47 protein-coding genes and 1 pseudogene (2 of these 48 running past the window's edge) are annotated in these 57,671 nt (G+C 57.2%); 13 read left to right on the top strand and 35 right to left on the bottom strand.

Going from position 1 to position 57,671, the window contains the following annotated elements; all coding sequences use genetic code 11:
* The 3 genes from CKW38_RS16880 to CKW38_RS16870 form a co-directional block, all read right to left on the bottom strand.
* Positions 1 to 356: the beginning of an anti-sigma factor gene (locus tag CKW38_RS16880; protein ID WP_095113318.1), read on the bottom strand. The gene continues 406 nt to the left of window position 1, outside the view; the window shows 356 of its 762 coding nt (coding positions 1-356); the start codon lies at positions 354 to 356; its stop codon lies off the left edge, out of view.
* A complete protein-coding gene (locus CKW38_RS16875) occupies positions 353 to 838 on the bottom strand; it encodes a sigma-70 family RNA polymerase sigma factor (RefSeq protein ID WP_371857968.1) in 486 nt (161 codons plus the stop codon). The genes CKW38_RS16880 and CKW38_RS16875 overlap by 4 nt, the downstream gene beginning before the upstream one ends.
* Positions 839 to 901: 63 nt before the next feature.
* On the bottom strand, positions 902 to 1,435 hold the full coding sequence (locus CKW38_RS16870) for a tetratricopeptide repeat protein (RefSeq protein ID WP_095113316.1): 534 nt from the start codon (positions 1,433 to 1,435) through the stop codon (positions 902 to 904).
* 159 nt (positions 1,436 to 1,594) lie between these two features.
* Here CKW38_RS16870 and CKW38_RS16865 point away from each other — a divergent pair, with 159 nt between their 5' ends.
* A complete protein-coding gene (locus tag CKW38_RS16865; protein WP_095113315.1) occupies positions 1,595 to 2,368 on the top strand; it encodes a class I SAM-dependent methyltransferase in 774 nt (257 codons plus the stop codon).
* A 120-nt stretch (positions 2,369 to 2,488) separates the two neighbouring features.
* On the opposite strand, the gene CKW38_RS16860 is transcribed toward CKW38_RS16865, so the two are convergent.
* Entirely contained in the window at positions 2,489 to 2,827 is a 339-nt protein-coding gene (locus CKW38_RS16860; RefSeq protein ID WP_095113314.1) for a DUF2834 domain-containing protein, read from the bottom strand.
* A gap of 249 nt (positions 2,828 to 3,076) precedes the next feature.
* Here CKW38_RS16860 and ilvA point away from each other — a divergent pair.
* Positions 3,077 to 4,072 (top strand): annotated as a pseudogene (gene ilvA, locus CKW38_RS16855) (threonine ammonia-lyase, biosynthetic); the annotation flags it as partial.
* Between the two features lie 24 nt (positions 4,073 to 4,096).
* On the opposite strand, the gene CKW38_RS16850 reads toward ilvA, so the two are convergent.
* Both CKW38_RS16850 and eco read right to left on the bottom strand, forming a co-directional pair.
* The gene (locus CKW38_RS16850; RefSeq protein ID WP_064362707.1) at positions 4,097 to 4,402 is read right to left on the bottom strand and encodes an NIPSNAP family protein; all 306 of its coding nucleotides are present in this window, start codon (positions 4,400 to 4,402) and stop codon (positions 4,097 to 4,099) included.
* 21 nt (positions 4,403 to 4,423) lie between these two features.
* Complete coding sequence (eco, locus tag CKW38_RS16845) at positions 4,424 to 4,909, bottom strand: serine protease inhibitor ecotin (RefSeq protein WP_007912158.1); 486 nt, start codon at positions 4,907 to 4,909, stop codon at positions 4,424 to 4,426.
* Between the two features lie 367 nt (positions 4,910 to 5,276).
* Between eco and CKW38_RS16840 the strand changes: the two genes are divergently transcribed.
* Positions 5,277 to 5,546 carry a DUF1652 domain-containing protein gene (locus CKW38_RS16840; protein ID WP_007912157.1) on the top strand — a complete coding sequence of 90 codons (270 nt, stop codon included), beginning with the start codon at positions 5,277 to 5,279 and terminating at the stop codon, positions 5,544 to 5,546.
* On the opposite strand, the gene CKW38_RS16835 is transcribed toward CKW38_RS16840, so the two are convergent.
* Both CKW38_RS16835 and CKW38_RS16830 read right to left on the bottom strand, forming a co-directional pair.
* Positions 5,543 to 5,941, bottom strand: coding sequence for a hypothetical protein (locus tag CKW38_RS16835; protein ID WP_026000451.1), 399 nt, complete (start codon positions 5,939 to 5,941; stop codon positions 5,543 to 5,545). The two genes, CKW38_RS16840 and CKW38_RS16835, sit on opposite strands and share 4 nt — an antisense overlap.
* Before the next feature lie 89 nt (positions 5,942 to 6,030).
* Entirely contained in the window at positions 6,031 to 6,300 is a 270-nt protein-coding gene (locus CKW38_RS16830; RefSeq protein WP_095113312.1) for a DUF2790 domain-containing protein, read from the bottom strand.
* A 496-nt stretch (positions 6,301 to 6,796) separates the two neighbouring features.
* On the opposite strand from CKW38_RS16830, the gene CKW38_RS16820 reads away from it, so the two are divergent.
* On the top strand, positions 6,797 to 7,093 hold the full coding sequence (locus CKW38_RS16820) for a hypothetical protein (RefSeq protein ID WP_095113311.1): 297 nt from the start codon (positions 6,797 to 6,799) through the stop codon (positions 7,091 to 7,093).
* A gap of 90 nt (positions 7,094 to 7,183) precedes the next feature.
* On the opposite strand, the gene CKW38_RS16815 is transcribed toward CKW38_RS16820, so the two are convergent.
* From CKW38_RS16815 to CKW38_RS16785, 7 genes are all read right to left on the bottom strand, one after another.
* Complete coding sequence (locus CKW38_RS16815) at positions 7,184 to 7,582, bottom strand: DUF3304 domain-containing protein (protein ID WP_256588400.1); 399 nt, start codon at positions 7,580 to 7,582, stop codon at positions 7,184 to 7,186.
* Positions 7,583 to 7,834: 252 nt separating this feature from the next.
* The gene (locus CKW38_RS30395; protein WP_256588399.1) at positions 7,835 to 8,761 is read right to left on the bottom strand and encodes a DUF6708 domain-containing protein; all 927 of its coding nucleotides are present in this window, start codon (positions 8,759 to 8,761) and stop codon (positions 7,835 to 7,837) included.
* 147 nt (positions 8,762 to 8,908) lie between these two features.
* The gene (locus CKW38_RS30205; protein WP_256588398.1) at positions 8,909 to 9,832 is read right to left on the bottom strand and encodes a hypothetical protein; all 924 of its coding nucleotides are present in this window, start codon (positions 9,830 to 9,832) and stop codon (positions 8,909 to 8,911) included.
* A gap of 42 nt (positions 9,833 to 9,874) precedes the next feature.
* Positions 9,875 to 10,861, bottom strand: a complete 987-nt coding sequence (locus CKW38_RS16800; RefSeq protein WP_256588397.1) for a tetratricopeptide repeat protein — start codon at positions 10,859 to 10,861, stop codon at positions 9,875 to 9,877.
* On the bottom strand, positions 10,858 to 14,421 hold the full coding sequence (locus tag CKW38_RS16795; RefSeq protein WP_095113310.1) for a LysM domain-containing protein: 3,564 nt from the start codon (positions 14,419 to 14,421) through the stop codon (positions 10,858 to 10,860). Before CKW38_RS16795 ends, CKW38_RS16800 begins: the two co-directional genes overlap by 4 nt.
* Positions 14,422 to 14,449: 28 nt before the next feature.
* On the bottom strand, positions 14,450 to 15,307 hold the full coding sequence (locus tag CKW38_RS16790; RefSeq protein ID WP_095113309.1) for a DUF4123 domain-containing protein: 858 nt from the start codon (positions 15,305 to 15,307) through the stop codon (positions 14,450 to 14,452).
* Positions 15,298 to 17,346 (bottom strand): type VI secretion system tip protein VgrG, encoded by a 2,049-nt coding sequence (locus CKW38_RS16785; protein WP_095113308.1) that lies wholly within the window; start codon positions 17,344 to 17,346, stop codon positions 15,298 to 15,300. Before CKW38_RS16785 ends, CKW38_RS16790 begins: the two co-directional genes overlap by 10 nt.
* Positions 17,347 to 17,719: 373 nt before the next feature.
* Here CKW38_RS16785 and CKW38_RS16780 point away from each other — a divergent pair, with 373 nt between their 5' ends.
* Entirely contained in the window at positions 17,720 to 19,021 is a 1,302-nt protein-coding gene (locus CKW38_RS16780) for an OprD family porin (protein WP_007912132.1), read from the top strand.
* A 111-nt stretch (positions 19,022 to 19,132) separates the two neighbouring features.
* On the opposite strand, the gene CKW38_RS16775 is transcribed toward CKW38_RS16780, so the two are convergent.
* The 13 genes from CKW38_RS16775 to CKW38_RS16715 form a co-directional block, all read right to left on the bottom strand.
* Entirely contained in the window at positions 19,133 to 19,753 is a 621-nt protein-coding gene (locus CKW38_RS16775) for a hypothetical protein (protein WP_095113307.1), read from the bottom strand.
* 45 nt (positions 19,754 to 19,798) lie between these two features.
* Complete coding sequence (locus CKW38_RS16770; protein WP_095113306.1) at positions 19,799 to 20,737, bottom strand: carbohydrate kinase; 939 nt, start codon at positions 20,735 to 20,737, stop codon at positions 19,799 to 19,801.
* 13 nt (positions 20,738 to 20,750) lie between these two features.
* Positions 20,751 to 22,247: a xylulokinase gene (gene xylB / locus CKW38_RS16765; protein WP_095113305.1), complete on the bottom strand. Its 1,497-nt coding sequence runs from the start codon at positions 22,245 to 22,247 to the stop codon at positions 20,751 to 20,753.
* A 294-nt stretch (positions 22,248 to 22,541) separates the two neighbouring features.
* Positions 22,542 to 24,014, bottom strand: coding sequence for a mannitol dehydrogenase family protein (locus CKW38_RS16760; protein WP_095113304.1), 1,473 nt, complete (start codon positions 24,012 to 24,014; stop codon positions 22,542 to 22,544).
* A 15-nt stretch (positions 24,015 to 24,029) separates the two neighbouring features.
* A complete protein-coding gene (locus CKW38_RS16755; protein ID WP_095113303.1) occupies positions 24,030 to 25,133 on the bottom strand; it encodes an ABC transporter ATP-binding protein in 1,104 nt (367 codons plus the stop codon).
* A gap of 135 nt (positions 25,134 to 25,268) precedes the next feature.
* On the bottom strand, positions 25,269 to 26,099 hold the full coding sequence (locus tag CKW38_RS16750; protein WP_095113302.1) for a carbohydrate ABC transporter permease: 831 nt from the start codon (positions 26,097 to 26,099) through the stop codon (positions 25,269 to 25,271).
* A gap of 8 nt (positions 26,100 to 26,107) precedes the next feature.
* A complete protein-coding gene (locus CKW38_RS16745) occupies positions 26,108 to 27,034 on the bottom strand; it encodes a carbohydrate ABC transporter permease (protein ID WP_007914969.1) in 927 nt (308 codons plus the stop codon).
* A 173-nt stretch (positions 27,035 to 27,207) separates the two neighbouring features.
* On the bottom strand, positions 27,208 to 28,518 hold the full coding sequence (locus tag CKW38_RS16740) for a sugar ABC transporter substrate-binding protein (protein ID WP_007914967.1): 1,311 nt from the start codon (positions 28,516 to 28,518) through the stop codon (positions 27,208 to 27,210).
* Between the two features lie 342 nt (positions 28,519 to 28,860).
* Entirely contained in the window at positions 28,861 to 29,766 is a 906-nt protein-coding gene (locus tag CKW38_RS16735; protein ID WP_007914965.1) for an AraC family transcriptional regulator, read from the bottom strand.
* A 68-nt stretch (positions 29,767 to 29,834) separates the two neighbouring features.
* A complete protein-coding gene (locus CKW38_RS16730; RefSeq protein ID WP_007914963.1) occupies positions 29,835 to 30,722 on the bottom strand; it encodes a hypothetical protein in 888 nt (295 codons plus the stop codon).
* Positions 30,723 to 30,841: 119 nt separating this feature from the next.
* On the bottom strand, positions 30,842 to 32,152 hold the full coding sequence (locus CKW38_RS16725) for a glycosyltransferase (RefSeq protein WP_095113301.1): 1,311 nt from the start codon (positions 32,150 to 32,152) through the stop codon (positions 30,842 to 30,844).
* Positions 32,153 to 32,239: 87 nt separating this feature from the next.
* Positions 32,240 to 35,995: a hypothetical protein gene (locus CKW38_RS16720; RefSeq protein WP_095113300.1), complete on the bottom strand. Its 3,756-nt coding sequence runs from the start codon at positions 35,993 to 35,995 to the stop codon at positions 32,240 to 32,242.
* A 172-nt stretch (positions 35,996 to 36,167) separates the two neighbouring features.
* Entirely contained in the window at positions 36,168 to 36,533 is a 366-nt protein-coding gene (locus CKW38_RS16715; RefSeq protein WP_095113299.1) for a response regulator, read from the bottom strand.
* 263 nt (positions 36,534 to 36,796) lie between these two features.
* Between CKW38_RS16715 and CKW38_RS16710 the strand changes: the two genes are divergently transcribed.
* From CKW38_RS16710 to CKW38_RS16690, 5 genes are read left to right on the top strand one after another with little or no spacing between them, the layout of a single operon-like run.
* Positions 36,797 to 40,288, top strand: a complete 3,492-nt coding sequence (locus CKW38_RS16710) for a response regulator (protein ID WP_095113298.1) — start codon at positions 36,797 to 36,799, stop codon at positions 40,286 to 40,288.
* A complete protein-coding gene (locus tag CKW38_RS16705) occupies positions 40,288 to 41,121 on the top strand; it encodes a protein-glutamate O-methyltransferase CheR (protein WP_007914952.1) in 834 nt (277 codons plus the stop codon). The genes CKW38_RS16710 and CKW38_RS16705 overlap by 1 nt, the downstream gene beginning before the upstream one ends.
* Positions 41,118 to 41,711, top strand: coding sequence for a chemotaxis protein CheB (locus tag CKW38_RS16700; protein ID WP_007914949.1), 594 nt, complete (start codon positions 41,118 to 41,120; stop codon positions 41,709 to 41,711). The genes CKW38_RS16705 and CKW38_RS16700 overlap by 4 nt, the downstream gene beginning before the upstream one ends.
* Positions 41,705 to 42,919, top strand: coding sequence for a hybrid sensor histidine kinase/response regulator (locus CKW38_RS16695; protein ID WP_007914947.1), 1,215 nt, complete (start codon positions 41,705 to 41,707; stop codon positions 42,917 to 42,919). The genes CKW38_RS16700 and CKW38_RS16695 overlap by 7 nt, the downstream gene beginning before the upstream one ends.
* A 44-nt stretch (positions 42,920 to 42,963) precedes the next feature.
* Positions 42,964 to 43,341 carry a response regulator gene (locus tag CKW38_RS16690; RefSeq protein WP_007914945.1) on the top strand — a complete coding sequence of 126 codons (378 nt, stop codon included), beginning with the start codon at positions 42,964 to 42,966 and terminating at the stop codon, positions 43,339 to 43,341.
* A gap of 102 nt (positions 43,342 to 43,443) precedes the next feature.
* On the opposite strand, the gene CKW38_RS16685 is transcribed toward CKW38_RS16690, so the two are convergent.
* The 3 genes from CKW38_RS16685 to CKW38_RS16675 form a co-directional block, all read right to left on the bottom strand.
* Positions 43,444 to 45,111 (bottom strand): ATP-binding protein, encoded by a 1,668-nt coding sequence (locus tag CKW38_RS16685; protein WP_095113297.1) that lies wholly within the window; start codon positions 45,109 to 45,111, stop codon positions 43,444 to 43,446.
* On the bottom strand, positions 45,108 to 46,610 hold the full coding sequence (locus tag CKW38_RS16680) for an ATPase domain-containing protein (protein ID WP_095113296.1): 1,503 nt from the start codon (positions 46,608 to 46,610) through the stop codon (positions 45,108 to 45,110). Before CKW38_RS16680 ends, CKW38_RS16685 begins: the two co-directional genes overlap by 4 nt.
* 132 nt (positions 46,611 to 46,742) lie before the next feature.
* Positions 46,743 to 47,798: a tetratricopeptide repeat protein gene (locus CKW38_RS16675; RefSeq protein ID WP_007914942.1), complete on the bottom strand. Its 1,056-nt coding sequence runs from the start codon at positions 47,796 to 47,798 to the stop codon at positions 46,743 to 46,745.
* Positions 47,799 to 47,969: 171 nt separating this feature from the next.
* Between CKW38_RS16675 and CKW38_RS16670 the strand changes: the two genes are divergently transcribed.
* From CKW38_RS16670 to CKW38_RS16660, 3 genes are read left to right on the top strand one after another with little or no spacing between them, the layout of a single operon-like run.
* Positions 47,970 to 50,105: an FUSC family protein gene (locus tag CKW38_RS16670; protein WP_095113295.1), complete on the top strand. Its 2,136-nt coding sequence runs from the start codon at positions 47,970 to 47,972 to the stop codon at positions 50,103 to 50,105.
* On the top strand, positions 50,095 to 50,295 hold the full coding sequence (locus CKW38_RS16665) for a DUF1656 domain-containing protein (RefSeq protein WP_007914938.1): 201 nt from the start codon (positions 50,095 to 50,097) through the stop codon (positions 50,293 to 50,295). Before CKW38_RS16670 ends, CKW38_RS16665 begins: the two co-directional genes overlap by 11 nt.
* Before the next feature lie 4 nt (positions 50,296 to 50,299).
* Entirely contained in the window at positions 50,300 to 51,244 is a 945-nt protein-coding gene (locus tag CKW38_RS16660; protein WP_007914936.1) for an HlyD family secretion protein, read from the top strand.
* Positions 51,245 to 51,439: 195 nt separating this feature from the next.
* Here the strand turns inward: CKW38_RS16660 and CKW38_RS16655 are convergent, their stop codons facing one another.
* From CKW38_RS16655 to CKW38_RS16640, 4 genes are all read right to left on the bottom strand, one after another.
* Complete coding sequence (locus CKW38_RS16655) at positions 51,440 to 52,861, bottom strand: efflux transporter outer membrane subunit (protein WP_007914935.1); 1,422 nt, start codon at positions 52,859 to 52,861, stop codon at positions 51,440 to 51,442.
* The gene (locus CKW38_RS16650; protein WP_007914933.1) at positions 52,858 to 56,037 is read right to left on the bottom strand and encodes an efflux RND transporter permease subunit; all 3,180 of its coding nucleotides are present in this window, start codon (positions 56,035 to 56,037) and stop codon (positions 52,858 to 52,860) included. The genes CKW38_RS16655 and CKW38_RS16650 overlap by 4 nt, the downstream gene beginning before the upstream one ends.
* Positions 56,038 to 56,052: 15 nt before the next feature.
* Positions 56,053 to 57,306, bottom strand: a complete 1,254-nt coding sequence (mexE, locus tag CKW38_RS16645; protein ID WP_007914931.1) for a multidrug efflux RND transporter periplasmic adaptor subunit MexE — start codon at positions 57,304 to 57,306, stop codon at positions 56,053 to 56,055.
* Between the two features lie 272 nt (positions 57,307 to 57,578).
* On the bottom strand, positions 57,579 to 57,671 hold the 3' end of the coding sequence (locus tag CKW38_RS16640; RefSeq protein ID WP_095113294.1) for a dipeptidase. 1,647 nt of this gene lie beyond the right edge of the window; only the last 93 of its 1,740 coding nucleotides appear in the window; its start codon lies off the right edge, out of view — the gene reads right to left on this strand; its stop codon occupies positions 57,579 to 57,581.

Raw genomic sequence — 57,671 nt, 5'->3', positions numbered from 1 at the left:
ACCAACCCTCGCCAGTTATTCGATTGTGCGGCATGCCAGCCGAGGAACAAGCGGTCGGCCAACACCCCGCCGGCCACTAGCGCTGCGGCGGCGCCAGCGATAAACCAGCGGCGGTTGAAGCCCGGACGCTGCGGTGAAGGCATCGCATCCAGCCGCGCCTGCAGGCGATCGAGCGGCGCCTGTTGCGCCAGTTCGTCATAGGCGTTCTTGTATGGCAGATTGCTGCGGCTGAGCCATTGCACGCGCAGACTCAGCAGTGAGTCTTCAGCAATGGCATTGTCCAGCTGATCGCGGTCCTCACGGTCGAGTTCGCCGTCGAGGTAGGCGACCAGTTGTTCATCCGAAGGCGTGTTCATGAACGGTCTCCTTCGGTGGATTTCGGCACCGCTTGCAGTGGCGGGTATTCGGCGAGTTTCAGCCGTGCGGTGGCCAGGCGACTCATCACCGTACCGATCGGCACTTGCAGGATCTCGGCGACTTCGCGGTAGGACAAGCCTTCGACATAGGCCAGATACACGGTTTCGCGTTGGGTTTCCGGCAGCGCGTCCACTCGGCGAATCACCTGCGCCGCCATCACGTGCGTCTGCGCGGCGTACTCACCGTCGAACGCCAGTTGACCATCGGCATCGACCTGTCCCGTCCCCCGACGCACGCGACGAGCGCGCACTTCGTTGAGCCAGATCGAATGCAGAATGCTCAGCAACCAGCGATCCATGCGCGTGCCGGCCACATACTGACTGGCGCGCTCCAGCGCCCGCACACACGTGGCCTGCACCAGATCCTCGGCCACGTGCCGATTGCGCGACAACAGCAAACCATAGCGCCACAGTCGCGCCAGATGCTGTCCGAGTTCTGTTCTGAATGCCTGATCGTTGACGATGATGACGGCCCTTATATGTGCTCAGGTTTTCGATGAATCGTTGATGGCTTCGGCCAGGTCCTGGTATTCCTCGCAGGACATACCGCAAATCGATTTGATCTGCTGCAACTGTTCCTGCGCCAGATCGACGCGACCTTTGATCACATAGGCCTCGCCGAGGTATTCGCGCACTTGCGCGTACTGCGGATCGAGTTTCACCGATTGCAGGTAATAACCGATGCCTTCGTCGGTGCGCCCCAGTTTGCGTGTGGCGTATCCGCGATAGTTGAGGGCCTTGGCAGTGTTCGGTTGCTTCAGTGTGTCGAGCAGCGCTAGGGCCTCTTCGTAGCGACCGACCTTGGCGAGGCGATAGGCATAATCGGTACGGTCGGCATCCGAAAGTGCTTTGCTGACTTGCATCACACACTTCTGCGTTTTGCTGTCCCAGACCTGGCCTTTCGGGCATTCGGGTTTCTGCACCGGCGCTTCTTCATCACCATTGGCCAAGGCCAGTTGGCTGGACATCGCGGCGACCAGCAGCAACGGGGCGGCGAACATAACGGAACGGATAGTCATGGGCAAGGCTCCACAGGGGGTTATGTTTCACTTTGAACACCACAGGGTGAATTTTTATTCATCGCTTTATCAGTGACTGTTCAAGTTCAGCGTAAATTCAAGCGCTATGCTCGGGAGCGTCTGCCGTCGATCCGATGTTTTGCCGTAAGGAGCGTTGCCATGACCGACCAAATCCATCACTCAGCCGCTGCCGGCTACAAAACCGCCGCCGACACCTACGTCAAAGGGCGGCCGGACTATCCGCCGCAAGTCAGTCAATGGTTGACCGCGACGCTGGGCCTGGATGGGCATAAAACCGTGATCGATCTGGGCGCCGGTACTGGCAAGTTCACCGGGCGGCTGGTGGTGACCGGCGCACAAGTGATCGCGGTTGAACCGGTGCCGCAGATGTTGGAAAAGCTGTCTGACGCCTGGCCCGATGTGCTGGCCGTGAACGGCACGGCGACTGATCTGCCGTTGCCGGACGCTTCAGTCGATGTGGTGATTTGCGCGCAAGCGTTTCACTGGTTCGCCAGCACCGAAGCACTGACCGAAATCGCCCGGGTACTCAAGCCCGGTGGCCAGTTGGGGTTGATCTGGAATCTGCGCGACACCCAGGTCAGCTGGGTGCCGAAACTGGACGCCATCGTCAACGCACTGGAAGGTGACACCCCACGCTATTACACCGGCGCCTGGCGCACAGTGTTTCCGCACCCGGCGTTCGCGCCTCTGCAGGTCGAACGGTTTCACCATGGCCATACCGGTTCGCCGGAGGACGTGATTTTCAACCGCGTGCGCTCGACCAGTTTCATCGCCGCGCTGCCGAATGCGCAGCGGGCGAAGGTTGATGAGCAGCTTCGCGCGTTGATTGCCGCCGAGCCGGAACTGCGTGGTAGGGATGTGGTGACGGTGCCTTACGAAACCGCCGCGTTCGTCGCCGTAAAAAAGGGCTGAATGCCACGACATTCCAGTGTAGGAGTGAGCCTGCTCGCGATAGCGGAGTGTCAGTCACCTCATCTTTGGCTGACACTCCGCTATCGCGAGCAGGCTCACTCCTACAGGGGTTTCAGGTGTTCATAGTATCTGGCTGCACTTTGCCACCGCCTTCCGCCGTTCGCGAACCCCGCGCATCACGAGATACAACAACGGCCCAACCGAGACAAAAACCGCCGTCAGCAACAAATAAGGCACCACCGACCAGACCGACTGCCCACGCGACCGCGCATCCTTGACCATCCATACGCCGGCCAGAGTCGCCAGCAGATACAGATCAATCACCACCTGCGCGGTGTCGGGCCGCGACATCAGGCTGATGCCAAAGTCGATCAATGACTGTTCAGCCTGGAGCATCACTGAAACGGTGTAAGCGCTGAACGCGAGTAAAGCCGTGAGGGGCAGGGCGATAGACATCATGCAAGCCTTCCTTGGTGTGATGAGAGAGTCGCCAGACTAACGTCGCCACGCAAAATTGGCCATTGACTTGCCAGCACCGTGCAGGCTAATTTCCAGTCCATGACTTCGACTGTATCGCGTTGCCAGCCAATGATTATTACCGCCATTCCTCATTTGGCGGGCTAGCTCACGACTGCAGCACCCAACCCGCCCTAGAGGCGGGTTTTTACTTTCTGTCTCCGGGGTTTTGAAAAATGTCAGGAGACGACCATGCCGCACAGCCCCGATCAGCAAACCCTGCTTGAGCACTACGTGAAAAAGATCCTCGCCGCACCGGTGTACGACCTCGCGGTGCGCACGCCTTTGCAAGCGGCGCCGGCGCTGTCGGAGGCGCTGGGCAACCGGATTCTGCTCAAGCGTGAAGACCTGCAACCGACGTTCTCCTTCAAGATCCGTGGCGCCTACAACAAATTGGTGCAATTGAGCGACGAACAGAGGGCGCGGGGGGTAATCACCGCATCGGCTGGCAATCACGCGCAAGGCGTGGCATTGGCAGCACGCGAACTGGGGATTGCAGCGACCATCGTCATGCCAGCGACAACGCCGGAATTGAAAGTGCTGGGTGTACGCAGTCGCGGCGCTGAAGCGCTGCTGCACGGCGAGAGTTTCCCGTTCGCACTGGCCCATGCGCTGCAACTGGCGCAACAGACTGGGCGCACCTTCGTTTCACCGTTCGATGACCCGGAAGTGATCGCCGGGCAGGGCACCGTGGCGATGGAAATCCTCCGCCAGCATCAAGGTTCGCTGGATGCGATTTTTATCCCGGTGGGCGGCGGCGGTCTGATCGCCGGCATCGCGGCCTACGTCAAATACCTGCGCCCGGAAGTACGGATCATCGGCGTCGAATCTGAACACTCAGCGTGCCTGAAGGCTGCGCTCGAAGCAGATCAGCGCGTGGTGCTGCCCAATGTCGGCACCTTCGCCGATGGCGTGGCGGTAGCGCAGATTGGCGCGTTCGGGTTTGAGGTTTGCCGCTTTTGCGTCGACGAAGTCATCACCGTCAGCAACGACGATCTCTGCGCGGCGATCAAGAATATCTACGACGATACCCGCTCGATCACCGAACCGTCCGGCGCCTTGGCCGTGGCCGGGATCAAGCAGTACGTAGCGCGAACCGGGGTGCGCGAGCAGACATTCGTGGCGATCGACTCGGGCGCCAATATCAACTTCGACAGCCTGCGCCATGTCGCCGAGCGCGCCGCGATGTGCGGCGTCTCGGCATGATGAGGTTTACGGCAGTAACGGGCGCAGGAAGCTGCGCTCGTAGCTGACGATGAACTTCTTCTCGACCAGGCTGGCCACCAGTGCAGTGCTTTCCGGATCGGTCATCGCGATGTGCCGATAGCTTTCGTAATCCGCCAGCGACGGAAAACTGAACAGGCAATAAGCGATGTTGCTCGCGCCTTCGGACGGCAAAAAGTAGCCGTGATGGGTGCCGCCCAAGCGCTCGACGATGCCGAGCCAGGCCTTGGCGTAAGCCTCGAACTCAGGCAATTGGTAGGGATCAATGACATATCGGACGTGGCAGGTAATCAAACGAAGCACTCCTTGTTCCGGTTATTCCTGCAGGGCTGTACCGACTTTGTCCGACGCCGACCAGATGCGATAACGCACTTCGACGTCAGACGGCGCATACACCACGACCGGCAACTTGCTGTTGTAACGCAGCATGAAACCGTCACCAACGACCGGCACGAACGCGCGCTTCTTCTGGCTGCCGGGTGGGCAGGCCATCATCGTGCTCATCGGCCCGATGACTTTTTCCAGGCGATAGAACGGATAACCCCAGCCCTCAAGATTCTTCTCATCGAGAACGCCGCCCAAACGCTGGCGATTGCAGTCCACTTCCAGGGTTTTGCCGGCGAGGATTTCCACCTGGAAGTTTTCTTCCTGCTCTTGCTTGGGCAAGTGAATGACCTGGCGGGTGAACCCGGCTTCAGCCTTCGGGAACGGCGCGACGTCTTCAAGCTTGGCGGCGTGGGCGAGGGTGGACAGGCTGGCGATGAACAAACCGGTGGTCGCGTAAACGCGTAAAGAACCCATGGAAGCCTCCGTGCGGGTGTAGGGTGGATGACGGGCATTCTTACCGTCATGGGCCGTGATTGCAAACCAGCGTCGAGTTGCAAAATGCAGTGCCGGCAGGGGCTATTCTTGCAATTTGCAAGTAGCCAAATGCTGGCACCGCCGCCAAGTGCTTGATTTCATGAGGGTGAAAATGAACTGATGAAAGGCACGCTTTATGCGTCTTTTCAGTGCGGCGCACCGGACTTGGGCGCCTACACTCCAATGGGCATTTCGCAGTACCACCGCTTGTCGCACCAGGGAAACAGCGGGGACACACCCGTGCAGGGGCAGCAACGGTCAGCGTGAATACTTGATTGGCATCTCACAGTAAGGAGAGGGTTTCGCCATGTTTCTGTCTGCCTTGGAACTACGCAATATCATTGAAAGCAGTTTTCTGCCGAAACGCTGCCAGTGCACGCTGTCGCCGGACTTGTCGATGACCGTCAAGGTTTTCGGCGATCACCAGACCGATCAGGTCGATCTGCTGGTCAGTGGCATCGACGCCAGCCACCTCAATGGCTGTCGTGAAATCAACGAACTGATCGCCGGGCTGCGCTCGGATCTGAACCAGCAAACTGTGCAACATCACTACAGCCCGCGCTCCAGAGTCGTCTAACGCACCGTTTCACCCAGTTCGACCGTCACGCGCCGGGCCTGCACAAAACCAAGGCCCAGCGCGAACTCGACCAGCACCGCGAGCAAAATCCCGGGGCCGGCATGACCGTTGAGCCATTCCGCAAACCCCAACACCGCCAAACCAAAACAACCGACGATAAACCCGTTGCTCAGCGCATTGCGCCCCAGCGACGGCGGTGCGTTGCGCACCAGATAAAACATCACTCCCAACGCCGCAAACAGCACCGCACTGCGCCGCGCGACAAACCCCGCAGCGTCGGAATACTCGATACTCCAGATCGCCAGCAGCCTCTCCGGGAAAACGCCCCAGGCCAGCGCCAGCAAAAAACACAACGAACACGTGAAGCCCGACAACGTGCGAAACGACAACTGCATGGCGAATCCTTGCGGCAGTGAGGAGGGCTCCGAGCATAACCGCCGAAACTCCCCACGCCTACCGCAAACCCGCAAATCAGACGTTTCTGTCAGTTCTGGAAGTTGCACGCGTCAGACAATTTCCGATAGCTGATTTCCTCAGGATTACCGGCATTGTCGATGTACTTCATGTCGGCCGTGACCACTTTGCACAGTTGCGTTGGCGGCTCGGTCAACGACACCACTTTGGCCACATGCAGCGGCATGCCGTACTCGTACGGCACGGCTTTGGACGTGGCAGAGGTGTCATTAGCCTGGGCCAGCCCGGCAAAAGCGGTGCAGGCGAGGGCGGCGGTGAGCAATAAAGGACGAATGTTCATGAAAGGACTCCCGAGTGGCGGTTCTAGCGTTCGGCGTGATTCAGCCGAACCTGCCGCACTGGGCAACAACCAGAATGGCTGAGGACGTGCGGTTCAGTAGAGTTTTTGACCACGGCGTTAAGGGATGGTTAACCGAGCTGAACGCCGGCTGTCAGGGAGTGCGGCGGTTTTCTTTGGAAGGTTTGGCGAATTCCTACAAAGGCTGGTGCCTTGTCTGCTTTCGGCGGTTGGAGCAGGGCGGTTATTGTCGGTTGCCGCTGCAAAATCAGTGGTTCGGGTTTGGTCACCTGAGAAAAGTTCATTGCATATGTGCCATCATTTGCACCGCTCGGATTACCTAATCCGTGGAGTGCATTGCAGTGGCGGCTGTGTGCAGGACGCCTTCGGGCGAGCTGAGTTTTGAACTGTTCTCGGTTGACCAAGCCTGTACACGGCCGCCTCCCACCGTTTGGTCACGGCTATGGCGGTTACCCTCTAATACAGTTGAGTAATCAAAATGCCAATAATTAAACCGCTTCAAAACCGCTATCTCCCCCTCAGCAGCAACGTCACCGAAACCCCGACGCTGCTCTTCGACACCCAAGCCAACCCGAAAGACATCCTCGAAGCCGCCGTCCAGCGCATCCGCGCCGCCGCCGACCTGCTCGAGACCTTGCATTGCCTGTGCTTCAAACACGCCGACGTGCAAGACATTCCACACATCACCCATGCGCTGTACCTGCTGACGCAGGATGGCAATGATTTGCTGCAGGTCGCGCAGCAGCAGATGTTGAGTTGGAAGGCGCCGGTTTGATCTCTGTTTGAATTGTCTAGCACTCACGGGCAGAGGCATTTTCTGCCCGTGATTGATGTTTACAACAGCTAGTTAGAGAAGAGGCTCTGCCTAAGGAGCAGGAGCAAACGGGCTGACCAAGTCTGGACTCCATTTCAACTCAACAATATTTTTGGGTAAAAAGCGCACGTGCAAATACACATCACCACGTTTTCGGCGAGGTAGCGGTAAAATTACCTCATGGTTCTCCTTCTGGACGCCTTGCCGAAACTGTTCGCCAGTCCTACTGAGAATCCAAGAAACACGAACGGTTTCTCCTTCAATTCGTTGGCAGCACATAACCCCTCCGCCACCCATTGCGAACAGGTTGCCTCCCCAAAAGTCATTTATCCAAAAGTTCAAAATTGGACGATCTGTATAGTTTTCTGACGTCAGCATGGCGCCGGGCGTACGAAATAGATCAATGATTTTTGGGGTGGCGTAGCTAAGCAGCAAAGCCAGTACAGCCAAGGCTATTCGCCTTCTTCGCCATGTTCGTTTTCGACGTGCGTCCGCAGCAATATCTATCAAATGACTAAAATTCCAAGGTAAGAGGTTACATTCCGGCTTTATGCCTGGAGAGGACTTCACCGATCGCGAACCGATAAGTCACACTTCAATTTTTCCTGGATTAGAATCAAGAGGGTTGCTTTAACTTGGATTCAGTAAGCTTATGAGGAGGCTGCACATGCCGCTACCAAGCTGGGAATCTCCAACATTTAATCAAACAGTGAGACCACGCTCGCGCTCTAAATCAATTAATCTTGTCGTTGGACCATCCGCTTCCAGTCGCTCAGTCACGACAGTGGGCCAACGGTTTCGCGAACGACGCTTTGCTCTTTCATAAACAAAGTCTTGAATCTTGTTTGATGGATAGAAGAGTATATTGTTTAGTAGCATTAAAAAATCAGTGCCAGTTAAGTAATTGCTTCCATCTCCTGCTTCTTTTTTTTCACGAATGATTTTTCTCCATGCGCCTAAGTATTCAGATTGTTTTAAGTTTAGGTCTAACTGGCTTTTTACAAAGTCATCCGATTCGCTATGAGCTCCAGTGTGGTCGAACCATGGGCCGTTGTTCATATAAGAGCGAATGTATTCCCAGAATCCTTTCTGCATTTCTAAAGACTTTCCCGCCGGCGTACCAATGCTGACCATAATTTCGTTTTCAGGTTCTCCCAAGCGCTTCATTAATACTTCAAGCGAGGCGTTCCGGATGCTCCCAGAATAAAGGCCAACCATGTCGAACTCGCAAGCTACAGCCTCTATTCCCTTCCAAGGAGTATGATAGAGCTCTCCTTCGTTGTCGAAATAGACTTCCTGTGTTCGTCGGTTGAAAATTATGGGAAGCGGTAAAGAGCGTCTTGTTTCGATGATGATTGGAACAATGAACAACGGTATCCCGAAAAGTAACATCCAGCCCACTCCGTCCCACTTGCCCAGTAAAGCCATCCAAACGCCAATGATGAGTGCGATTAGAGCTGGAATTCCCCCGAGAAGCCCACTAAGCAAGCCGCGATTTCGATCACTGCCAATTTTTAGTGAAAGATAGTGTTCTGTGTGTTCATCAGTTATAAAAAGCTCAAGTGGTTGCTCTCCCGTAGACTCGTCGTCACTAAGAACTGCGGTAGGAGCATCACCATATTTCGCCATGATTTTTTCATTGCCGTTCTTAAAGCCATACCATTTCCTTGACTTCGATGGGCGGTAGTGCGTGCCTTCAAGTAAGGAGTAGTAAGCTATTACCTTTCGGTTTCGTGATCATAAGTCAAACAGAAAAACCGCGCTCGCGTTCTAAGTCTATGAGTCTAAGTGTGGGGCCGTCTTGATGTAAGCGTTCTGTAACTTTTTCTGGCCATAAGTTTCGTGTTTTTCTCTGTACATAATTGTATGTGAAGTCTTGTATAGCATTGGTTGGAAAAAAATTAAATGTCCAATAAACATAAAAACGTCAGATGCAGCTAAGTAGTTAGAGTGTCCGGATTTGACTTTTTTATCTGTGATCGTTTTTTTCCAGTACCCCCAAAAGTCTGACGATCTAATATTGCTCGAAAGCGTTTTCTTTATGAATTCATCGGATTCTGCGTGGTTGCCATTTTCATCAAACCCTGGGCCATTATTCATGTAGCTGCGAATGTATTCCCAAAACCCTTTTTGCATATCAAGTGTCTTGCCCATTGGGGAACCCAAACTAACCATAAGGGCATTGTCAGGGTCGCCTAGACGTTTTACTAGTATTTCGAGAGAAGCGTTATTTATACCGCCCGTATAAATGCTTGTCATTTGAAATTCACACGCGATAGCTTGAATGTTGTCCCATGGCGTATGATACAAATCACCATTTTGATCAAAATAAACTTCTTTTGTTCTACGATTAAATAATACAGGTAAAGGCAGTGGTTTTCGCGTTTCAAAATAAAACGGAATAAGGAACATGGCCGCGGCAAGGAAAATACAAAGGCCTACAAGATCCCTGCGGCCTTTTATTATTATCATAAATGCCAATGCAATACTTGCGAGAGATCCTACGCCTGCCGCTATACCTGTTATACCTCCTCTATCTGCATCTCCTGCCATCTGTAAGGTTAAGTAATTCTCTGTATGTTCATCGGTGATGAATAGTTCGCATGGAGGTTGTCCGGTGCTCTCGCTGGCTTTCAATACGACGTTCGACGTGTTGCCGTACTTCGACGCTGCCTGGGCGATAAGCTTTTTTATATCCATGCTATTTCCTTGATGTCATTTGCCTGAATAGCCTCACTGGCGTTAATATCCTAGCTTGTCAGGGAAGAACGAGAGAGGCGGATGGTTGGCCTTCCACGTTTTTGCGAGTTCTTTTGCTTTCCCTATCTGCTCTTTTGACAGTTTTTTTTCCACTTCTGGCAAAACATCGTTAACATTGTTTATTACGTTTCCACCACCATCAAGCTCTAGTAGATTTGATAGTAGCGCATATGACGTCACTGGGTCTGAGGTGAATCCGTATTTTGGTTCAACTTCGCCTATATAAGAAGCATAACCAAAAACCGCTGATACGTAGCCTGAATCTGCAGCTTTTTCATTCCAAGTTCTAAACGATGAAAAGTCGGCTTTTTCAAGCCTGGCAGCGGCAAATCCCATCATAGCTGGAGGATAGCCATTCTCTGCAGACGCTTTCATCCACTTTTCGATTTCATCTGATCTTCTGGAGGGCAGTAGGAATACTCCGCCACCTTCTTGATATTTAGTCGCCAAACGAAATTGCGCCAAAGCGAAAGCTTTTTCTGCAGATTTTTCTAACCATTCATCGTTCCCTGTTATTTCCCATAACAAGTACATAGACTCAGCATTTCCATGAGATGCCTGATCAGTTGCAAGCTTTTTAGCTTCATTCATCCAGCCTTCAGGCGATTGCTCAGAGGGGGAACAATTCTTCATGGTTACGCACAAGTCTTGGTCCGCTCCTCCGAGCCGGATCATAGAATAAATATTGCCTTTTTTTGCTGACTCCTCGTAAGCTTTTTGTGCTTCCTGAGTCATGTATCTGTTGTTTTTTCTTATTGATTCACCTAAGTAGTAGAGTGCTTCATCATCTCCACCCTCGGCAGCAATCTTTAAAAACTCGATTGCGGATATTGCTTTGTATTGATTGTAAAGCTCAATGCCTTTTTTCTTTGCTTCTTCTTGCTGTTTTGTGAGAGTCGCGTTCGCGGTGTTGCAGAGTAAAACAAAGCAGACGCAGAAGGTAGTTGCGAATAATTTTATGTTTTTCAATTTAATTTTCTCGCTGGAGCTGAGAATTTCACAGAGGGCTTTGGTATGTAGCTGTTTTCATTCATGACAATTTTACAGGAGCCATCAAACGGTTCACCTAATAGTGAAGCGTTTTTCTTGTAACGAGCCCTTGTTGTGTTTCCGAATGGCTCGGTTGCTGTAAGCACCGGTTCGCTCATGAAATTGTCCAGCACGTAACGGTTTTCACAATATTTTTGACCGAGGTCAACCGGTTCCACTCCGAACTTATTCATGCATGCGCAGGCTAGCTGAAATTGTTTTTGAGCTTCTAGTAGACTTCCTTGCTCTTTGGCGTTGGTAGTGATGTGAGTTATTATTATTTCAATGGCTGTTTGTTGTGCTAAATATGCAGTATCTCTGGTGTATTTTTTCTTACCGTCTTTTGGGGTGCTTAGGCTAGTTTGCTTCGTTGTCGCTATGGAGAATTCTTCCGGATTAGACATTAGTGTCATCAAGATCGGCCCTAACGCTGCAGGGGTGGCCTCAACAATCCATTTTTTTAACTCGTCGGGATTTTGGTACTCAATAATCGCGTGAGCGATTGGGCCGCCTTTTCCTCCGTTGGTCATTGCGTCATATAAGTCCATGACTAAACTCCAACCCATAAGATAAGACATTTCCACACTAAGCCCAGCTGCTCCTAATGCGTTCAGCGCGGATGCGAACTTACCTGCTTCAGGTTCCATCCACTCTACCTTTCTGCCTTTCGCTTTGTGCAGTTCCTTGCGGTACAAGTTGATGAGGTCAACTACTGCCTCATAGCCAACTTCAAACTTAAAGCTACCGTTAGCACCAGGACCCAGCACTACCGCGGCCTTCAGGTTCAGAATAAACCGCCCCTTATCCAGAGACACCTGCGCCGTTCCCTGAAAGCCCGCACCTAACGCGACTCCAACGGAGCCGCTCAGCTTGGCCAGTGTCAGCCATGGATTCGCGCTTTTCGCGTCTTTAGCGCTGCCAACGCCCATCGTTGGCGCGGTGCGCAGGGCGACGAGTTCTTTGGGCGGTGCCCAGTTCATTACTCCGGTGAGTTCAATCGCGGCTTGCAAGCCTCCAAACACGTTGAAGCTGGCTTTTGCGCCGTTTTCGACTTGCACTTTGGCGAAGCGGCCGCCTCGCAGTTGCTCTGTGCTCTTGGAATCGGCGTAGGTGCCGGATTTCGACTTGTGTTCAAGATCGGGAGTAGGGCTGTCGTCACCGCTGTCGGCCTTGGCTTGCTTGGCGGCGGCGTGATCGGAGCGTTCTTCTTTTGCCGAAGCATCTTCACGCTGTGCGCGTTTTACCGGGCTCAGTGACGCCCCGTACTTGACGTTGCCGAAGATCGGGCTCAACTCGACGCTGCCGGCCAGCAGCAACGATGCTCCGGCGTAGCCCCATGCCTTCACACCAAAGTGGAAGGAGAAGCGGCCGAAATTCATTTTTTGCGGGCTGCCGTCCAGGAAGTAATCAAGCGTTATTTCTTGAGCACTGGCTTTGGCAGGCATGTCGACTTTCATCAACTGAACTTCGCCACGGGCCAGGTCCAGGCTTAAGCCCATTTCGCCGGATATCTTGAAGCCCTCGGCGGCAGACATTTTCGGGCCTTCGAGCTTTACTTCGCCGTGAATGTTTGGCTGTGGAGGTGTCAGGCAACGGACCAATTGCGCCTGAGGGCTGGCATCAAAAAGTCTTACTTTGCCGCGCACACTTTTCTTGAACACCAGTTGCTGAAGGTGTTCGCCCCAGTTGGTCAGGGTCGCGTCGTCTTCCAGTTCAGTTACCTCATAGCCTTGCTTTTTCAAGTAAGCATAAAAGTCTTTGGCTTTGAACCAGCCTTTTTCATCGAAACAGTCGCCGACCTGATCGCTGAACTTTATGGCGCCCTGATCTAGAAGCCATTGGCGGAACGAGTTGATTTCGCTGTTTTTATCGGAGCCTTCGGTAGCGTCCGCAGGCAAACTTTTACCTACCTTTTTTATCGCGCCGGCTGCTTTTTCGAAATCCTCTTTCATGATCTTTTTTGCGTCTTTCAGGTTCGCCATGCTGAACCAGCCCAGGGGCGTACCCTTGGCATCTGAGAGACTGACTTCACGCAGCGGAAAGCCCGGTTTCACCATGCGGTCGACCGGTTTTGGCTGGAACTCTTCCGGGTCCCAAATCAGATAACGCGCAGGCTTGCTGTTGCTGACATTGCTTTGGGCTTTTGCTTGAAGGTCGTCTTTGGTCTTTTGCAGGCTATCCCATTTGGTCCGCTCCACATCAACCAAGCCCGCCGGCGCTTGGGCATTCTGGCCTGTTGCCTCGATCCAGCGTTTGTATTTCTCTTGAAGCTGCGCTGTAACTTCCGCCTGCTCTTTCTCGGTATCCAGATACAGTTTGAACTGCTCGATGCCGGAAGGAAGGCCGTCACTGATCAAAGCGAATTCTGGAAGTGCGATGCCGTACTCAGACGCTTTGATAATGGATTCAGTGTAAGCATGGTAATCAAGCGCATCGGCGTTTTTGTAGAGCGTCAAGACATACCCGACCAGATCGGCGGTGCAGTCATTCATGCCGCTGCAGATGTTTTCGTAGCTTTTTTTCTTTTCCGCCAGGGCTTTCGCAACGTCTTCCAGCGGGACCTGCTTGAAGTCTTTGTTGCCGAGAAGTTTCTTGCGAGCCTCCAGATAAGCCTGCACCCGTGCGCGCGCCTCAATCGCCTCTTTGGAATAGAGCGAGCCACTTTCGTAGGTGTAGCCTTCCAGCTTCGCAGCCGCTACCGCTTCTTTTTTCAGCGCATGCCACTCAGCCCTCCGCTTGTAAAAATCGGCATAGGCTTTGTGGACGTCCTGGTCAGTAGCCAGGTCTGCCGTTAGACGGTCCATGCGCGATTGCGCGGTGTCCTCTTGAGGAGACTGTGCAGGAGCCGCTGCCGGTTTGTTTCCGTTAGCTTCGTTTTGCCTCTTTTTGGCGGTGGCTGGATCGATTTCGATCTCATCCCCCATCGCTTCAAACTCTTCCATCCGCGTACGCTTCTCGCCCGTGAGGAAGTTGCTCAACTTGGGCTCAAGGAAGTATTCCAGCAAACCAGATTCCTGCAGCCCGTTCAGGCGTGCATCACGTGGTTTGCTGGGGGCAATCATTTTATCCAGCGCGAACATCGATTCTTTGATGGCAGACTTTGCCCGCTCAGGGAGCAGCCAGAACTCTTGCTCCTCAGTGGCATAAATCGCGCTGGCAAACTTTTTAGAACACGGAGGTGCGTGGGGTTTGAAGGTCTTTGAACTCTGATCAGGAGCGTCCTTGACCGGATCCAGTTCAACCAGATCCTCAGCGGAGCACTGAGTGGGCGCTTCCGGGGCTGCCTGCGCAGGCGCTTGCGACGCGGCGGGCGGCTGAGCGGTAGGCGTGGCGGCCGCTTGAGCGCTTTTGGGGACGCTCAGGTTCCAGCCGACTTTGACGTTGTCCGGATTGGTGATGAAGGGGTTGAGCTGGCGAAGTTGCGCCACGGTGCTGTTGTAGCGCGAAGCGATCTGGCCCAGGGTTTCGCCGGGCATGACGGCGTGATTCGTGATTTCCATGGTGATTCCGTTCTGTTGTCGCGTCGCCCTAACGTTGGGCGACGGCGGCTGATTCCAGGAGCCGATCTACTTTGATAAACGACTCGTCCTTAGATTGCAGGATCGCCATGATCTCAGGCTGTGTTTCGAATAGCGGGCCGTTCACGGCGTGGCCAAGCTTGAGCAGGTGATCACCGTCATAAATATTGCTTTTGAGCAGCAGGTCGAGGTTGTCAGCGATATCGTTCAGGCGCTCATCGTCTGGTTCTTCAAACGCTGCGTATTCCTCATCAATCCAATAAACCCATCCCAGGCGCGCTTGAACTTGCGCGGCTGCCTCGGGAAGGTTGAACGCCTCTTTGTCACCAAGCCACGTCGATTCCTCGTTGGCTTTCCAGGCCAACCATGGACCGCGCTGCTGACCGAAATGTATCGGCGCAGGGCAGTAGATGGCGTTCCAGCAACCCAGCAACTGGTCGAAGGTTTTCCCAGCTGTATAAGTCAGCGCTGCCCACAGACTCGGTTTGTGAAAGCTCAACAAGCTCTGCCCACCGGAACCGTCATTGGCTCTGAGCAACCAGCGCGCATGAGCCAATGCTTGTTCAGGATCAGGTGTTGAGATCGCTATTCCCGAAAAGCGTTCCTCACAAAGTTTTGCCGCTACGTTTGCCACTTTGCTGCCCCGAGGAGCCACCAGCCACAACGGGCCATCAGGAATCTCTGCGAAGTCAGTGCCGAAAAACAGCCCTTGGGAAACCACCGGTTCGCCTACTCGGTAGAGTTGACTCAATGCTTCTGGCTGGAGTCCCTGGTCGATGATGAAACAGAGCGACTCGCTCGCGGCCGGCAGGTCAGAAAAGTTGTAGCGAGGCTCTGCGAGCAGAGCGCTCAGCGCTTTTACATGCATGTGCAATCCTTACGGCTGCAAGCGCCGTTACTCTGTTTTCCGCACAACGGTGTGATGCCAGACTCATTCAGACGGGCGGGGAGTGGTGCTTTACCAGCCTTGTCCGCATCCGCTACTTTCATCGGTCCCGGCAGCAATGGTGCCGCAGGCGTCCCGACCCCCGGCGAGCCGCCGGTATTGATCTTCACCTCCGCGCCGCTGATGGTCACGCCACCCGCATCAACCTTGACGAAACTCCCACCAGCCTTGGCCGTGAGTTCCATGGCGCCTTCGACCACAACCTTCTGGCCGGCGTAGTAATGGATTTCTGACCCGGCCTCAACAAACTGCGCAGTCCCCACCTTCAAATGCTGCGTCACACCCACGGTCAGGTGATCATCCGCACGCATCTCGCTGATTCGATCCAGGTGCGTAATCCGATGCTCTTCAACCTTGAACTCGCTCAGCGTATTGGCTTCAACGGTGTCATGCCGCTCGTTACCCACACGAATCTTCTGGTCGTGCTCGATGTTTTCGTCCCAGTCGCGCTGGGCATGGATGTAGATCTGCTCTACACCTTTCTTGTCCTCGATGCGGAATTCGTTGTAGCCCTTGCCGCCCGGTGAACTCAGGGTTTTGAACGTGCTGCGGGTTTTGTTGGCCGGCAGGTCGTAGGGGACGACGTTTTCCTTGTGGTACAGGCAACCGGTGACCAGCGGCTGGTCGGGATCGCCTTCGAGGAAGGTGACGAGGACTTCCATGCCGATGCGCGGGATGGCGATGCCGCCGTACGCTGCGCCGGCCCAGCCGCTGGCGACGCGCATCCAGCAGGTGGTTTTGTCGTCGCCCTGACCGTCGCGGTCCCAGTGGAATTGCACTTTGATGCGGCCGTACTGGTCGCAGTGGATTTCTTCGCCTGCGGGGCCGGTGACGACCGCGGTCTGGCTGCCGAGGACTTTCGGTTTCGGGTGTTCAAGGGCAGGGCGGTAGTGCGCGTCCCACGGGGTGGCGAGGAAGCTGTTGCGGTAGCCCTGGTGGAAATCGCTTTTGTGGTCGGTGACGTCGCTGGTGACGTTTTCGCCGAGTACTTGCGGTTGTTTGCCTTCGTGGAAGACCTCCAGCAGCAGCCACAGATCGTTCCACTCGGCGCGCGGGTGTTCGGCGAGGGTGAGGAAATGGCCGCTGGTGAGGGTTGGTTCGTCACCTTTGCCTTCGGCGAGTTTGTAGTCGCTGCGATGGCGTTCGAGGGCGCGGGTGGAGAGGAACTTGCCGCGCTCTCGAGTAGTGAAGCGGCCGGGGTAGTCGTAGTCCTCAAGGTCCGGGGCGAACTCGGTTTTGACCGCGCCTTCGGGGAGGATCTTTGGTTTTTCGAAGTCGTAGTCGCGGCGGCTGACGCGGGTGGTGCGGGTTTCCAGGCGCAGGTTGAAGCGTTTGATCACCGGTTTGTCGGCGGCCATGCCGGAGTCTTGCTGGTAGCTCACCGGTTTCAGTTTGCGGAACACGGTCTGGTCGTCGCCGAACACCAGTTTGTGGCCGCTGCTGCTGTGCTGGAAGTGGAAGTGAATGCCTTCTTCTTCGCACAGGCGCTGGATGAAGTGCAGGTCGGATTCGTCGTACTGCACGCAGTATTCGCGTTGCGGGTATTCGGCGCCGAGCTGGAAACTGTAGGCGTCGGCGAGGATGCCGCGATCTTCCAGCACCTGAGCGATGATCTTCGGCACGGTCAGTTGCTGGAAGATCTGCTGATCGTGGTTGTGCCGCAGGTAGGCCAGTTGTGGCACCAGGCTGAGGCTGTAACGGGTCAGGGTCTTGCCGGAGTCGCCTTGCTCGATGCGATAAACCAGACCGTGGATCTTGCCTTCGCCGGTCGGGCCGAAGGTCAGGACGCCGGGCTTGTGCAACAGCTCTTCGAGTTTGAGGTCGGGGCGGGCGCTGACGAGTTCGAGGTCGAAACGGAACGGTTGGTTGAGGGCTTCGCGACCGGTGAAGCTGAGGACTTGCAGGTCGGCGTTGGCGCCTTCAAGCGTGAGGGTGATGTGGGTTGCGTTGGCGTCCAGCATGCCTTGAATTCCGTCCGTTGAATAAGCAGGTGACGGATGATGGAGGATTAAGCAGCCTCGTTCAAGGCACAAAAGCCGTAGGTCTGGCAGGTTTGCGGTATAGGGAAAACCCTTAGATGGGGTGTTTGGCCCAATGAAAACGGGTGTTTAGTGCGAATTGGCGTTGATCGCCGGCAACTTTTCCCACGATCCCGGGTTGAAGAATCCTCAGTCAGATTCAGACTAAAGTCGCCTGTAGCACGTCAAAGCCATCTGCCATCATTGCCGTTCACCCCTGCGTGTTCACTTTCTCCCGGTCAATCTGACCCGGGACGGGAGCTATTTTTCTGGCTTGTTGCGCGCTTGCGCAAACGCTGCATTGTTGGAGTTTTTCATGCGTCCCCCATTTCCCCTCATCACCCCGCGCCAGTCGTTTGGCTTCGGAGCCTTTGTGCTGTGCGCAGGTTTTACCGCACAGGTTCAGGCCAGCGGATTCTTTGAAGACACCACGGCGAAAATCGAATCGCGCACGGTGTACTTCAACCGCGATTTCCGTGATGGGAGCACCTCGAACGCTCAGGGCGCCTCCAAGCGTGAAGAGTCGGCACAGGGCTTTATTCTCAACCTGCAATCGGGCTACACCGAAGGTACGGTGGGTTTTGGTATCGATGCGCTGGGCATGCTTGGCTTTCAACTCGATTCCAGCCCGAACCGCAGCAACAGCGGCTTGCTGCCTTCCAGTGGCAACGATCCGCGCGGCTCGAAAGGCCAGTACGCGAAAATGGGCCTGACCGCCAAGGTCAAAGTCTCGGACACCGTGCTGAAGTACGGCGCGCTACTGCCGGATCTGCCGTTGCTGAAATACAACGACGGCCGTTTGCTGCCGACCATGTTCAATGGCGCCATGCTCACTTCTAAAGAGCTGAAAGACCTGACCTTCATGGCCGCGCGTCTGGACAAGTACACCGCGCGTGATTCCACCGATTCGCAAGACATCCGCGTGCACTGCAAGAACAAGCGCTACGCGTGCAACACCACCGCCGATCATTTCGACATGTACGGCTTCGACTACAAGATCAACGATCGCCTGACCGCGCAGTATCACTACGCCGAACTGGAAGACATCTATCGTCAGCACTTTGTCGGGCTGTTGGGTAATCAACCGTTAGCTGGCGGTGTACTTAAAGCAGATCTGCGGGTGCTGAAGAGTGCCGACAGCGGTGATGCCAAGGCCGGTTCCATTGATAACCGTGCGTTGAGCGGCATGTTGTCGTATGCGCACAGCGGCCATACGTTCAGCGCCGGTTGGCAGCGTATGAACGGCGACAACTCGATGCCGTACCTCGATGGCAGCAATCCGTATCTGGTCAACTACGTGCAGGTCAACGACTTCGCCGCCGCGCAGGAACGTTCGTGGCAGTTGCGTTATGACTATGACTTCAAGGCCATTGGCATTAATGGTTTGAGCTTCCTGACCCGTTATGTGAACGGTGACCACATCAAGGTGTTGGGCAGTGATCAGGAAGGCAAGGAGTGGGAACGCGACAGCGAGTTGAAGTATGTGATTCAGACGGGCACGTTCAAGGATGTGAGTCTGCGTTTGAGGAATGCTACGTATCGCACCAATTATGAGAAGTTTGCCCGGGATGTGGATGAGACCCGGTTGATTGTGAGTTATAGCTTCTCCGTCCTGTAAGGGCCCCCACTGTAGGAGCTGCCGCAGGCTGCGATCTTTTGACGTTGATCGTTAAAAACAAGATCAAAAGATCGCAGCCTTCGGCAGCTCCTACACGGGATCCCGAAGCTGTTACAACCAATGCCAGAACCGGCTCCAGAACCCCCGGTTCAAATCCTCTTTGCACCCGGCATATTGCCGCGCATAAACATCCGAACGAGTCTGCACTTTGCGCGCCGTCGGCATCAGCCAGGCTTTGCTCGCGTAAGTCTTGTTGCGAAACCCGCCCCAGCCTTCGTGGTAGTTGAGGTACTGGTTATAGGCGTCGTACTTGTAGACGCCGTTGATCGAATAGGTCTTGTCCATGTACCAGCCGACAAAGTCGATGGCGTCGTCGAAGTCTTCGCGATCGGCTCCGCTGCGACCGGTGCTTTTCTGGTAGTCGGCCCAGACTTCATCTTTGGCTTGCGCATAGCCCGATGCGGTGGACACACGGCCCCACGGGATCACCCAGAGCAAGTATTTGCGCGGAGTCTTGGCGTCGTAGCGGTAGCCGGATTCCTGATACATGATCGCGAAGGGCACCTGAATCGGCACGCCCCAGCGTTTTTGCGTGACTTGCGCCGCGTCGTACCAGTCGCTTTTCTCGCGGAAAATCTCGCAGATATCTTCCGGCGAACGGGGCGGCGAGGTGCCGCACCCGCTCAGTAGCGTTGCCAGTGTCAGTAGTCCAAGCGTCTGCCTGTAATTCAAAAGCCGTTATCCCGTCGTGCGCAAAAAGGCCGACAGTCTACGCGTTCAACTCAATTGGTGACGATAGGGCAGATCCGGGCCGGTCTTGCTGCAGGTCAGCGCGGCGGCTTGTACGGCGAACTTGAGCATGGCGTCGATCTGCTCGCGGGCGAGTTGCTGCACGCCTTCGACCGAATCCAGACCGTGCTCGGTCAGCCAGGTGATCAGCGCGGCCTGGAAGGTGTCACCCGCGCCAACGGTGTCGGCGATTTTCACCGAGGCCGCCGGCACCGACCAGTTGCCATGCTGGCGGCTGAACACACTGGCGCCGTCGCCGCCACGGGTGAGGAAGACAATCTGACAGCGGTGTTCGAGCCAGCCTTCGATCACGCGTTGCGGATCCTGTTCGGGGTAGAGCAGGCTCAAGTCTTCGTCGCTGACCTTGATCAGATCGGCCAGTGGCACCAGCGTCGCGATGCGCTCACGCCACAGGTCGATGTTTGGCTCGGGATTGAGGCGTACGTTCGGGTCGAGGGTGATCAGGCGTTTGCCGCTCTCGCGCTGTACCAGCGTCAGCAAGGTGTCGCCAATCGGCTGCACCACCAGCGAGAACGAGCCAATGTGCAAGCCGCGCACCTCAGGACCCAGCGCCGGCAGATGCACCAGACTCAACTGCCGGTCCGCGCAGCCTTCACCGCGAAAGCTGTAGTGCGGCGAGCCATTGGCACCAACGGCGACCATGGCCAGCGTGGTCGGCGCGGCGAAGTCCACCAGATAGTCCGGGCACACACCTTCATCCTGCAGCACTTGCTGCAAGCGGCGGCCGAGGTAGTCAGTGGACAGCCCGCCGAACAAGGCCGAGTCCACGCCCAGACGGCGCAAACCGACGGCGACGTTGAACGGCGAGCCGCCGGCAATCGCCTTGAAATTGACTTTCGAGGCCAGACCGCTGGCGTCGTCTTCACTGAAAAAATCAAACAGGGCTTCGCCACACACCAAATACATAATTGTTTGCTCTTTATAGGGTTGCGACATGCTGTTGATAGCGTTCATAGGCCTGCTGAAACGCCGCAACGTTGGCGGCAATCGGCAGGGTTTCGCTGCTTGAATCGAGTTTCACGCAGCGCTGGCACAGGTCGGCGAGGCTGTCTTCGTGGCCATTCGACCAGGATTTGCACCACGCCGCTTGAATCGCTGCGCCGAGGGCCGCGGCTTCGCTTTGTTCGGTGCAGATCACCGGGGTGTTCATGATGTCGGCGACGATCTGCCGCCACACCGCGCTTTTCGAGCCGCCGCCGATCAGGCAAATGCTGCGGCTTTGTAAACCATTGTGGCGGAGCAAATCCAGCCCGTAACGCAAACCGAAGGTGGTGCCTTCGACAGCGGCGCGGCACAGGTTGGCCTGGGTCAGGTTATCCAGCGTCAAGCCGTGCAGGCTGCCGGTGGCGTGGGGCAGGGCGGGAACGCGCTCGCCGTTGAGGAACGGCAGCATGCTCACGCCGTCGGCGCCGATGGGCGCTTGGGCGACGAGGTCGTTGAACTGCTGCAGATCGAGGTCGAACAACTCGCGAATTGCGCCGGTGGCGTTGGTCAGGTTCATGGTGCAGATCAGCGGCAGCCAACCGCCGCTGGAAGAGCAGAACGTCGCGACCGAAGCGTCCGGGCTGACTTTTGGTACTTCGGAATAGGCGTAAACCGTGCCGGAAGAGCCGAGGCTCATGGTGATCGCGCCGGGCTGAATATTGCCGGTGCCGATGGCGCCCATCATGTTGTCGCCGCCGCCGCTCGATACCAACGCATTGGGGTTGATGCCGAGGTGTTCGGCGATCGCCGGGAGGATGGTGCCGACAGATTGATGCGCGTCTATCAGCTCAGGCAGTGCGGCTTGCAGGCGTCCGCTGGCGTCGATGTCGCGCAGCAGTTGCAAGTCCCATTGGCGGGTGCGCACGTTGAAATAGCCAGTGCCCGAGGCATCGCCGTATTCGCTGCAGGCGCGACCGGTGAGCCAGAAATTCAGGTAGTCGTGGGGCAGCAGAATGCGTGCGATGCGCGAAAAGACCACGGGGTGTTGTTCTTTGGTCCAGAGCAGTTTCGACACCGTGTAGCCCGGTGCGATGACCACACCGAGGCGTTCCAGCGAGCCTTTTTCACCGCCTAGATGCACCAGCAGACGGTCGTTTTCGGCGCTGGTTTCGGTGTCGCACCAGAGCTTGGCGGGGCGCAGCACTTCACCTTGATCATCGAGCAGGACCAGACCGTGCTGCTGGCCGGAGACGCCGATGCCGAGGATCGACAGGCCATCGACATTCGCCGCCAACAATGCGCGGCGAGTGGCGAGGGCGAAGGCTTCGAGCCATTGCTGGGTGTCTTGTTCGCGGCGGCCGTTGGCGCCGCTGATCATTGTGTGGGCGGCGGCGCCCTGGCCGATGACTTGACCGCTGGCGGCGTCAAGGATGATGGCTTTGGTGCCTTGTGTGCCGCAGTCGATGCCTAGGAACAGTTGTTGTGTTGTCATGTGTGAACCACTCGGGTGTGGTGAAGATCAAGAGCTTACCCCCTCACCCCAACCCTCTCCCCCAAAGGGGCGAGGGGGGAAGGGAGCTGATCGGGGGGCTGTTCAAAACCTGAGTTCGACTCCGGTTCTCTCAAACCGGGGCTGTTCAAAACCTGAGTTCGACTGCGGTTCTCTCAATCAGGTGCTGTTCAATACCTGAGTTCGACTCCGGACGTTCAGGTCGATGTAACTTGCACAAACCACTCGGTCACCCTAGCCCTCTCCCTCGGGGAGAGGGCTAGGGTGAGGGGCTTTTCAATCCAGAATCCGCTGCAAAGTCCGCGTCACACCTTCTTCGCGCAAGCTGTTGCAGCACCACTCAAACGCCGCGACAAACTCCGCCGAACGCGGAATCACCGTGCCGAAAATCTCCTCGACCGCCAACAACCGCTGCGTAATTAAAGCATCGTCCGCCACCAACGCCTGACAAAACGCCGCGCGCGGATCCGGGATTGAATAGGTATCACCATTCTCATCCACACCCTTCAAATACAACGCCCACGCCGCCACCACCAACGCCGCACGCTTGGTCTCCTGCCCATCGGCAATCAACCGGTTGATGGTAGGAATGGTGAACTTGGGAAACTTCGACGAGCCGTCCGAGCACACCCGCTCAAGCTGATCGGCAATCGCCTGATTGGAAAACCGCGCCACCAATGTGTTTTTGTAATCCGTCAGATCAATACCTGGCACCGGCGCCAGTTGCGGGGTCACGTCCAGATCCATGTAGGCGCGCATATAACGCACGAACAGCGGGTCATTCATGGTTTCGTGCACAAACCGGTAACCCTTCAAAAAGCCCAGATACGTCAGCGCGAGGTGGCTGCCATTGAGCAGTTTGATCTTCATCTCTTCATACGGCGAAACATCGTCGGTGAACTGCACGCCGACCTTCTCCCAGGCCGGGCGACCGTTGCCGAATTTGTCTTCCAGCACCCACTGCACGAACGGCTCGCAGACCACCGGCCAGGCATCGTCGACGCCGTGTTTGTCCGCCAGTTGCAGGCGATGCGCGGTGCTGGTCATTGGCGTGATGCGGTCGACCATGGCGTTGGGGAAACTGACGTTGGCGTCGATCCAGCTGCACAGATTGCTGTTACGCAGGGTGGCAAACGCCAGCAGCGCCTTGCGCGTCACGGCGCCGTTGTGCGGCAGGTTATCGCAGGACATCACGGTAAACGCCGGAATGCCCGCCGCCCGACGTTTTTCCAGGGCCGCACACAAGAAACCGAACACGGTTTTCGGGTCCTCTGGGTGGGCCAGATCATGCTGAATTTGCGGCAGGTGCGCCATGAACTCGCCGTTGCTGTCGTCGATGCAGTAACCGCCCTCGGTGATGGTCAGCGAGACGATGCGAATCTGTGGGTCGGCGAGTTTGTCGATCAACGCCTGAGCGCCGTCCTCGGCCAGTAGCATGTCGCGAATCGCGCCGATCACGCGGACTTCGGTGTCGTCGCTGTCACCGAGTTCGAACAGGGTGAACAGGTAATCCTGCTCCTTGAGGTCATCGCGAGCACGGCGGTCTTCGGCGCGCAGGCCGACGCCACAAATGGCCCAGTCGAGGGCTTCGCCGGTGTTCATCAAGGCATCGGTGTAATACGCCTGATGCGCGCGGTGAAAGCCGCCGACGCCAATGTGGGCGATGCCTTGGCGCGTGTCGCTAAGGTTGTAGGCCGGCAGTTGCACTTCGGCGGCCAGACGATGGAGGTTCTGTTGGTTGAGTTTCATCGGGAGTTCTCGAAATCAGGCCGCAGCGCGCAGCGGACGGGTCAACGCGATACCTTCGGCATCGAATAAATGGCAGTGCGCCGGGTCGAGGTGCAGGCTCAGTTGTTCGCCGTAACGGCTGGCCAGATCACCGCGCACGCGCATGGTCAGGGCTTCGCCGGCGTTGGTGGTGACGTGGCAGAAAGTGTCGCTGCCCAGACGTTCGCTGACGTCGGCGGTGACTTGCAGGCTGCAATCACCGGGTTGCGCCAGTTCCAGGTGTTCCGGGCGAATGCCGAGGGTCACGGCGCTGCCGACACTGAGGTTGGCAGCATTGAAGGGCAGGGTGATGCGCGTGCCGGCGTCCAGCGAGACTTCGCAGCTCTGGCCGTCGACGCGGGCGATCTTGCCTTTGAGGAAGCCCATTTTCGGCGTGCCGAGGAACCCGGCAACGAAGAGATTTGCCGGGTTGTGATACAGGTCCAGCGGCGAGCCGACCTGTTCGATCTTGCCGCCATTGAGCACCACGACTTTGTCGGCCATGGTCATCGCTTCGACCTGATCGTGGGTCACGTAGATCATCGTCGCTTGCAGGTCTTTGTGCAGGCGCAGCAGTTCCAGACGCATCTGCACGCGCAGCGCGGCGTCGAGGTTGGACAGCGGTTCATCGAACAGGAAGATTTTCGGATTGCGCACAATGGCGCGGCCGATCGCAACACGCTGGCGCTGGCCGCCGGAGAGCTGTTTCGGCTTGCGCTCAAGCATCGGCCCGAGTTCGAGAATGCGCGCCGCTTCGCCGACCTTCTTCTCGACTTCGGCTTTCGGTACGCCGGCCAGATCGAGGGCGAAGGACATGTTCTTTTTCACGGTCATGTGCGGGTACAGCGCGTAGGTCTGGAACACCATCGCCAGATCGCGCTTGGCCGGGCTGACTTCGGTGATGTCGCGACCATCGAGTTCGATGGTGCCGTAGCTGACTTCTTCCAGACCCGCGATCAGCCGCAGCAGGGTGGATTTGCCGCAGCCCGACGGGCCGACGAAGACCACGAATTCCTTGTCGTTCACTTCCAGGTCAATGCCTTTGATGATGGAGAAACCTTCGAAGCCTTTTTGCAGATTCTTGATTTTCAGGTTGGCCATGAGGATGGGCCTCCACATTGTTGTTTTTTTAAGATCAAAAGATCGCAGCCTGTGGCAGCTCCTACAGGAGATTTATGCCGATACGACATTCCATGTAGGAGCTGCCGAAGGCTGCGATCTTTTGCTTTTCAATCTTCATTTCACGGCGCCGAACGAGAGGCCGCGCACCAGTTGTTTCTGGCTGATCCAGCCGAAGATCAGAATCGGCGCACACGCCAGGGTCGAGACCGCCGACAACTTGGCCCAGAACAAGCCTTCCGGGCTCGAATACGAGGCGATCAACGCGGTCAGTGGCGCGGCTTTCGACGAGGTCAGGTTCAGCGACCAGAACGCCTCGTTCCAGCACAGAATCAGCGACAGCAGCACGGTCGAGGCAAGGCCGCCCTTGGCAATCGGCAACAGCACGCGGACCATTTCCTGCCACAGCGTGGCGCCGTCGAGACGGGCGGCTTCGAGGATGTCTTTGGGGATGTCCTTGAAGTAGGTGTAAACCATCCAGACCACGATCGGCAGGTTGATCAGCGTGTAGATCACGATCAGCGCGATGCGCGTATCGAGCAGGCCGAAACTCTTCGCCAGCAGGTAGATCGGCATCAGCACGCCCACCGGCGGCAGCATTTTGGTCGAGAGCATCCACAGCAACGTGCCTTTGGTGCGCTGGGTTTCGTAGAAGGCCATCGAGTACGCTGCCGGCACCGCGATCAACAGGCACAGGGCCGTGGCACTGAAGGAAATCACCACCGAGTTCCAGGCGAAACTGAAGTAATCGCTGCGCTCATTGATGTGCAGGTAGTTCTCCAGCGTCGGCGTGAAGATGAACTGCGGCGGCGTGGCGAACGCGTCGATTTCGGTTTTGAAACTGGTCATCACCATCCAGAAGATCGGGAAGAAAATCACGATCGCGATGGCCCAGGCCAGGGTGCCGAGCAGCAGGCTTTGCAGCCGGCGGGATTGTTGATGAGTCATGGCAGGCCTCAGGCTTTGTCAGTCAGGTTTTTGCCGATCATCCGCACCAGAATGATCGCGGCGATGTTGGCGATGACCACGGCAATCAAACCGCCCGCCGAGGCCATGCCGACGTCGAACTGCACCAGCGCCTGGTTGTAGATCAGGTAGGCGAGGTTGGTCGAGGCGTAGCCGGGGCCACCGTTGGTGGTGGTGAAAATCTCGGCGAACACCGACAGCAGGAAGATCGTTTCGATCATCACCACCACGGCAATCGGCCGTGCCAGATGCGGCAGGGTCAGGTGCCAGAAGATTGCGATCGGCCCGGCGCCGTCGAGACGCGCGGCCTCTTTCTGTTCCTGGTCGAGGGACTGCATGGCGGTCATTAGGATCAGGATCGCGAAGGGCAGCCATTGCCACGAAACAATGATGATGATCGACAGCAGCGGGTAGTGGGCGAGCCAGTCCACCGGTTGCGCGCCGAACAACTTCCAGAGGTAAGCGAGGATCCCCGAGACCGGATGGAAAATCAGGTTCTTCCAGATCAGCGCACCGACCGTGGGCATGATGAAGAACGGCGAGATCAGCATGACCCGCACGATGCCGCGACCGAGGAACTCACTCGCTTCAAGCAACGCACTGATGAGTACGCCGAGCACCACGCTGATCAACAACACGCTGCCGACCAGCAGCAAGGTGTTGGTCGCACCGGGCATGAAACCCGAATCCGTCAGGAAGTATGTGAAGTTCTCCAACCCGACGAACTGGTTTTCACCGGGGTAGAGCAGGTTGTAGCGGATCATCGAGAAGTAGATGGTCATGCCCAGCGGCACGATCATCCACAGCAGCAACAGCGCCACCGAAGGGCTGACCAGAAACCAGCCGGGATTGCGTACGCGGACTTTGCGCGCAGGCTGCGACAGGTCGATGTGGGCTTTGGCAGTTGAAGTATTCATGGTGATCACAACCAATTGGGTGCAGAAACATGTTCAGGAAAGACAACATTCCTGACATCGGCGCGGCCCCTGTGGGAGCTGGCTTGCCAGCGATAGCAATAGGTCAGCCGACAGCAATGTCGAATGTGCCGGCCTCATCGCTGGCAAGCCAGCTCCCACAGGTTTAGAGGCGGTTACTTGGGATAACCGGCGCGCTTCATCTCGCGTTCAGTGGTTTGCTGCGCGGCAGTCAGGGCTTGATCCACCGTGGTCTGGCCGATCAGCGCCGCCGAGAACAGCTTGCCGACCTGGGTGCCCACCGCCTGGAACTCAGGAATGGTCACCAGTTGAATACCGATGTACGGCACCGGTTTCAGCGTTGGCTTGCTCGGATCAGCCGCTTTCAGCGATTCCAGCGTGACCTTGGCAAACGGCGCGGCGCTCATGTAGGCATCGCTGTAGGTCGAGGCGCGGGTGCCGGGCGGTACGTTGGCGATGCCGTCAGTCTTGGCGACCAGTTCGCCGTACTCTTTTGACGTCGCCCAAGCGCTGAATTCTTTGGCGGCGTCTTTGGCTTTGGAACTGGTCGGGATTGCCAGCGCCCATGAATACAACCAGGCCGAGCCTTTGTCGGTCACTTGATGCGGGGCGAAAGTGAAGCCGACGTGATCAGCAACCTTGCTCTGGGTCTTGTCGGTGACGAACGAGCCGGCGACGCTGGCATCGACCCAGATCGCGCATTTGCCGCTGTTGAACAGCGCAAGGTTTTCGTTGAAACCGTTGCTGGAGGCGCCCGGCGGGCCGGATTTCTTCATGGTGTCGACGTAGAAATTCAGCGCGTTTTTCCACTCCGGCCCGCTGAATTCCGGTTTCCACTGCTCATCGAACCAGCGCGCGCCGTAGGCGTTGGCAACCGTCGTGATCAGCGCCATGTTCTCGCCCCAACCGGCCTTGCCGCGCAGGCAGATGCCGTACTGCTCTTTGTCTTTGTGGGTGAGTTTTTCGGCGAAACCAGCGATCTGCTCCCAGGTCGGACGCTCGGGCATGGTCAGGCCGGCATCCTTGAACAGGTCGGTGCGGTAATAGGTGATCGAACTTTCCGCGTAGAACGGCAGGGCGTACAGCGAACCCTTGACTGACAGGCCTTCACGCACCGATGGGAACACATCGTCGAGGGCGTAACTGGCCGGCAGATCCTTCATCGGTTCCAGCCAGCCTTTGGCGCCCCACAGTGCGGCTTCGTACATGCCGATGGTCAACACGTCGAACTGGCCGCCCTGAGTGGCGATGTCGGTGGTCAGGCGTTGGCGCAGGACGTTTTCTTCGAGCACGACCCAATTGAGCTTGATGTCCGGATGCTCGGTCTCGAAGGTTTTCGAGAGTTTTTGCATGCGGATCATGTCGCTGTTGTTGACGGTGGCGATGGTCAGGGTCTGGGCGCCAAGGCTGACGCTGCTGAGGGTCATGCAGGTGAGGGCAAGCAGAGCTTTTGCAGTCGGTTGCATCGTGCACTCCTTTTCTGCACCCGTAGGGTTACAGAAGGACAGTTATTGTTTTTGTGTCTTCCTGTGCAGGAAGAATGTGCGCTGATTACAGCCTTCAATCGCAGGGCTGACAAATCATCCCTAACACTTTGATCGATACTTTTTTGCACTGGGCTTTTGTGGGGCGAATGCAGGGAAGGGCTTTTCAGCGCAGAGGTGCTGTCGGATGCGTACAGGTTTCCGGAGTGGCATCGCAACTTGTAGGAGTGAGCCCGCTCGCGATAGCGGAGTGTCAGCCAACATATCTGCACGCTGTCACACCGCTATCGCGAGCAGGCTCACTCCTACAGGGGAGTTGCGTTGTCAGAGATGGTTTTGTTCAGTCAGGCGCTGCACCGCAAGCCGCCGATAGTGCGACGGCGTCATGCCCTTGAGCTGCTGAAAGCGCCGATTGAAGTTGGAAATGTTGTTGAACCCCGATTCGAAACACACCTCGGTCACCGGTTTGTCGCCATCGGCCAGCAGCTCGCAGGACTTGCTGATACGCAAGCGATTGACGAACTCGATGAAATTGCGCCCGGTGGCCTGTTTGAACACTCGGCTGAAATAGGTCGGCGTCATGCCCAGATGCGCGGCGACTTCCTCCAGCGAGATATCGCGGGCGTAGTGGCTGAAAATATAGTCGACGGCCCGGTTGGTACGATCGATATTGTGCTCATCGGCCAGTTGCGGGGTGGTGGCGCCGGACAACAGCTGGAAATCATCGCTGGCCGCGAGCAATTCCATCAGGATAAAGAAGTGCCCGAGGCGGGTGATGCCCTTGCTGTCGGCGATGCGCTGCATCAGCGTCATGGCCTGGCGGATGGTACGTTTGCAGCGAAACTCGATGCCGTACTGCGCACGTTCCAGCAGGGGCGCCAGGGTCTTCAGTTCGGCAAACACCTGGTGGCCACTCTCGAACAACTCGTCGGTGAAGTTGACCAGCATGTCGCGCTTTTCAACGACCTCGTCCTCGGCCACCTGGCTGATCCAGTTGTGCGGCAAATTGGGGCCAGTGAGGAACAGGGTTTCGGGATAGAAGTTGCCAATGTAGTCACCGATAAACACCTTGCCCGAGCTGGCGACAATCAGGTGCAGTTCATATTCCTTGTGGAAATGCCAGCGCACCAGCGGGCACGGAAAACCGTGCTGGCGGTAGATGATGGACAACCCGTTGTGGTCATCCATCAACTCGTATGAAGGGTCGGTCACGCGGGCGGTTCGAGTCATGGCGAGCTACTTTTTTTGTTATCGCCTGCCGATCATGCCTCGTTTCTCGGGACTTGCGCCAGCTTCACTCAAGCGGTCTGCTCGCGGACGCTGCCTCTGGACTTCTCGATGGCTTTTTCCAGATTGGCCATCTGGCAGAAACGTACAATGTTCGAGTTTTTAATAAAGTCGAAATTGATGATGTTGCACTTTTTGGCCCAATCCGATCTGGCTGGGTCAAACCAGTGGTCGAGATCATCCAGAATTCGCTGAGGGCCGCCAATCGAAAAACTGGTTGCTGACAGCGACCACGGGCGAAGTGTGCTGTTGGCAGTGCTCAATACTTCTTTGATGTAACCCTGCAGATCGAGAGAACTGACAAGCTGCTTTCCGATCCACTTGTGCTGGATTCTTCCATAGATACGGTAGTCCTCGGTTTCCCAGGTCATGGGTGCTGCCACCATGATGCGCTGCAACGGGCTGATCGCTTTGAGCTGGCCAAGCGTCAGGTGCAGATTCCGGGTCGGGATCATTCGGTCGCCCAAGTGTTGCAGTATCAACGCTTGAAACTCCGAATGATCGAATGCGTCCTTGCCACTACCCAATTCATGAAAGTCCAGAATGATGAATTCATTGATGTTCCTTTCATAAAAAGCTTTGACGTCGCGTACAAGATCTTCAAGCGTACGGGAAGAAAGGTAGCCGTTGTGGTGGAAGCGGAACTTTGCCAGTCCTTGCGCTTTGTTGTCGTAAGTCAGGCGGGCGTCGAGTGCTCGAACACCGCGATTCAATTGTGAATAAAAGGAGACATCCTGGCAGGCGAGCCAGTTTTTACCGGGTATCAGTGCATAACCCGCTTCCCAGTCGCAGCCAGCGTTATGGGCACCCGGCAAACTAAGTTCGAAAAGCGACAAGTTGTCGATTTGCGGCGAATCCGCCATCCATTGATAAGGTTGGAAATTATCAAGATTGTTCATGTTGTACATCCTGCAATTGAAAACGAAAGTTGTCGGAATTGCGCGCGCAGGATGTTTATAACGGGTGCCGGGTGTTCGGCCAAGTTTGCTTTTAATGCAAGTCGTGTAAAAGGCGTTACTTACATGTCCGGTGTTTGTTGTGTGTGTCGGTTTTTCGCTTCGATCCATTGCGCCATGTACTGGGTGCTTTTGTGCGAGTGATGACGGAGCATGCTGCCAATGAAGTTGTTGGATCTGAGGTGTTCTAAGTTCCGTTGGCAATAACGCAGTTTTTCAATCAATGCCGGACCATGTACTGGTTGTGGGTAGCGTTCATTCAACAGCGTGTATCCCGCCAGACGAGCGTCCTGCCAGCGCGACTCGTCGTTGTAAAGCGCCACGGCACTGTTGGCGAACTCCACTGCGCTGCTGGTGACTGCACCGGGCCACGCGTGATCGCCCTGCATGGCCTCGGCGCCAATCGGCGTGGTGACACTGGGTGTACCGCAAAGCATGGCGTCGACCAGTTTGCCCTTGATACCGGCACCAAAGCGCAAGGGCGCCAGGCAGACTCGCGCGGCAGACATGACCTGCAATGCATCTTCGGCCCAGTTCATGATGTGGAAACCTTCGCGGGCGTTATGCAGCGCTGTGGCTTTCGGCGGCGTATACGCGCCGTAAATGTGCAATTGTGCCTGGGGCAACTGTTGGCGAATCAGCGGCCAGATCGTGGTTTTCATCCACAGCACGGCATCCCAGTTGGGTGCGTGGCGGAAGTTGCCGATACTCAGAAAGTGCGCCCGAGCCGCAAATGTTGCAGGTTCGACCGCAGGCGGGTCGATCATCAGCGGGCACCAGTGCAGCAATTGTCGGGGCAAGCCGAACTGCTCGATCAACAATTCGATTTCCACTTCGGAGATCATCAGATTGAGATCGCAACGATACAGTGCGGCAATTTCGCGCTTGGCCAGATCGGTTTCGGCCATCAATTCGAACTCGTCGCGCAGGGCCGGGGCAAAGACATCACTGAAATCATTCTGGTCAGGATTGACCTTCAGGCGAGACTTGAGTCGCTGATGACGCGCATGCCGCAGACTTTGCAGGTCGGAAGTTTCCAGCACGCGCAGCGCCTGAGGGCAGTGTTTTTCAACTCGCCAGCCGAACTGCTCTTCCATCATGAATTGGTCGAACAAGACGATGTCCGGCGCCAGTCCGCTGATGAATTGATCGAAGCTGCTGTTGTTGAGTTCGATCGGCACCTCACGAATGCCGAGTGCGGCAAGATCCGCCTTGTGCTCGCCGGGACCGGCCGGGCTGCTGAACGTGATGTCCCAACCGTGCTGCAGGAATGTTTCAAGAATCTGCATGACGTGCCCGCTCGCCGCCGAGGAGCGCGGCTCTGGCCAGACGTATCCGATGACCAGGACTTTGGTAGGGGCGGGTTGAATCATGGACAACATTCCTTCACGGCGAACGAGGGATAAAAAAGGGCGCAATTAAACCACAGGGGTAGGGTGTGTGCCCGTTCGCCAGCCTCGTCAAAGCAGGTTGAGGCTGACTAATGTCGGTGTCGCAATAAACTCGCGACCGGACTTTTCAAGTGCTGACTTCATCACGGCGATATTGCGTTGATAGGCCTCTTTGTTGCTGTGGAGTTGTCCGAGCAGCGAAGTCGTCAGTGCGAAAGAGTCGGCATTCTTGAAGGCTACACCCCGATTGAAGGTGACATGAGGGTAGCTGGGCAGGCCTTGCGAAAGTTTGCCGTTGGCCAGATTCAACAGTGGTGATACATCCAGTTGCTGGGCGCCACGCTCATATAGGCCACTCGCGTCGGCATAGGCAAAGTCTTTGGTTTTAGGTGATCCGTGGAACAGTTCATGGACAAAAACATCGGCGCTGGCTTCCAGGTTGAAGTGATCCAGACGATAAGCCTCGTTGAAATTCTGGCTGTAGACATGGACAAAAGGCATCTGCGCGGGCTGCCCGCCGGTCTTCCAGCCGTCGTACGCACCCCAATCCAGTCGGGCTATTGCATCGATATCCTTGTCGCCGTCCGCAACGAAGTTTCCGGGACCCAGTTTGCCGAGATCGCTTTTGACATCAACAAGATAATCCCGATACGCCTTTCGCGTTGCCGCCGAGTCATTGCCCAACAATAAATCAAGCAAAACGGCGGTTTCGTTAATCACCGACGGGTCATCCAGTACCGAGATTGCATCCTCTATTTTTCGGATGGCGACAGGCAGACTCTTTTTGATGATCGCGCGCGAGTAGCTTTTGGGCAAAATTCTGTGCCATTGCAGCGCGGGTAACTTGAGCTCGAAGTTTTTCAGTTTTCTCCCCCAGGCTTGGCCTTGCCGGTTCAGGGCATACCATTCGTCATTGTGGCGTATGGCCCACACCTGGAAAACATCCGCAGACGTTAGCGCAGGACGCCAGGAGCCCAGTCGAATAAGGTCTGAATCAATCCTTGCCGCGACTTGGCGACGGGCTGTCGTCCCCGACCATTTGCGGGCATCGGAAATCGCGTTTTCCAGCGCGGTCAGACCCTTGTTGAAGCCCTTGCGCAACAGTTTTGCACCGTGCAAAAGCAAGTCTGCGGTGCCGTCCAGTGGATTGATCAGATTGCTGACCAGGCCCAGGCCGGTTTTGGCCAGTGCACTGGCCTTGGTGGCAACGGTGACACTTTTGGCGACAAGGCTGACCGCTTGAGCCACTGCACCCACCACCAATAAAAGCGTCATTGCAGCTTCCAGAGCGCATGCCCCAGCGCCCTGGATTTGTCGCTCCACATCGTCCGAACTGAGGTCTTCAATGCAGGACTTGAACGGCACTACAAAGTTGAGAAACGTGTCGAGATCCTTGTCTCGCTTGGCGCGCAATGCTTCCAGACGGGTCTGTCCCCAGCATTCTCTGACCAACTCATCATAGGTGGCAATGGGGCGATGCTTGAGGACGAAGTTCACCAGCGGATCGAAGTCCGTCGAATAGAAACTCTGATAGTAACCTTTGATTGGCAGGGGGCGCGCAGTTGCCGGCAAGTGCGCGACTTTATCGATTACCCCCGAACTGTCGTCACTGAAGCCGGGCGGCACGCCGTGGGTATAACACTCGATATTCGTCGGTAACCGGTGCACGGTGGCAGGCGCAGAGTAGTTTTTGCCATTGCTCATGACGGCTGTGTTGAGCTGGTTTGTGGCTTGAATCAGTGCCGCCATCCGGGTGTTTTCGCGACAGATTCCGTGCAGGGTGAATAATTCATAACAGGTGACCCGGCCTTCGAACTCCGAACAGATCACAACACCGTAGCGACTCTTTGCTTCTTCAATGTCTTTATGACTTTCCGTTGGCTTGCGCTCGGTCGTCTTTAAAATCATGTCGATGGTCGACGCCAATGGATTGGATGGCACACTGGTGATCGTCTGGATCTTCGCCACGGATGGCCGGATGGTAAACATCGTTACCTTGCCTTTGAGCAAACGTGTTCGATCAAGCAATGGCATCGCGCAGAATGCTTGCTTCAAGTGCGTGCTCATCGCGTTCATATGCACGACAAACTCTCGATTGAACTGACGGTGGTACTCACCATCAGGTGAGATCAGATTGGGCAGCAGGCGGGGAAATGCTGTGTAGAGGCTCTCGCCGTTCTTCAAATCCCAATCACCGGTGGCCAAGTCATTGGACATGTGCAGTTCCAGCGGTGAAACAGGAAAAGGGTCAGCGTAAGCGTCTTCCAGTGGCCGATTACGTTTCTGGTAAAGGACATCGCTTTCAAGATAGGTGCAGCCCTTGGCGACTTGCTTGAGGATGTCCAGTGCAACACTCTTGCGAGTGGGTAGAGGGCGGGCCAGGGTTTTCGCTGTTTCGACGAGCGTAGCGGCATGTTTGGCGTAAGCGGCCGATGCCATTTCGAGTGCTTGGGTAGTCGAATTCTCGACGGTGTCTTGCGTGACGATTTGATTGAGCAATGCCCAATCAAGGACTGGATCGACAGATGCCACAGCGTCGAGTGTCTTTCGTGACTCCAGAACTTCGCCCAGTTTCGCCAGTTGTTGCAACTGCGCGTAAGTCATCGAGCGTGTCGATCCCGGTGCAATGATTTCTTGCGCCGTGACCATTCGGCAAAACTCAACCCAGTCTGGCGTGCCCAGCGAAAGAGTAGCGGGCAAGTCTTTCACCAGAAATTCCGGGGCGGCCTCTGCCAACAGCAGGTGAGCAGCCAGTGAGGCGTTTCTTTCACTGATCCGGTGATGTTTGATCAAGTGCTTTTCGAATTCGGTTTGCACATCGGCGAAGGATTTCTCCCTGTGCTCGATGGCATACACGTTAAAACCTGCGACATGATTACGAGGCTGCTCTTCACCGACGCCTGGATGAAGATCGAGCAACAGCGAAGTCAGCATTATTTGCTTAAGTGACTCGACTGACTGCGTGTGATGTTCTTGTGCACCATACCAACCCAGATCTCTTACATAAGCAGCGGACCAATGAAGGGCGATGGGACTGGAGACCAGTTTTTCAAGAATAGCCTCGGCCTCAGCACGCCGAAACGGCGCAGACTGCCCACCAAAGACACTATTCGACAGGTGCTCCAATAACGATTGGTCTTTGATGTAACTGGTAATGAGCTTGCGGAACTCGCTGCGCTGAGCGGCAGTGAGCGTGACGGCGTTGTCTGCTCCGGCGTTGAGCATTTCCCAGTAATTGCCCTGCAATGGACTTGCCTGAGCCGGTAGCTCCATGAATGCGATCAACCGAGCACATTCGCGGGTGGTGCCGGGAATCACGTAACCATGAAACTTGAGCCACTGCGTCAATTCGACATGCTCGGCGAGAGTGATACTGCCACCCGTTGCTTGTGCCATTTCAACCAACACTTGCAGATCATCCTGCAGATCCGGTGCAAGCTTGAATGCGTTGGCAAAGCCAAGGGTTTTTCCGGAATAGAGTGCGTTGATTTCACCCGCAGCCGTCACTTCAAAGAGGGCGTGTTGGGGAAGTTTTAATACACTCATGAGTTTTTTGAAGGCGGCGTGTTCGGATAATGCTTGCAGTAAACTTCTGCCGGGCTGCAAAGCGTCATTCAGCGTCGATCCGGTTTCCAGGCTGATGACAGCTGCTTCCAGTGCAATTGTTTGTGCGGATCCGGCATTGTTTTTACGTTGTTTTAATTTGTATATAACCTCTCCGCGTTCGCGGTTATCGCTTTGAGCGTGGAGGGTTCGCGGGGAAGTGTAAGTTGTGAATCTCGATAAGTAGTGTTGATTTGTCGGGTGTTTATGTTTTTTGTTCATGAGGGTTCCCTTTGTTTAAGTGTCGGGAATCCTCATTTTTTATGTTGTGCTTATCAATAATTACTGTGTAAGTGTACTTTTCGGGTGTTTGAGTGCCTGGATTTATTTAAGATTTTTGCGTGTAGAGAGTGGCCTCTTCATCGTTATGTGAAGAGGCACGATGAGAGGTATTTTAATTATCCAGCAGTATGCTTCTTACCTTGTCTCTTAACTGATCGATCGAAAATGGCTTGCCGATGATATGCATCCCAGCAGGGACGTTGATGTTTTCGGCATAGCCACTGGCAAACAGAATCGGCAGGGTGGGGCGCAGCTCGCGAGCTTTGATTGCCAGTTCTTGGCCATCCATGCCTGGCAGTTTGACATCGGTCATCATCAAATCGATGTGATTTTGCGTGTCTTGCAGAATTTTCAGAGCCTGTTCGCCACCATCCGCTTCAAACACCGTGAACTCCAGCTCCTCCAGCACATCGACGATCAGCATGCGCACGATGTCGTCGTCTTCTACGACAAGGATGGTGGAGGCGGGGGTAGACATAATAAGGCTCTCGAAAGTCAGTTCAGGGTCGCCGGTCGATCAAAAGTGCCGGGCTTCTTCATCAGTAAGTGGCGCAGTGCCACAAGTTCCCCGCCCGACGCAAAAAAAGCATAGCCGCAGATGGGGGCGCAAGGATAACTGTTCAGGGGCATGAACATGCTGGTGAGCGTAGGAATTTGCTGCGAAAGGTGTGAGAAAAATGGATCCATGCCGCCGTTTTGGGGCAAACTGCCTGTTTTTCAACAGTTCGACAAGGCTGCCCCATGTCCTCTCCGTCTACGGTTGATGAGCAACGGTTTCGTAAACTCCTGAGTCGCAACATCAGTCTGCCCTTGGGCGTCGGTGTGCTCAGTGCCGTGTTCTTCGTGTCGCTGATTACTTATCTGCTGTCGGTGATCCAGTGGGTGGAGCACACCGACCGGGTGATCAATAACGCCAACGAAGCGGTGAAGCTCACCGTGGACCTGGAAACCGGCATGCGCGGTTTCTTGCTTAGCGGCGACGAGCATTTCCTTGACCCTTACGAAACTGCCAAACCGCGTATCGCGGTGGCGCTCAGTACTTTGCTCGATCTGACCGCCGATAACCCGGTGCAGACCGATCGCTTGCGTCGTTTGCAGGCCTTGCAGATCGAGTGGGCCAATTACGCACAATCGATGATCGATCTGCAGCGCTCCAGCGGCGATTACCGGGGCGCGGTCAAGGCTGGACGTGGCAAACGCTTGACGGACGAAATCCGCAAGCAATTTGAAGACGTCATCGAAACCGAACAGGTTCTGCGCACGACGCGCAATGAAGACGTGCGCCGCACTACGATCTGGAGCATCAGCCTCTACCTGATTTTCATCGCTGGTATCAGCGGCTTGCTGGCCTATATCGGCCGTCGTGATCTGGTCAATCTGTCGACCAACTACGGCGCCAACCTTGCCGCACAGCAAGCCAGTGCCGAACGTCTGGAGCAGCAGGCGTGGTTGCGCAATGGTCAGACCGAGCTGGCCGAGCAGGTGCTGGGGCAACTGACGCTGAACTTGCTGGGGCGCAATATTCTGCAGTTCTGCGCGCAATACCTGGGCACCGCCGTGGCCGCGCTGTACGTGCGTGAAGAACATGGCGGCCTCAAGCGGGTGGCCACTTACGGCTTCTCTCGCGAGCAGGAAGAACAAGATCAGTCGATTTACAGCGGCGAAGGCATTGTCGGCCAGGTGGCGCAACAGGCGCGGCTGATCCGTCTGGATTCGGTGCCGTCGGACTACTTCAAAGTCAGTTCTGGGCTGGGCGAGGGCTTGCCGCACAGTGTGCTGGTAGTGCCGACCAGCGATGACGACCGGGTCAATGGCGTGATCGAACTGGGTTTCCTGCGGCCGCTCACGGATCGCGATATCGAATTGCTGGAACTGATTGCCGGCAATATCGGCACCTCCATCGAAGCTGCGCGCTACCGTCAGCGCTTGCAGGAAGTGCTGGCCGAAACCCAGCAGCTCAACGAAGAGTTGCAGGTGCAGCAGGAAGAGCTGAAAACCGCCAACGAAGAACTGGAAGAGCAGTCGCGGATTCTCAAGGAGTCCCAGGCGCATCTGGAAACCCAGCAGGTCGAACTGGAGCAGACCAACGAGCAACTCGCCGAGCAGGCGCAGACCCTGGCCGAACAGCGCGACGCCATGGACCTGAAGAACACCGAACTCAACCAGGCCCAGGTACAACTCGAAGAACGCGCCGAAGAATTGCAGCGCTCGAGCAAGTACAAGTCCGAATTTCTCGCCAACATGTCCCACGAACTGCGCACACCGCTCAACAGTTCGTTGATTCTGGCCAAGCTGCTGGCGGAGAACCCGCAAGACAACCTCAGCGCCGAACAGGTCAAGTTTGCCGAATCGATCTACTCCGCCGGCAACGATCTGCTCAACCTGATCAACGATATTCTGGACATCTCCAAGGTCGAGGCGGGCAAGCTCGAAGTTATTCCGGAGAACACCAGCGTGGCGCGTCTGGCCGATGGTCTGCGCAGCGTGTTCGAGCCTCTGGCGGCAGACAAGCAGCTGACCTTCAGTGTCGATTTGCAACCTGGCGCGCCGGGCATGCTCTACACCGACCGTCAGCGTCTGGAGCAGGTGATCAAGAACCTGCTGTCCAATGCCGTGAAGTTCACCGAGAAGGGCGCAGTCAGCCTGACCATTGCCGGCCAGCCGGATGATCGCGTCGCGTTCATCGTGCGCGATTCGGGTATTGGCATTGCTGCCGATCAGCAGGAAAGCATTTTCGAAGCCTTCCGCCAGGCCGACGGCACCACTAACCGCAAGTACGGCGGCACCGGTCTGGGCCTGTCGATTTCGCGGGATCTGGCGACCTTGCTCGGCGGTTCGATCAGCGTCAGCAGCACGCCGGGCCAGGGCAGTGTGTTCACGCTGGTGTTGCCGCAGCAGTTCGACGAGACCAATGAAGTGCCGTTCGCACCATTGACCTTTACCCCGCCAGCGGCGGTGGCCAGCGTGCCACTGGCGCCGGTTGTTTCGCCGTTGACGCCGGTGCACATTCCGCGCTTCGCCGATGACCGTAACAAAGCGCCATTCGCCACGCGCTGCATCCTGGTGGTGGAAGACGAGCCGAACTTTGCGCATATCCTCTACGATCTGGCGCATGAGCTTGGCTATCAGTGCCTGGTGGCTCATGGCGCGGACGAGGGCTACGACCTGGCCAAAGAATTCGTCCCGGATGCCATCCTGCTCGACATGCGTCTGCCGGATCACTCCGGCCTCACCGTGCTGCAGCGTCTGAAGGAACACGCCGGAACCCGGCACATCCCGGTGCATGTGATTTCCGTCGAGGACCGCGTCGAAGCGGCGATGCACATGGGGGCGATCGGTTACGCGGTCAAACCGACCACCCGCGAAGAGCTCAAGGACGTGTTCGCCCGTCTCGAGGCCAAGCTGACCCAGAAGGTCAAACGCGTGCTGTTGGTCGAGGACGACGACTTGCAGCGCGAGAGCATTGCCCGACTGATCGGCGACGAAGACATCGAAATCACCGCCGTCGGCCTCGCGCAGGACGCGCTGGAGCTGCTGCGCACGACGATCTACGACTGCATGGTCATCGACCTGAAATTGCCGGACATGCTCGGCAATGACCTGCTCAAGCGCATGTCCACCGAGGACATCTGCTCGTTCCCGCCGGTCATCGTCTATACCGGACGCAACCTGACTCGCGATGAAGAGGCCGAACTGCGCAAGTACTCGCGCTCGATCATCATCAAGGGCGCACGCTCGCCAGAGCGTTTGCTGGATGAGGTCACACTCTTTCTGCACAAAGTCGAATCGCAGTTGTCCCATGAACGGCAGAAGATGCTCAAGACCGCGCGCAGCCGCGACAAGGTCTTCGAGGGTCGCAAGGTGCTGCTGGTGGACGACGATGTGCGCAACATTTTCGCCCTCACCAGTGCCCTGGAGACCAAAGGCGCAGTCGTGGTGATCGGCCGTAACGGTCGTGAGGCGATTGAAAGACTCAATGAAGTCGAGGATATCGATCTGGTGTTGATGGACGTGATGATGCCGGAAATGGATGGTTTCGAAGCCACCATTGAAATCCGCAAGGATCCGCGCTGGCGCAAGCTGCCGATCATCGCGGTGACGGCCAAGGCCATGAAAGACGATCAGGAGCGCTGCCTGCAGGCGGGCGCCAATGATTACCTGGCCAAGCCTATCGACCTGGATCGCTTGTTCTCGCTGATTCGCGTGTGGTTACCGAAGATGGAACGCATTTAGTGGAACGTAGTACGCCAGCTGAACGAAACAGTGAAATCGAACTGCGCTTGTTGATTGAGGCGATTTACCTCAAGTACAGCTACGATTTTCGCGATTACTCCGGCGCTTCAATCAAGCGCCGGGTGCAGCACGCGCTGAGCCAGTTCGAATGCGCGACCATTTCGGCGCTGCAGGAAAAAGTCCTGCACGATCCGACGGCGTTCATGCAGTTGCTGCAATTGCTGACGATTCCGGTCAGCGAGATGTTCCGCGATCCGTCGCACTTCCTCGCCATTCGCAGGGAAGTGGTGCCGTTGCTGCGCACCTATCCGTCGATCAAGATCTGGATTGCCGGGTGCAGCACGGGCGAGGAGGTCTATTCGATGGCGATTTTGTTGCGCGAAGAAGGCCTGCTCGATCGCACGATCATCTATGCCACCGATATCAACCCGCGCTCGCTGGACAAGGCCAAGCAGGGGATTTTCTCCATGGAGAATGTTCGTGCGTATACGGCCAACTATCAGCAGGCCGGTGGTCAGCGTTCGTTTGCCGACTACTACACGGCAGCGTACGGTTATGCGATTTTCGACAAGAGCCTGTGCGAGAACGTGACCTTCGCCGACCATAGTCTGGCGACGGACAGTGTGTTCTCCGAAACCCAATTGATTTCCTGTCGCAACGTACTGATTTACTTCAACAAGAAACTTCAGGACCGAGCCTTCGGTCTGTTTCATGAATCGCTGTGCCACCGCGGATTTCTGGTGCTGGGCAGCAAGGAAACGCTGGATTTCTCCGGTTACGCGAACCAGTTCGAACCGCTGGTCAAACAAGAACGGATCTACCGCAAAACATGAACGAGGCCGTGGATTTACCTCGCGTCGAGGCGATTGTGGTCGGGGCTTCCGCCGGCGGCGTCGAGGCGCTGCTGAGCCTGCTCGGACCGCTGCGCCGAGGCTATAGGTTGCCGATCGTTGTGGTCCTGCATCTGCCCGAAGAACGCCGTAGTCAATTGGCCGAAGTCTTCGCCCGCCGCGTGGACATGCCGGTGCACGAGGCTGCTGACAAGCAGGATATCGTTGCCGGCAATGTGTATTTCGCCACGCCGGGTTATCACCTGTCGGTGGAGCAGGATCGCAGCCTCTCGCTGAGCCTTGAGGAGCGCGTGCATTATTCCCGGCCATCGATCGACTATCTGTTTGAATCGGCGGCTGACGCCTACGGAGAGTCGCTGGCCGCCGTACTGCTCACCGGCGCCAATCACGATGGCGCGCGCGGGCTGGCGCAAGTCAAACGCCGCGGTGGCCTGACCATCGTTCAAGACCCCGAAGACGCGCAAGTCGCCACCATGCCCTTGGCTGCACTGAAGATTCAGCAGCCGGACCATGTCCTACCCATTCACGGCATCGGCCGTCTGCTTGTCGAGCTGGAACGAATCGCATGCTGAGTAATATCCAAGCCAAACTGCTGATCGTCGACGATCTGCCGGAGAACCTGCTGGCGCTCGAAGCGCTGATCAAGCGTGAAGACCGTACTGTCTACAAAGCCTTGTCGGCGGATGAAGCGCTGTCGTTGCTGCTGCAACACGAGTTCGCCATGGCCATCCTCGATGTGCAGATGCCGGGCATGAACGGCTTCGAGCTTGCCGAGTTGATGCGCGGCACCGAGAAAACCAAGAACATCCCGATCATTTTTGTCAGCGCTGCCGGCCGTGAACTCAATTACGCGTTCAAGGGCTACGAGAGCGGGGCAGTGGACTTTCTGCACAAGCCGCTGGATATCCACGCGGTGAAGAGCAAGGTCAACGTCTTCGTCGATCTGTACCGTCAGAGCAAGGCGATGAAGCAACAGCTCGAAGCGCTGGAGCAGGCCCGTCGCGAGCAGGAAGCACTGTTGCAACAACTGCAAAGCACCCAGCTGGAACTGGAGCAGGCGGTGCGCATGCGCGATGACTTCATGTCCATCGTCGCCCATGAAGTGCGCACGCCGCTTAATGGCCTGATCCTTGAAACCCAGCTGCGCAAGATGCACCTGGCCCGCGACAACGCTGCGGCGTTCACCCTCGACAAGATGCACGCCATGGTCGACCGCGATGAACGCCAGATCAAAAGCCTGATCCGCCTGATCGAAGACATGCTCGACGTGTCACGCATTCGCACCGGCAAATTGTCGATCCGACCGAGCCGTTTCGATCTGGTGCAACTGGTGAGCAACCTGCTGCAAAACTTCGCGGCACAGATCGAAGCTGCTGAAACCGAAGTGTCGTTCACCGCGCCTGTACCGGTGGAAGGCCATTGGGACGAGTTCCGCATCGAGCAGGTGGTCACCAATCTGCTGACCAACGCCCTGCGTTACGGTGGCCGCAGCCCGATTCAGGTGCGGGTTTACCGTGAAGGTGATGAGGCGCGGGTCGAGGTGCAGGACCGTGGCATCGGCATCAGCCAAGAGAATCAGAAACGTATTTTCCAACAGTTCGAACGGGTTTCCGCCAAGACGGTAGTGGCCGGGCTCGGGCTGGGTCTGTTCATTTCCGAGCAGATCGTCGCCGCCCATGGCGGCTCCATCGTCGTCGAGAGTGAAATCAACGAAGGCGCCCTGTTTCGCGTTTGTCTGCCAATTCAGGAAAACGGCACATCCGACGCAACCTCTGATTGACCGTACGGTCGTATCAGCAGCTATTGACTGAACAAAGGCTTCCCATGAGCGTAGATGCACAAGATGTAGTACTCGTCGTCGAGGACGAACCGGTTATCTTGATGGTCCTGACGGATTACTTGTCAGGGCAGGGGTATCGCGTGTTGCAGGCGGAAAACGGCGAGCAGGCGTTCGAGATTCTTGCGCGCAAGCCACATCTGGACATGTTGATCACCGATTTCCGTTTGCCGGGCGGGATCTCCGGCGTGCAGATCGCTGAACCGGCCGTCAAATTGCGCCCGGACCTGAAGGTGATTTTCATCAGCGGCTATCCGCAGGAAATCCGCGAAACCGGCAGCCCGATCACACGCAAGGCGCCGATCCTGGAAAAACCATTCGACCTGGATGTGTTGCAGGAAAAGATTCAGGAATTGCTCGCGTAAAGCCCTGTAGGAGCTGCAGAAGGTTGCGATCTTTTGATGTTGATGATCAAGAACAAGATCAAAAGATCGCAGCCTTCGGCAGCTCTTACAGTTTCAGCGGTTTCAGCTTTTGATCATCTCCCGCACTTTGGCGGTCAACAGGTCGAAAGTGAACGGTTTGGTGATCATCTGCATCCCCGAATCGAGGAACCCGCCACGCACTGCGGCGTGCTCGGCGTAGCCGGTGATAAACAGAACCTTCAGCCCCGGACGATATTGGCGGCCGACTTCTGCCAGTTGCCGGCCGTTCATGCCTGGCAGGCCGACATCGCTGATCAGCAGATCGATACGCTGCGTCGAATTCAGAATCGGCACGGCGCTGTCAGCATCCCAGGCTTCGACAAAGGCATAGCCCAACTCACCGAGCACCGCGCAGACCAGCACGCGCACTGCCGGGTCGTCCTCGACGATCAGCACGGTTTCGCCGTCCAGCGCATCCGGGGCTTGTTGAATAGCCGAGTCTGGACTGGACAGTTCTTCACCGCGAAAGCGCGGCAGATACAGTTTTACCGTGGTGCCTTCATCGATCTCGCTGTGAATCGAGACATGGCCACGGGACTGCTTGCTGAACCCGTAGATCATCGACAGGCCCAGCCCGGTGCCCTGACCAATCGGTTTGGTGGTGAAAAAAGGATCGAACGCCCGGTTGATGACACTTTGCGGCATGCCGCTGCCGTTGTCGGTGACACTGAGCATCACGTAATCACCGGGTTCGAGATTGCTGTAGGCCTCGGTGAATTCGCGCTTGAGTACCTGATTACTGGTCTCGACCACCAGTTTGCCGCCGTCGGGCATGGCGTCGCGGGCATTAATGACCAGGTTGAGCAGGGCACTTTCCAGTTGATTGGGGTCGGCCTCTGCGACCCACAACTTGTCGTTGAGGCGCATGTCCAGTTGGATGCTTTCGTTGAGGCTGCGTTGCAGCAGTTCACCCATGGACAGCACCAGGGTGTTCATCTGCACAGCTTTTGAATCGAGTGATTGCCGACGCGAAAATGCCAGCAGGCGGTGGGTCAGACTGGCGGCACGGTTGGCCGAAGTCACGCCCAGATCGATCAGGCTGTCGAGGTCGTCCAGACGCCCACGGGCCAGGCGCCGACGTAACAACTCAAGGCTGCCGATGATGCCAGTCAGCATGTTATTGAAGTCGTGGGCGATACCGCCAGTGAGTTGGCCGACCGCTTCCATTTTCTGCGATTGGCGCAGGGCTTCTTCATTGTGCCGCAGTTGTGCGGTGCGCTCTTCGACCTGTTGTTCAAGGGTTTCCAGGGTCGATTGCAGACGTCGCTCGCTTTCACTGAGGTCAACCAGCCGGTCGCGAGCCTCGTACTGTCGTCGTCGGCCGCGCAATGCGGCGGACACCATACTGACCAGTGTCGCGGGATGGAACGGTCGCTCAAGGAATGTCACGTTGCCCAACAGATCGCTCAACCGCGAGGAGGGGCCTTGTTCCTGGCCGCCGTGATGGGTCAACAGCACAATGGGCAGATCCGACCACGCCGGCTGCTGCTCCAGGTGCAGGAACAGCGCTTCCAGTTCCGGTCCGCGCAAGGCTTCGGCGGCGACCACCAGACCGGCACCCTGTTCAAGCTCCGTGCACAGCGAATCCAGACCTGGCGTGACGAGTCCGCTGTAGCCGGCCTCGTTGAGGATCATCAGCGCAATCTGGCTGTCGCGACCCACCGGCGCCAGAATCAGCGCCCGTTCGGCCAGCGGCACCTGAACCGTCACAAGATCTCTTCCTGCAGCAATGGATTACTCGCGCCGAGGTAGGTGGGGACGCCTCGCAGCACGCCTTGAAAGGCTTCCAGCGGTTCACCGATGGTCATGCCTTGCGTGGAAATGCGGTATTCACGAATGGTCGATTCGTGGCTGCCGGTGCGTTTCTTGATGATCGAGATCGCGCGGCGGACTTTGCCTAGTGCTTCGAAGTAGCGCAACAGAATCACCGTGTCAGCCAGATAAGTAATGTCGACCGGCGCTTGCATGTCGCCGACCAGACCATGCTGGGCGACCGTCATGAACGTCGCCGCGCCTTTGCGGTTCAGGTACAGCAACAACTCGTGCATGTGCAGCACCAGCGCGTTTTCTTCCGGCATTGCCGCCTGATAGCCGTTGATGCTGTCGATGACCACGGTTTTGATTTGACCTTCATCGACGCAGCGTCGCACGCGATGGGAGAACTCACCTGGCGACAGTTCAGCGGCGTCGACTTGCTCGATCAACAGATTGCCGGTGGCCTGCAAGGCTTTCAGGTCGATGCCGATGTTTTTCATCCGCTCAAACAGCAGGCCGAGTTCTTCATCGAAGATAAACAGCGCGGCTTTTTCCCCGCGTAGTACGGCAGCGGCAGCGAAGATCATCGAGATCAGCGATTTACCGGTACCGGCAGGGCCGAGAATCAGCGTACTGGAGCCGGTCTCGATGCCGCCGCCGAGGAGCGCGTCCATTTCCGGGATGCCGCTCGAGAGTTGCAATCGCGCGTACTCGCCGCGATGTTCGGCCGCCACCAGTCGTGGGAATACATGCACGCCGTCGCCCATGATGGTGAAGTCATGGAAACCACCGCGATACTTCTGGCCGCGGTACTTGACCACCCGCACGCGTCGGCGCTCGGCGCCGTAGTTAGGTGTCAGCTCTTCGAGGCGAATGACCCCGTGAGCAACGCTGTGCACAGTCTTGTCGAGCGACTCGGTGGTCAGGTCGTCAAGCAGCAATACGGTGGCGTTATAGCGCACGAAGTAATGCTTGATCGCCAGAATCTGTCGGCGATAACGCAAAGAACTCTGCGCCAGCAAACGGATCTCCGACAGGCTGTCGAGCACCACGCGCGTCGGCTTGAAGCGTTCGACTGCTTCGAAAATCTGCTTGGTGGCTTCGCCCAGTTCCAGGTCGGAGGAATACAACAGGCTCTGCTGATGCTCGGCATTGAGCAGGCTTTCCGGGGGCGTCAGCTCGAAGATCTTGATGTTGTCATCCAGCGTCCAGCCGTGGGACGACGCCCCTTGCCTTAGTTCGCGCTCGGTTTCCGAGAGCGTGATGTACAACGAGCGTTCGCCGGCTTTCGCGCCGGCCAGGAGAAAATGCAAAGCGACCGTGGTTTTGCCGGTACCGGGTTCACCCTCCAGCAAGAAAACATGACCGCGAGACAAACCACCGGCCAGGATGTCGTCCAGACCCACAATGCCGGTAGCGGCTTTCGCACTGATCAACTCGTTAGAAGTAGACAAAAAATGCCCTCTCATGACTAAGGGAAGCGAGGCCGCCAACAGAATCACGCGGCCTGATTAACTTGACCCTTTGGCGTGATGGCAGTTCCGAAATTCCTTGCGAGATGTGTCGAAAGAGCTGTCGAAAGTGGGTCAGAGGCCTTGCTGCAAGGCCGGGTCATCCGGGTTGAGTTGTTCCAGTTGCGCCAACAGAATCTGCACATTCTGCAGTTGACCGCTTTCTTTCCAGTAGTTGATCAACAAGACCCGCGCCTTGCGGTCAGCGGGGTGGCGCTGGACGATTTCCTGCAATTGCTTTTGTGCCGCTTCCAGTTCTTCGGCGCTGTGCAGAGTGGTGGCGAGGTCGTAGCGGTAATCCTTGTTATCTGGCTCAAGTTCGACGGCCTTGGACAAGCCGAGCAGGGCGTATTCGCGCTGATCGTGGTGTAACAGCCAAAGACCCAGAGCATGTTGCAGATAAGCAGAATCGGGTTGCGCTTTGAGTTGTTGCCCCAGCAATTGCCGGGCGGCGTCGGTCTGGCCCTGGCGGTCGAGGACATCGATCTGCATCACCAGCGCCTGCAGATTGCCGGGCTCCAGGCGCAGGGTGTTATCGAGCGCGACCTGCGCCTCCTTGAGTTCGGCGTTGTGTAGATGCAGCCGAGCGATTTGCGCGTAGTTGGCGGCGCTTTCCGGTTGCGCCTTGAGCGTTTGTTCCCAGCCGTCGATTGCTTGTTGCAGCGGTGCGAAGTACAGACCCAGTTCATCCGGGGTCAAGCCGAGCAGAGCGTTGATGGCGGCAAAGCGCACGGTTTGATCTTCATCATCGAGCATTGGCCCGAGCAACAGGCTGCGTTGCCCGCCTGGCACCAGCCCCACCACGCTTTTGATCGCCGCCAGCCGCACGGCGGGGGATTCGTTTTGCAGGTCGGTGTCGGCCAGCTTCAACGCCTGTGGACTCGGATAGTTAGGCAGCTCGCCATGCAGCCACACGCGGCGCTTGACCGAGATGTCCGGACGGCCCAGCTGTTGATATAGCTGACGCGCCGCGCCCGGTTGACCCTTGCGCGCGGCATCCAGCGCTTCGCTATAGCCGTGTTTGATCGCATCGGGTATGACCGGCACGGTGCTGCGCACGGACAACCACGCGACAATGACGACAAGCACAAGGCCCAGGCTGATAAGCAGGTAGCGGCGCGACTGAGGCATGCAGGTTTCCGAAACAGGCGTTCTTGAGCAGAACGGCAAGCTTCGGTCAGCGCGGGCCACGAGTCAAACCCTGTGCATGCGAATCGCCCTACAAGCTGCGTCGACTCAGTTACCCGTCAGGCTTTCGATGCAGTGTCTACGCTTGCAGAAGTCGCTTCGATGAGTGTGCCCATGCAAGCCCTGTTCAATTATTTCAAGGCCGTGATCCATCCCGGTCAGGCCGTCCTGCTGTTTGCCCTGCGAACCATCGCGGCGGGATTGTTGACTTTGTATCTGGCCTTTTTGTTCGATCTCGACCAGCCCAAGTGGTCGATCATGGCGGTAGTCATCGTCAGCCAGCCGTTGGCCGGGATGGCACTGGCGCGCAGTTTCGGTCAGGTGATCGGTACGACCCTCGGGGCGGCGGTGGCGGTGTTGATCATGGCGATCTTTCCCCAGGCACCGCTGCCATTCATTACCACTCTGGCCCTATGGCTGGCGCTGTGCACGGCGGGCGGTACGTTGCTGCGCTACACCAGCTCTCAAGCATTTGTGCTCAGTGGTTACACTGCCGTGGTGGTGGCGTTACTGGCGATTCCGGATCAGGACGGTACGTTTTTACTGGCGGTTACCCGCGTGACCGAAACCTTGCTGGCCGTGGCGTGCGTGTGTGTCGTCAGCCTGCTGACAGCGCGCCCGCAAGCGGTGGCCAAGGGTTATTTCGCCAAAGTCGATCAACTGATCAAACTGGCCGCCAGCCACGCAGCGGCGGTGCTTCGCACGGAAGAAAGCGAGGCCGATTTCCAGCGCCGGCAAATGCAACTGCTGGGGGAGATCAGCGCACTTGAAGGCTTGCGGCGACACTTGTATTTCGATGCACCACGATTGCGCAGCGCCAACCATCTGGTGCTGCTGTTGGGCAATCAACTGATGCTGTTGACCTCGCGATTAACCGCGCTGCGCCATCAACGCGAACTGCTCACCGAACGTTGGGAGGGGGAGCTGCCGCTGGATATCCAGCGACTGCGTGCGGACGAACTGGCGCTCCTCGATCAGTTGGCGGAGCAGGGGCGATCATTGCCCGAGCCCACACGTCACCGGTTTATCACGCTGCAGCATCAGTTCGAGGCGCTCGCTTATCAGGCCGAACAACTGACTGAAGACATGAGTGCCACGCTACGTTCGCTGGCCTGGGCGCTGCGCTGGGAACAGGCGCGGCTGTTGCAGCAACTGGAGCAAATCCTCGAATTGAGCGATGCCATCCAGGAAGGGCGCGAGGCCAGTTGCCTCTATCGCGGTCAGGTCAGCCCGTTGCATCTGGACTTCACCCTGGCGTCGATGAACGCGATTCGCGCTTTCACTGCGTTGCTGGTGGCCGGGTTGATCTGGATCGAAACCGCGTGGGACGGTGCGCGGGGCGGGATGATTCTGGTGGGAATCCTCTGTTCGCTGATGGCTACTTTCCCGCGTCCACTGATGGCCGCGCAAAGTTACGCCCGAGGCTTGGGGCTCGCGCTGGTGGTCTCGGCGTTCTATCAATTCATGCTGGTGCCGGCGGTCAGTGATTTCGAGCTGTTGGCATTACTGCTGGCCCCGCTGCTGTATGTGATCGCAATTGGTCTTGCCAGCCCGGCGACGGCGGGCATCGGCATGGGACTGGGGTTGTCGAGTTTCCTGATGATCGGCCCGCAGAATGTCGGTACCGGGCAGAACACGGCGATTCAATGGTTCGAGTTCGCCGGCGCCTACGTCAGTGCGGCCATGCTTGCCCTGATTGTTTACGCGTGGATTTTCCCGTTTCGCCCGGCGTGGCGCCTTCGTCGCTTGTACAACGAAGCGCGCGAGCAGGTGTATGCGCTAACCAAAACCCCCGCGACCGATGAACAACAGTTCGCCTTCGAAAGCCGCATGGTCGATCGTCTGACCAGCATGCTCGGCCTGCTGCCGGCGGTGAACAGCCGCGCGATGCAGCAACTTTACGAAATCAGCCTGGCGTGTGTTGCGCTGGGTGTGGCGATGCATCAACTGCGTCAGCAGGCACACAACAATGCGCTGCTGACAGACACCTTCAATCAGCGTCTTGCTTCGGCCGTGCGCAAAACCGGGCGTTTTGTCGCCGGGCGTCAGGATGTGCAATTGGCACCACTGCTGACCACGCTGCATACACTGGGCGACGAACTGGATGAATTGCACGTCGCCAGTCATGAGCATGTGTGGTCGTTGTTTCGCATGCGCGTGGCCCTGTTGATCGTCGTGTCATTCCTGCAGCGCCACGGTGACGCCATCCAGCAATCTGTCCCGGAAGGAGAAGCAGCCCTTGCCCATTGATTTCGAGATTGGCGGTGTCTACCTGCCGCCCATTGCCCAGGCGCTATTGTTGGCCATACCGATATTCATGCTGCTCGACTGGGGATTGCGGCGTCTGGGTGTGCTGCGCCTGGTCTGGCATGAAGCGCTGTTCGAAGGCGCCCTATATGCCTGCGTCTGTGCCACGCTGATTTTGCTGATGGGAGCCTGATGCCTTGAAAGTGTTATTCACGCGATTGATCACGTTGGCGGTGGTGTTGCTGGCGATCGTGCTCGGCTGGTTCGCCTGGGAGCATTACACCCGCGCACCGTGGACTCGCGATGCCCGGGTGAGGGCGGATGTGGTGACGCTGTCGGCGGATGTCTCGGGGCGCATTGTCAGGCTGGCGGTGCAGGACAACCAGCATGTCGACAAGGGGCAACTGTTGATGGAGATCGACCCGGCGCGTTACAGGTTGGCGGTGGAGCATTCGCGACGTTCAGTGGAAGTGGCCAAGGCGACGCTGGGCCAGTCGCAAGCGGCAATCGTTGCCAGTGAAGCCTTGCTCAAACAGCGGCAAAGCGAAGAGCGTAGGCGGCGTACGCTCAAGCAGGGTTTTGCGATTTCCGGGGAAGAGTGGGAGAAATCCAGTACCGATGTAGCGGTGGCCCAGGCCGATCTTTTACGTAATCAGGCCAATCTCGGCCTGGCCGAAGCCAATGTGCAGTTGGCGATTGCCGCGATGACTCAGGCCGAACTGGACTTGCAGCGCACCCGCGTCGAGTCACCGGTCAGTGGCTATGTCACTAACCTGCTGACTCGCGAAGGTGACTACGCAGTGAGTGGCGGCGCGTTGTTGGCGCTGGTCGACAGTGATTCGTTCTACATCAGCGGTTATTTCGAAGAAACCAAACTACCGCGAATCGGTGAGGGCGATCGGGTGCGGGTGCAATTGATGAGTGGGGAGACCTTCGGCGGTACGGTGCAGAGCATTGCCTTCGCCATTGCCGACCGGGAGAACGCGCCGGGCAGTCGGCTGCTGGCCAACATCAACCCGAGTTACACCTGGGTGAAACTGGCGCAGCGGGTGCCGGTACGGATCGAAATCGATGGCGACTACGCCGGCAAAAACCGTTTGCGTGCGGGCACCACAGCGACCGTCACCGTGCTGGAAAACTGATCCCTGTAGGAGCTGCCGCAGGCTGCGATCTTTTGATCTGCTCCTTTAAAGCAAAGTCGAAAGATCGCAGTCTGCGGCAGCTCTTACAGAAGAGGGTGTGATTTTCTAGGCATAAAAAAGCCCCGCGACCGAATGATACGCGGGGCAAAAAATTTGGTTGGTTGCGGCCAACCAAAGGAGCTCTTTAACAATCGATTACTTGCTGGCAACAGTCTCCGGTTGCCAGCCGCCGCCAAGGGCCTTGTAGATCGCGACAATGCCGCGATACAGGTCAACTTCGGCCTGGGCCTGACTGTCTTCGGCGTTCAACCGTTCACGTTGAGCGTCGAGCAGCACGAGGAAGTCAGTCGTGCCTTCGCGATAGCGAATTTCAGCCAGGTCGGCAGCCTTGCGGCTCGATTCGCTCTGACGGATCAGCGAGATCAGGCGTTGCTGGCGTTTGCCGTAATCGCTGAAAGCGTTTTCCGACTCTTCCAGGGCCAGCAGCACTTGTTGCTCGTAAGTCGCCAGTGCGCCTTCGGCTTCAGCATCGGCGCCACGCAAACGGGCGCGTACGCTGCCAAGGTCGAACGCCGCCCACGTGATGCTCGGGCCGAGTGCCCAGGCGTTGGCCGCCGAGGAACCGATCTGCGAACCACGCCCGGCCGTCCAGCCGAGGAAGCCGCTAAGGCTGACCCGAGGGAACAGATCGGCTTTCGCCACGCCGATACGCGCCGTGGCCGAAGCCAGATTGCGTTCAGCGCTGAGAATGTCCGGCCGACGCTGCAGCAGTTCGCCCGGATCTCCGATCGGCAAGGCCTTGGCAATCGCCGGCAAGTCTTTCGGGCTCAGATCGACGGTCAGCTTGTCCGGACGCTCACCGAGCAGGGTGGCGATGCGGTTTTTCTGCCGAACCTGTTCCGCCTGCAACTGCGGCACGGTGGCTTCAACGTTGGCCAGACGCGCATCGGCGCGCTCGACATCGAGCTGATCACCGACACCGGCGTCTCGCAGGCTGATGGTGATCTTGCGCGACTCCACCTGATTGTTCAGGTTGGCCACGGCGATCTTTTCGCGCAGCTGGGCACCGCGCAGTTGACCGTAAGCATCGACCAGTTCGGCAATCATGGTGACTTGCAGTTGATACAGATCGGCTTCGGCCGCTTGCTGGTCGGCGTTGCTGGCTTCCAGATTGCGCTGGATGCGGCCAAACAGATCCAGCTCCCAAGCCATGTCCAGACCGAGGTCATAGCGTTCGCTATTGACCCGGTCGGTGGTCTGGCCAGGGATTTGCCCCTTGGCCAGATCACTGCTGGCGCGGCTGGTGATGGTCGGCATCGCATCGTTGCTGGCGTCGTCGCGGATCGCCCGGGCGGCTTTCCAGCGGGCGAACGCCACGCGCAGTTCACGGTTGCCTTGCAGCGATTGGGTCACCAACTGGTTAAGGGTCGGATCGTCGAATTGCTGCCACCAGATGCCTTCGAATTTCGAGCGGTCGAAGTTCTTTTGCCCGGCGGCGCCGTCGGTGACGGCCGTGATGTTGGCCGCCTCCGTGGCTGGGGTCTTGTAGTCGGGGCCGACGGCGCAGGCACTGAGGGCCAGCACCAGCAGACTCGGCAGGAAGACTTTCAGACTCATTGTTGCGCCTCCAGTTTCAGAGCTTTGGCCGCTTTGCGGGCTTCACCGCGTTCGACAAAGTTACGGATCAGTACGTAGAACACAGGTGTCAGCAACAGACCGAAGAAGGTCACCCCGAGCATCCCGGAGAACACTGCCACACCCATGGCGTGACGCATCTCGGCACCGGCACCGCTGGAGAACACCAGCGGCACCACACCCATGATGAACGCGAAGGAAGTCATCAGGATCGGCCGCAGACGCAGACGGCAGGCTTCCAGTACCGCAGCGAGCGGGTCGAGGCCTTCTTCCTGTTTGTCCTTGGCGAACTCGACGATCAGAATCGCGTTCTTACAGGCAAGTCCGACCAGTACGATCAGGCCGATCTGGGTAAAGATGTTGTTGTCACCGCCCGAGATGATCACGCCGGTGATGGCCGACAGCAGGGTCATCGGTACGATCAGGATTACCGCCAATGGCAGGCTCCAGCTTTCGTATTGAGCGGCGAGCACCAGGAACGCCAGCAGTACGCAGAGAGGGAACACGAACAACGCGGTGTTGCCGGACAGAATCTGCTGGTAGGTCAGGTCGGTCCACTCGTAGGTCATGCCGTTCGGCAGTTCATCTTTCAGCAGTTTCTCGATGGCTTTCTCGGCTTGGCCGGAGCTGTAACCGGGAGCTGCCGCACCGTTGATTTCTGCGGTGATGAAGCCGTTGTAGTGCATCACGCGATCCGGGCCCGAGGTGTCGCTGACCTTGATGAAGGTCGCCAGCGGGATCATTTCGCCTTTGTTGTTGCGCACTTTCAGCTGACCGATCTGATCGGATTCGAGGCGGAACTGTTGCTCGGCCTGAACGTTGACCTGATAGGTGCGCCCGAAACGGTTGAAGTCGTTGGCATACAGCGAGCCCAGGTAGATCTGCAGGGTGTCGAAGATGTCGCTGACGGCCACGCCGTGGGTCTTGGCTTTTTCACGGTCGATGGCGGCATCGACCTGTGGCACGTTCACCGTGTAGCTAGTGAACAGGCCCGCCAGTTCCGGCACGCTGTGGCTCTTGTTAATGATGTTCATGGTTTCTTTGTACAGCTCGTCGTAGCCCAGGTTGCCCCGGTCTTCGATTTGCAGACGGAAACCACCAATGGTGCCCAGACCTTGTACCGGCGGTGGCGGGAAGATCGCCATGTACGCCTCTTGAATGTTCGCATATTGGCCGTTCAAGGCACCGGCAATTGCACCGGCGGACATGCTCGGGTCTTTACGCTCGTCGAACGGTTTCAGCGTCACGAAGACGATGCCGGCGTTCGGGCTGTTGGTGAAACCGTTGATCGACAGCCCCGGGAACGCAACGGCGCTTTCCACGCCTGGCTGTTTCAGCGCCAGCTCGGACATGCGCTTGATCACGTCTTCGGTGCGATCCAGGCTCGAAGCATCCGGCAGTTGTGCGAAGGCCACCAGGTATTGCTTGTCCTGGCCGGGTACGAAACCGGTCGGCGTGCTGGAGAAACCGAAGAAGGTCAGGACCATCAGACCGGCGTAGAGCAGAAGGGCGATGCCGCTGCTGCGGATAACCCGGCCCACCGTACCGACGTAGCCATGGCTGGCGCGGTCGAAGAAGCGGTTGAACGGACGGAACAGCCAACCACCGAAGATCTTGTCGAGCACTTTGGAGAAGCGGTCTTTCGGTGCGTCGTGGCTTTTCAGCAACACAGCGGCCAGTGCTGGCGAGAGGGTCAGCGAGTTGAACGCCGAGATCACGGTCGAGATGGCGATGGTCAGTGCAAACTGTTTGTAGAACTGCCCGGTGAGACCGGAGATGAACGCTGCCGGAATGAACACCGCACACAGCACCAGAGCCGTGGCAACGATCGGGCCGGTCACTTCACGCATGGCGCGCTTGGTGGCTTCGACCGGATTCAATCCGAGCTCGATATTGCGCTCGACGTTCTCCACCACCACGATGGCGTCGTCCACCACGATACCGATGGCCAGCACCAGGCCGAACAGCGAGAGCGCATTGAGCGAGAAGCCGAACAGGTGCATCACCGCAAACGTACCGATCAACGATACCGGCACCGCCACCAACGGAATGATCGAGGCGCGCCAGGTTTGCAGGAACAGGATCACCACCAGTACCACGAGAATCAGTGCTTCGAAGAGGGTGTGAACCACCGCCTCGATCGAGCCGCGCACAAAGATCGTCGGGTCATAGACGATGCTGTAGTCCATGCCTTGCGGGAAGCCTTTCTTCAACTCGTCCATTTTCGCCCGAACGTCGTTCGAGATGTCGATGGCATTGGAGCCTGGACGCTGGAAGATCGGGATGGCTACCGCCGGCTGATTGTCCAGCAACGAGCGCAGGGCGTATTGACTGGAACCGAGTTCAACGCGAGCGATGTCTTTGAGACGAGTGATTTCACCGTCGTCGCCTGCACGAATGATGATGTTCTCGAACTCTTCCTCGCTGACCAGACGGCCCTGCGTGTTGACCGACAGCTGGAAGCTCTGGGCATTCGGGGCAGGGGGCGCACCCAATTGACCGGCCGCGACCTGGCGGTTTTGCTCACGAATCGCGGTGACCACATCCGTTGCGGTCAGATTGCGCGAAGCGGTCTTGTTCGGATCGAGCCAGACCCGCAGCGAGTAATCGCCCATACCAAACAACTGCACATCACCAACACCGTTCAGACGAGCGAGCTCATCCTTGATGTTGAGGATCGCGTAGTTGGACAGGTAGAGCATGTCGTAGCGCTTGTCCGGGGAGGTCAAGTGCACAACCATGGTCAGGTCGGGCGAGGCCTTGTCGACGGTGATACCGATGCGCGTCACTTCCTCGGGAAGCTTCGGTTCGGTACGGGTCACCCGGTTTTGCACCTGCACCTGCGCATTGTCCAGGTCAGTGCCCAGAGCGAAGGTGATGGTCAGGGTGATCTTGCCGTCGGCGGTCGACTGCGAGGACATGTACAGCATGTTCTCGACGCCGGTGATGGCCTGCTCCAGCGGAGCGGCCACGGTTTCACCGATGACTTTAGGGTTGGCGCCCGGGAAGTTGGCACGTACCACCACGGTCGGTGGCACGACTTCCGGGTATTCGCTGATCGGTAGCTGGAACAGCGAGATCGCACCGGCGATCAGGATCAACAGCGACAGCACCGCTGCGAAGATCGGCCGTGAAATGAAGAATTGGGAAAAATTCATCGGAGTTGTCGTCCCTTAACCGCGTGGGGTCGTAGCAGCCAGCTTCACAACCGAACCGGACGCACCTTTGGCAGGGGCGACTTTGGGCAGGTTGCTGGCTTCCAGCGCTTGACGTTGTTGAGCGAGTGCCGCGATGGTCTGTTCGCTGGCCATGGGCACCACTTCAGGAGTGACCGGTGAGCCAGGGCGAACCCGTTGCAGACCCTTGACGATGATCGTGTCGTCCTTGTTCAGGCCGTTACGGACGATGCGCAGGCCTTCGATTTTCGGACCCAGTTCGACGGCGCGGTACGCGGTTTTGTTGTCCGCATCCATCACCAGCACGAACTTCTTGCCGAGGTCGGTACCGACCGCTTCGTCGTTGATCAGCATGGCGTTGTAGGTACCGCTGCCGACCAGTTTCAGGCGTGCGTACAGGCCCGGGGTGTAGGTGCCGTCGCGGTTGTCGAACACCGCGCGACCACGAATGGTGCCGGTTTTCGGGTTGACCTGGTTGTCGACGAAGTTCATCTGGCCGAGGTGCGGATTGCCGTCTTCGTTGGACAGGCCCATGTACACCGGAGTGGTGGCACCGCGCTGACCGTTACGGGCGAGTTGGGTGTATTTGAGGAACACGCGCTCGTCGGCGTCGAAGTAGGCGTAGACACGGTCGGTGGAAACCACGCTGGTCAATGGAGTGGTGTCGGCGGTCACCAGGTTACCGGCAGTGATTTCGGCACGGCTGACGCGGCCGCTGATCGGCGCGGTCACGCGGGTGAAGCTGAGGTTCAGTTTGGCCAGATCCAGTTGCGCTTGCAGGGCACCGACGGCGGCGCGGGCTTCCTGTGCAGCGCTGGTGCGCGAGTCGGCCAGTTCGGCGGAAATGGCGTTGCTGGCGCGCAGACGCTCACCACGTCCGGCTTCGTTTTCACTGCGGGTGGCGTTGGCGCGGGACTGGGCGACCAATGCTTCGAGGCGGCGCACCTCAGCCTGGAACGGACGCGGGTCGATCTGAAACAGCAGGTCGCCTTTCTTGACCAGTGCGCCTTCGGTGAAAGCCACCTCGTCAATCTGGCCGGAGACCCGTGGACGGATTTCAACGGTTTCTGGCGCTTCGAGGCGCCCGGTGAATTCGTCCCACTCGTTGACCGGTTGTTCGATCACCTTGGCCACGCTGACTTTCGCAGCGGGCATAGTGGCGGCAGTCTCCGGAGTCTTGCCGCAGGCGCTCATCACCAGTACGGCCAACATGGCCAACGGGAAGCGCAAATGTTTGAGTGACTGTTCCATGGATGCATCCGCCAATGTATTGAAGATGGGCGGATGATGCTCGGCGGGGTGTGATGGCACGAATCGAATGAAGCAAAGGTAACTATCATTCGGAATGATATAAGACCCGAACGAGCCCTCTAGCATGCACCTTTCGTTAGGTGGCTATCAATCTCTCTCACGGCAATTCTCTGTTGCCTGACCTGCAAAAGTCAGGAGCGAGGCTGCGCGGCGGGGATTATGCGGGGATTAAAAATGCCGAACCCGCCATGGCGGCGGGTTCGGCAATGTGATCAGAGTTTCGGCAACTGGCCGATACGTCCGATCATTTCCGTCACGATCTGCAGATCCAGCTGGAATTGCTCCACGGTCTTGAACTCGCCATC

It is taken from the genome of Pseudomonas sp. Irchel 3H7, from assembly GCF_900187605.1.
Lineage (GTDB): Bacteria > Pseudomonadota > Gammaproteobacteria > Pseudomonadales > Pseudomonadaceae > Aquipseudomonas.
The sequence above is the reverse complement of the archived record's forward strand: the minus strand, read 5'-3'. Positions and strand labels throughout refer to the sequence as shown.

Excerpts from the sequence above, each read along its gene's own strand:
- CKW38_RS16870 (WP_095113316.1), bottom strand. The coding sequence starts at position 1,435 with ATGACTATCCGTTCCGTTATGTTCGCCGCCCCGTTGCTGCTGGTCGCC.
- CKW38_RS16865 (WP_095113315.1), top strand. The coding sequence starts at position 1,595 with ATGACCGACCAAATCCATCACTCAGCCGCTGCCGGCTACAAAACCGCC.
- CKW38_RS16860 (WP_095113314.1), bottom strand. The coding sequence starts at position 2,827 with ATGATGTCTATCGCCCTGCCCCTCACGGCTTTACTCGCGTTCAGCGCT.
- eco (WP_007912158.1), bottom strand. The coding sequence starts at position 4,909 with ATGGGTTCTTTACGCGTTTACGCGACCACCGGTTTGTTCATCGCCAGC.
- CKW38_RS16840 (WP_007912157.1), top strand. The coding sequence starts at position 5,277 with ATGTTTCTGTCTGCCTTGGAACTACGCAATATCATTGAAAGCAGTTTT.
- CKW38_RS16835 (WP_026000451.1), bottom strand. The coding sequence starts at position 5,941 with ATGCAGTTGTCGTTTCGCACGTTGTCGGGCTTCACGTGTTCGTTGTGT.
- CKW38_RS16830 (WP_095113312.1), bottom strand. The coding sequence starts at position 6,300 with ATGAACATTCGTCCTTTATTGCTCACCGCCGCCCTCGCCTGCACCGCT.
- CKW38_RS16820 (WP_095113311.1), top strand. The coding sequence starts at position 6,797 with ATGCCAATAATTAAACCGCTTCAAAACCGCTATCTCCCCCTCAGCAGC.
- CKW38_RS30395 (WP_256588399.1), bottom strand. The coding sequence starts at position 8,761 with ATGGCGAAATATGGTGATGCTCCTACCGCAGTTCTTAGTGACGACGAG.
- CKW38_RS30205 (WP_256588398.1), bottom strand. The coding sequence starts at position 9,832 with ATGGATATAAAAAAGCTTATCGCCCAGGCAGCGTCGAAGTACGGCAAC.
- CKW38_RS16795 (WP_095113310.1), bottom strand. The coding sequence starts at position 14,421 with ATGGAAATCACGAATCACGCCGTCATGCCCGGCGAAACCCTGGGCCAG.
- CKW38_RS16790 (WP_095113309.1), bottom strand. The coding sequence starts at position 15,307 with ATGCATGTAAAAGCGCTGAGCGCTCTGCTCGCAGAGCCTCGCTACAAC.
- CKW38_RS16785 (WP_095113308.1), bottom strand. The coding sequence starts at position 17,346 with ATGCTGGACGCCAACGCAACCCACATCACCCTCACGCTTGAAGGCGCC.
- CKW38_RS16780 (WP_007912132.1), top strand. The coding sequence starts at position 17,720 with ATGCGTCCCCCATTTCCCCTCATCACCCCGCGCCAGTCGTTTGGCTTC.
- CKW38_RS16770 (WP_095113306.1), bottom strand. The coding sequence starts at position 20,737 with ATGTATTTGGTGTGTGGCGAAGCCCTGTTTGATTTTTTCAGTGAAGAC.
- xylB (WP_095113305.1), bottom strand. The coding sequence starts at position 22,247 with ATGACAACACAACAACTGTTCCTAGGCATCGACTGCGGCACACAAGGC.
- CKW38_RS16760 (WP_095113304.1), bottom strand. The coding sequence starts at position 24,014 with ATGAAACTCAACCAACAGAACCTCCATCGTCTGGCCGCCGAAGTGCAA.
- CKW38_RS16755 (WP_095113303.1), bottom strand. The coding sequence starts at position 25,133 with ATGGCCAACCTGAAAATCAAGAATCTGCAAAAAGGCTTCGAAGGTTTC.
- CKW38_RS16750 (WP_095113302.1), bottom strand. The coding sequence starts at position 26,099 with ATGACTCATCAACAATCCCGCCGGCTGCAAAGCCTGCTGCTCGGCACC.
- CKW38_RS16745 (WP_007914969.1), bottom strand. The coding sequence starts at position 27,034 with ATGAATACTTCAACTGCCAAAGCCCACATCGACCTGTCGCAGCCTGCG.
- CKW38_RS16740 (WP_007914967.1), bottom strand. The coding sequence starts at position 28,518 with ATGCAACCGACTGCAAAAGCTCTGCTTGCCCTCACCTGCATGACCCTC.
- CKW38_RS16735 (WP_007914965.1), bottom strand. The coding sequence starts at position 29,766 with ATGACTCGAACCGCCCGCGTGACCGACCCTTCATACGAGTTGATGGAT.
- CKW38_RS16730 (WP_007914963.1), bottom strand. The coding sequence starts at position 30,722 with ATGAACAATCTTGATAATTTCCAACCTTATCAATGGATGGCGGATTCG.
- CKW38_RS16725 (WP_095113301.1), bottom strand. The coding sequence starts at position 32,152 with ATGATTCAACCCGCCCCTACCAAAGTCCTGGTCATCGGATACGTCTGG.
- CKW38_RS16720 (WP_095113300.1), bottom strand. The coding sequence starts at position 35,995 with ATGAACAAAAAACATAAACACCCGACAAATCAACACTACTTATCGAGA.
- CKW38_RS16715 (WP_095113299.1), bottom strand. The coding sequence starts at position 36,533 with ATGTCTACCCCCGCCTCCACCATCCTTGTCGTAGAAGACGACGACATC.
- CKW38_RS16710 (WP_095113298.1), top strand. The coding sequence starts at position 36,797 with ATGTCCTCTCCGTCTACGGTTGATGAGCAACGGTTTCGTAAACTCCTG.
- CKW38_RS16700 (WP_007914949.1), top strand. The coding sequence starts at position 41,118 with ATGAACGAGGCCGTGGATTTACCTCGCGTCGAGGCGATTGTGGTCGGG.
- CKW38_RS16695 (WP_007914947.1), top strand. The coding sequence starts at position 41,705 with ATGCTGAGTAATATCCAAGCCAAACTGCTGATCGTCGACGATCTGCCG.
- CKW38_RS16690 (WP_007914945.1), top strand. The coding sequence starts at position 42,964 with ATGAGCGTAGATGCACAAGATGTAGTACTCGTCGTCGAGGACGAACCG.
- CKW38_RS16675 (WP_007914942.1), bottom strand. The coding sequence starts at position 47,798 with ATGCCTCAGTCGCGCCGCTACCTGCTTATCAGCCTGGGCCTTGTGCTT.
- CKW38_RS16670 (WP_095113295.1), top strand. The coding sequence starts at position 47,970 with ATGCAAGCCCTGTTCAATTATTTCAAGGCCGTGATCCATCCCGGTCAG.
- CKW38_RS16655 (WP_007914935.1), bottom strand. The coding sequence starts at position 52,861 with ATGAGTCTGAAAGTCTTCCTGCCGAGTCTGCTGGTGCTGGCCCTCAGT.
- CKW38_RS16650 (WP_007914933.1), bottom strand. The coding sequence starts at position 56,037 with ATGAATTTTTCCCAATTCTTCATTTCACGGCCGATCTTCGCAGCGGTG.
- mexE (WP_007914931.1), bottom strand. The coding sequence starts at position 57,306 with ATGGAACAGTCACTCAAACATTTGCGCTTCCCGTTGGCCATGTTGGCC.